Here is a 57671-nt window from a genome sequence, read left to right as displayed (position 1 = left end):
CCAGAAAACGGGAAAGTCCGTAAGGCGTTTCATTAGACAAACCAACCTGCCTTATTTTTCCTTCTTTTACAAACTCATTTAAAGTTTCAAGAACTTCCTGGAAATTTTCTTCCCATTTTTCCTCTTCATCATGCTCGTAACCTAATTTCCCAAAGAAATTGGTATTTCTTTCCGGCCAGTGAAGTTGATAAAGATCTATATAATCGGTTTGTAATCTCTTCAGGCTTTTATGCAGAGCATCGGTTACAGCTTCCTTAGAAAAACCAAGATTATCCCGAATATGCTCCATAGAATTTCCGGGGCCAACTACTTTAGAAGTCAGTATTACATCTTCCCTCTTTCCCGATTTTTTAAACCAGGAACCAATAATTTTTTCGGTACTACCCTGGGTTTCGGCTTTTCCGGGTATAGAATACATCTCGGCCGTGTCAAGGAAATTTACGCCTTTTTCAAGGGCAAATTCAATTTGTTCGTGGCCTTCGGCTTCTGTATTCTGTTCGCCCCAGGTCATTGTTCCCAGGCAAATTTTACTAACTTTTATATCGGTGTTCGGGAGTGTGGTATATTTCATTTATTATATTTCTGCATCGTTATTATTCTTCATTCAGCAATTTAGTAACCTCATCTAATTTTGGTGTTAAAATCACCTCAATTCTTCGGTTTTTTGCCTTTCCTTCAGCAGTTTCATTCGTTGCGATTGGTGCATATTCCCCACGCCCGGCTGCGGTTAAATTCTGTGGATCTATATTATTATTTTCTTTCAAAATTTGAACTATTGAAGTCGCTCTTTTGGTGGAAAGATCCCAGTTATCATTTAAAGGGCCACTTCCGCCATAAGGCACATTATCGGTATGTCCTTCAATCAAAACCGCGATATCGGGATTTTCTGCTAAAACCTGACCTAATTGTTGCACGGCCTGTCTTCCTTCATCATTTACAGCCCAACTTCCAGAGCCAAATAATAATTTATTCTCCATAGAAACATAGACCTTGCCGTCGCGCTGTTCTACAGTTAAACCTTTACCTTCAAAATTGGTTAAAGCTTTTGAAATTGCATCTTTTAATGCATTCATTTTAGCATCTTTGGCCGCGATTAATTCTTCCAGTTCGTTTACCCTTCTGGAACGTGCATCAAGATCACGTTGTAATTTATCTAACCTTGTTTGTTCCTTTACCAAAGCCTGTTCTTTTTCTTCTAATTCAGCTAGAAGTTGACGGTTTTGTCGCGAATTTTCTGCAATCGCTGCCGAGCTGTTTTCCTCTAAGGCATCGTAAGACTTTTTAAGGGTTGCATAGTTTTTTCTAGAGCTTTCCAACTCATCTTTTAGCCGATCCCTTTCAGCAGTAGCTGCAGCATAATCCTTTTTTAATGCTGAATATTCTTCATCCAAATTTCGATATTTATCGAGTTCAGATTGTGTATTTCGGTTTTCACGTTTTAAATCGGCGTGCCTACCTTCGAGTTCTTCATATTTTTTTGAAGACACACAGGAGGTCATAATAAAAACTGCTGAAGCTGCTAAAACAAGTATTTTTTTCATTTTTAAAATTTTAAGTTCAAATATCTTCTAATTTACCGTCATTGGGAGCCCGATAATTATCGGGAGAAACAATCTGCAACTTGGTAGAGATTACTTCACTCCGTTAGTAATGACGTTCTTTCTAAAAATCTGATTCCAATTCCACCAAAACAGGACAGTGATCACTGTGTTTGGCTTCGGGTAATATAACGGCTCTTTTTAGTTTTTCTTGTAATGGCTCTGCCACCAAATTATAATCTATACGCCAGCCTTTATTATTGGCACGGGCATTTGCACGGTAGCTCCACCACGAATAATTATCACCTTCCTCATTAAAATGCCTGAAGGAATCTATAAAGCCACTTTTCATAAAATTATCTATCCACTCACGCTCTACAGGTAAGAAACCTGATACATTTTTTAAGCGCACAGGATCGTGAATATCTATAGCCTGGTGGCAAATATTATAATCTCCGCAAATTATTAAATTGGGGAAATCCTGTTTTAACTCATTTACATAGTGCTGAAAATCGTCCATAAAACGGAGTTTATGCTCCAAACGGGCAATATTTGTTCCCGAGGGTAAATACAAACTTATAATTGAAAAATCTTCAAAATCGGCACGGATGGTTCTGCCTTCAAAGTCCATATAATCTATGCCGGTGCCATATTCAATATGCAGCGGTTTATGCTTACTTAAAATTGCCACGCCGCTGTAACCTTTTTTTTGAGCGGGATACCAGTAATGATAAGGATAGCCGGCTTCTTTAAAATCGTTAAGGTCTAATTGCTCAGGATTTGCTTTTATCTCCTGTAAACAAACCACATCTGGATTTGCCTGTTGCACCCAATCTAAAAAACCTTTTCTAACGGCAGCTCTAATTCCGTTTACGTTATAAGAAATGATCTTCATTTAAGTCAATTTTCCTCAAAAATAAGGCTAAATGCAAGATTTACAAGTTGGATTGCTGAATTTCCAGTAGCTTTTTGGCCTGTTGAAGATGTCGTTCTTCGTGAGCAAGAATAATTTTAAAAGCAGCATCAAGTTTATAGACAATTTTAGGATTTGCAGGAGAAGAAATTACCGCGTTTTGCTCCAGTAAATCTTCAGAATTTAATATTTTTTCTTTTAATTTTTCCTGATGTTCTATAAATCTTTTTAGAATATCTTCTGAAGCTGTATTTTCAGAAGATATTCTAAATTGAAAAGGTTTTAGTTTTTTTAGAGGTATCAGGTTGTACCGATTTTAAAATAACTTTTCCGAAGAAATTTACCAAAAAACCCAATTTTGCCGTAAATGGCTTTTTATAATTTTTATTTCTCAGCCTATCAATCACGGGGAAATAAGACTCATTTATTAATATTAAATGCTCTAAATTTTGGGCAATACTCCAGGTCTCGGCATCTGGTTTCCTGTGAATTTGGCTTTCACTGAGCTCTCCAAATGTCTTTTTAAACTTATGGGTAAGTTCATCAAGCCTGTGTGCAAATTCTTGAGTATACACCTTTAAAAATTATGATTTAAGATTGTCTATTCTACTATAAAGCGTTTTACTTTTCCTACTTCTCGCGTGCCCATTCTAACCAAATAAACCCCTCGTGCTGCATAAGACATATCAAGTTCATAAACATACCCGGTACCATTATTTTCTACCTGATTTTCTAACATTTTTTGTCCTAAAATATTATGAACCGTAATTCTTAGGGTTTCTTCATAATCGGTTTCCATAATTACTCTAAACTGTTTATTTTCTTCTGAAACCACCACCAATTCGGCTTCGTTAAGAATAAAATCTTCAATATCTAAAGTAGAATCGGTAATATTTACTGAATAATCGTGAGTGGTTCCATAATCCATTACTTCACACGGATTATTAAGATCACCGTCAAAACTGGTGTCTCCGGCTCTTATTCGCAGAAGATGTTGCCCTAAAGATGCATCAGCGGGAATACTAAAATTGTAAGAATACCACGTATTAGCATTAGGAATAACTTCAGAAGAGATTACGCGTTCGTCATCGTCAAAAACGGCATCGTCATTAAAATCTATCCACATTGAGAATTGTTCCTTATCCTCTTCAGCAAAGTGAGATTGCACCGAAACGGTAAATTCCCCCTGTGAACGGTCTAAAGTAGCCGAAAGACCAATAAAATCGGCATACCCATTTCCACAGGGAATACGTTCGTTAAGAACATCTTCTAATTCAAAAAACGAAATTCCGTCACCAAAACTACAATCAGAGCCTTCAGGAATACAATCTAAATTAGCTACAGATCTTACACTTGTGTCGTTTCTGGCATCAAAATCGTTCTCCAGTCGTGTGCCGGCGGTAATTCTATAGCTTCCGGAAGGTGAAATATCTGCAGTTTGATTAAAAGTATAAACTTCAAGACCTCCCACTTCCAGCGTGTCATTAAAAACTTCTCTTACCGGTGTGTTATTACCAACCTGGTAAAAAACCGGAATATCCTGTTGTGGTTCGCCTCCAAAATTTTCTATACTCACGGTTATTTCTTCTGAATTTCCTAAGCTCTCACCGGTTTGAGGAGCATCAATTGAAGTTACTCCAACATCGTTTGGCGGCAAATGTCTAACTGAAGTAGTTATTGTATCATTTTCTCTATTTTCATCTCCCTCTAAATTAGTGCTGAAAAGAAATTCGTAGGTTTCTCCAACTTCAGAAAGATCGGCGGTTTCAGAAAAAGTGAATTCTGCAGAGCTTGTTGCTGCAATACTTTCTTCAAAAGTTTCAGTCACTTCAGCACCGCCATTTATGCTATAACTAACTTCAAAATTAGATTGCGCATTTCTACCATAGTTTCTGATTTTAATAGTTATTTCTTCGTTTGTACCTAAACTTGCATCTTGCGGACTAACCAAAGAAACTACACCAAGATTATTATCAAAATCTGGTGCTATCTTAAAAACGCCTACGTGATTTTTCCTTTCCTGGCCTACAAAATACTCACCGTTATGCCAAAAAGTGAGTCCATCTGCCGCGTCTACACTTAAATGCGCATAATCCCCGTAGCGGGAATTGGGATTTGGACTTTCGCCTTCAATAATATTTTGCTCTTCAATAGTCATAATTCCCGGTTCATCATTAAGGTATCTCCCCGTATATCGCAGCGAGGGAAAAACCGGATTTTGCGGATTATCATTTAAAACCGTGTAACCTAGAGCAATATTCCCTTCCGCATCAAGGCCTATACTTCCGCTAAATCGGTCGCTATTATCGGGGGCGTAAGTTCCTTCTTGGTAAACACTCCAGGGACCGCCATCGGTTTGCTGGCGTAATTCATACCAACGTATTCCAGCGTGCTCGGCCGCACTGGGATCTACATCTACCACAAAATTCATAACCACAGCATTATAATTTTGAAATCGTCTGTAAATGGTCATATACATCATTGTAGCCTGTAATACGTCAATTTCGGGAGTATCTTCGCCGGGTTGTGAAAGATTCGAAAAAGAGCCTCCGTCAAATGTGGCTATAAAAGGCGAAACTCCCTCTGCCGCTCCTAATTCTTGTGATTCTGAAATAGTTGAAGCCGAAGGGTTATTCCAGTCTACATCAATAAGCCAGAGCTTTAGATGATCTTCATTAACCCCTGCCCACGAATCGTCTTGTAGAAAGACTATAGGCGAATTTCCCCGAGGAGGTATTTCGTTTCCAATCCCTGAAAAACCGGCCGGACTGTAAAATCCGTTAGTTCTAATACCGGGCAATGGAAATGACATAATTTGGGCAGTTTCCCCGGCCAGCATTTGGTCCCTTTCCAGAGCATACACCACCTGACTTGTGGCGGCGGTCCTGGTATTTTTATTAGTGGTGATATAATAACCGTCTCCCCAAACTGAAATCTTCGGGTAATCTGGCAAAACCCCGTTTGTGGTAAAGCGATAAGTGTACCAACCGTCATTCATTGGGTCTGGACCTTGTGAGACTGCGATTAAAAAACTTTCGGGGGTATCGCTGAACTGTGAAATTATGAACCTATCGGCAAATTCATCGTATAAAATAATAGGGTCTCCAAGGGTTTCATTGGTAAACTCGCCACCAATACTGGCAAGAGAAGCAGGTTCCATAATTCTGTTGCCCGATTTATCGAAAATTGAAAAAGCCGAATTCCATCCGTTTACATAATGGTTTGGCCCCGCAGCCCCGGTAGGATCTGTAGGAGTGGCTTGTGTAGAAGCAGCTTCAAACGTAAAGTTGGGAGCCTTCACAGGGATTTCACCCATTTTTTGCTGAAGCGCTTCATCCTTGGTTTTTGGTAAACCTTTTCCCGGAACAATTTTGTTAATTCCCCGATTTCTTGGATTGTAGATTTTGAATTCTTTTGCCGGCGGAATTAATTTCCTTTTAGACATTGCAGAAGAAGTTACTGCTTTGGCAGAGTCTATATAAACCGGGCCTGCTGTTTCTCTATCCTGACCCAGAAATATAGAATGAAAACCAAAAATTAAAACTAAAAGGAATAAAATTTTCTTCATTGTGATGAGACTTCTTCTTTTACTTTCTAAAAATAATGATTCTATGCGTATCTAAAACAAAAGGAGCGATTAAGTTGATTAATCGCTCCTTTTAATAATTTTAAAAAACACTTTTAAGTTATTTCTTCATCCAGGTCTTAAAATCTATCTCCTGTTCAATAAGTGTCTTAAGCTCTGTAATATCTACGCGTTTTTGGTCCATAGTATCACGGTAACGCACCGTCACTTTTTTATCTTCAAGTGAATCGTGATCTACAGTTATACACAATGGTGTTCCCGCAGCATCCTGCCTGCGATATCTACGGCCAATCGCATCTTTTTCGTCATACTGAACTCTAAAATCCCATTTTAATTCTTCAATAATTTCGTGAGCAAGCTCTGGCAAACCATCTTTTTTAACTAGTGGCAGTACCGCCGCCTTGGTTGGCGCCAATACAGCAGGTAGTTTTAAAACCGTTCTTGTTGTTCCGCCTTCCAGTTCTTCTTCTTTTAATGAAGCTGAAAAAACCGCTAAGAACATTCTGTCTAAGCCAATTGAAGTTTCAATTACATAAGGCACGTAATTTTCTTTTAATTCAGGATCGTAGAAACGTAATTTCTTCCCTGAATGTTCTTCGTGTGCTTTTAAATCGAAATCTGTTCTGGAATGAATTCCTTCTAATTCTTTAAATCCAAAAGGGAAATTAAATTCTATATCGGTAGCAGCATTAGCATAATGCGCCATTTTTTCATGATCGTGAAAACGGTAATTTTCTTCGCCTAAACCTAAAGAAGCGTGCCAATTCTGGCGGGTTTCTTTCCAGTGCTCAAACCATTTTAATTCTTCGCCGGGACGCACAAAAAATTGCATCTCCATTTGTTCAAATTCCCGCTGGCGAAAGATAAACTGTCTCGCAACAATTTCATTTCTAAAAGCTTTTCCTATCTGTGCAATTCCAAAAGGAATTTTCATCCGACCGGTTTTTTGCACGTTAGAAAAATTCACGAAAATTCCCTGGGCAGTTTCAGGACGCAAATATAAGTCTGTAGCAGAATCGGCTGAAGCACCCAGCTTGGTTCCAAACATTAAATTGAACTGCTTAACATCTGTCCAGTTTTTAGAACCCGTTTCGGGACAGGCAATTTCCAACTCTTCAATTAGCGCTTTAACATCGGCCAAATTTTCATCGGTAAGTGATTTGGCAAGGCGCTCAAGAATTTCTTTCTCCTCTTTTTTATAACGAATAACCCTGGGGTTGGTACTTACAAATTCTTCTTCATCAAACTTATCTCCAAAACGTTTCCTTGCTTTTGCAATTTCCTTTTGTGCTTTTTGATTGATCTTTTCAGCATAATCTTCAACCAAAACATCGGCCCGATATCGTTTTTTAGAATCTTTATTATCAATTAAAGGATCGTTAAACGCATCTACGTGACCCGAAGCCTTCCAGGTGGTAGGGTGCATTAAAATCGCCGCATCTAAACCAACGATGTTTTGGTGCAACTGCACCATACTTTTCCACCAGTAATCTTTGATGTTTTTCTTTAATTCAGCCCCATTTTGCCCGTAATCGTAAACAGCACTAAGTCCGTCGTAAATTTCGCTCGATGCAAAAATATACCCATACTCTTTAGCATGGGATATTACATTTTTAAAAAAATCTTCTTGTTTTGCCATAGCACAAAAATAAAAAAACCGCCCTGATAAACAGCAGGGCGGCCTTTGAATTTTAAGTTTTAATTATCTTAGGTTAAAAGATGCTGTTCCCAGTAAAATCGCATCGGCATATACGTAAACTTTATAAGTACCTTCCAGCAATCTATTTTCGTTGGTATTAGCTAACAAACACACATCCAACTCGTTGTTTTCGTAATAAACTTTAGAAGCCGCGCTATATACCATAGGCCCGCCTTCGTGTTCTACCACAATTTCATCACCTACCAATTCATTTTCAGGATTATAAACCTGCACATACATATTCCTTTCTCCCGGCCCGGCAAGATCATTAGCCGTTATAGTAAAGCAAGTTCTAATTTGGTCTATTCTTCGGGTTCTGTCGTTTTCTACCAGTTTACCACTATTTCTTACAATAACTCCTTCCCCACGTAAATTGGTGACTTTAAGCTGCGCTGCCCGATCTACTTTGTTAGAAAGATCCTGGTTGGTAGTTTGTAAAGAATCTGAAACCCTGGTTCTTTCCTGTAGAATTACGTTAGTACTGTCTAAAGTTTGAGACATCATTTGGTTTTGGCGGTTTAGACTATCTACCACTCTAAATAAACGATCTTTCTCAGATTTTAAATTGCTAATTTCCCTGCGATAGCGAGAAATTAAAACCAGGTTGGCTTCATTATCTTCTACTGAATCCAGTAAACGCTCTATTCTATTCCTGGCATCTACCAGGTTTTGATCCATCACCTGATTTTCATCTATGGCCTCATCGTATTTCTTAATTAGATCATTAAGCTCGTCTTCTATTACCTCTTTCTCCTTGGTAAGAATTGCTTTATTCTCTTTCTCTTCGTTATAGAATTTAATTGTATAGATACCTAAGGCCAGTAAGGCCACAGCTAACACTCCGGTTAAAATCTTAAGCGCGGTGTTGTTTTTCTTTTCGGTCATCATATTAATAAATTTTGTTTGTAAATTTAGGAGTTTAATAAGGTAAACAGCAAGGACTTAACAAATGTTTCACGATTTAGCAAACCTATTCTATCCTGCAATATGTAACTGCTGTGACAGCCCTTTGTTAAAGACAGAAAAAGTAATTTGTACTTCCTGTTTACATAAACTCCCAACCACTAATTATCACCTTGATAACGAAAACCTTAGCAAAAAAGTATTTTCTGCCCGTTTACCTCTAGAAAATGCAACTTCCCTACTTTATTTTAAAAAGAAAGGAATGGTGCAAAATCTTATTCATAATCTTAAGTATAAAAAGCAGGAAGAGGTGGGAGTCTTCCTGGGAGCCTGGCTGGGAAAAGAACTGGCATCACATCCCGCGTTTAAAAAAATTGATTGTGTAATCCCAGTTCCACTTCATCGTATAAAATTAAAACAAAGGGGATACAACCAGGTTACCGGCTTTGGACAGGAACTCGCCAAAAAATTAGATACCGAATTTATTGAAAACGTTCTGGTAAAAAAATCTGGTTCACGCACCCAAACCTTTAAAAAACGTCTTGGCCGGTGGGGCAGTATTGATGCTACATTTATGATAGAAAATTCAGAAATAGTAGAGAACAAACATATCCTGTTGGTAGACGATTTGGTGACCACGGGAGCTACTTTGGAAGCTTGCGGCAATAAGTTACTGGAAATTAAAAACACTAAATTAAGTATAGCGACTATGGCAATTACCGATTGATACTCACGTTAAAACCTAAAATAATTGTTTCTTTGCCTTTAGATTTCATTTTTAAATTATGCTGAAAAGAATTCCGGGAATTTTACTTGTGGTTGCTCTACTTTTGCTGTGTGTGCGATGCGCTAAAAAAGGAATGCCTGAAGGGGGCCCTGAAGACGAAGAACCGCCAAAATTTATTAGGGCAAACCCAGAAAATTACAATACTAATTTCTCTGCAGAAGAAATCAGGATTTTCTTTAACGAATATGTGAAGTTAGAAGATGCACGCCAACAAATAGTAATTTCGCCTCCAATAGAACCACGGCCCACAATTATTCCAATGGGTACGGCACGTAAAGATGTACGTATCCAAAATATGGATTCTCTTCAGGAAAATACTACTTATACCATAAATTTTGGAAAAAGTATTGTAGATAATAACGAGGGCAACCCATTACCATATTTTAAATATGTTTTCTCCACCGGTGACTACCTGGACTCTTTAAAAATTTCTGGAACTATAAAAGACGCTAATTTGAAAGCTCCAAACGAATTTATTTCTATTTTTTTATATGAAGTAGATTCAACTTTTTCAGATTCCCTGGTCTACAAACAAACTCCAAGATATATAACTTACACGTTAGATAGTAGCGTAAATTTTGAACTGGAAAACCTTAAGGAAGGCACGTACCAGATTCTTGCAATAGAAGACAAAAACGATAATTATAATTTTAATCCTAAGAACGAAAAAATAGGGTTTATTGAAGATTATATCACGCTACCTACAGATTCTACTTACCAAATCACCATCTTTACAGAAGAACTGGAATTTGAGCCTAAAAGACCAAAACTCCTAAAAGGAAATCAAATTTTATTCGGTTACGAAGGGAAAAAAGGAGTAGATAGTGTAGAAATTAATTTATTAACCCCAGAACCTGAAGGTTTTAAATCCAGAATTGTAAAAGATAGAAAAACCGATACACTTTACTATTGGTATAATATTCGTCCCGAATACGACAGCCTTTCTTTTGAAGTAGTTAGCCCTACCCGCCGTGACACCCTATTCACAAAAATAGCAGAAGCCGACCGTGATTCCCTAAATATTACCACAGAACCTTCTGGCGGAATAGGGTTTGGCCAGGATTTTAAGTTGAAAGCCAACACTCCAATTACAAATTTTAACCGGGAGCTTATTAGTATTCGGGATGGAGATTCAGTAATTGTTCCTTTTAATGCTGAAATGCGCAGGTTGGAAAACGAAATTGTAATTTCTTTTGAAAAAGAAGAAAGCACCGATTATCGCGTAACTGCTTTACCCGGTGCTATTACCGATCTTTTTGAAGAAACCAACGATACCCTTCAGCAAAGTTTAAATACCAAATCTTATGCAGATTATGGCAGTATTATTCTAAGGCTTCAGAATGTTAATCGATTTCCGTTGCTGGTTCAGCTTACTAATGAAAAAGGAGAAGTACAGACAGAAAAATATTCTAATGGCGATACCAATTTACATTTTCAGTATTTAAAGCCCGGTAAATACCTTATTCGGGTAATTTTTGATGATAATGAAAACCGAAAATGGGATACCGGAAATTACTTAAAAAGAATTCAACCGGAAGAAATTCAATATTATCGGGATACTATAGATGTTAGGTCTAATTGGGATATGCCAGAGACTTTTACTTTAGAGTAAATTCATCGCGATCCTGGAGAAATTTTAACTGCCCACGCGTTTCCTCAAGATGTTTTTTATCTAGCGTAATTTCTTTTACAAAAGGTTCTTCGCGGTACAGCTCTGTAAGATTTTTTCCCAAACAATCGTAAGCTGCTGTGTGGCCATTATACTCGTAGCCATCACCGTCATTTCCGGTACGATTAACGCCAATACAGTAACTCATATTTTCTATAGCCCGGGCTTTTAATAGTGTATCCCACGCAAAAACACGCTTGCTTGGCCAGTTGGCAACATAGATCAAAAGGTCATAATCTTCGGTATTTCTTGCAAAAACAGGAAAACGAAGATCATAACAAACCAGCGGACAAATTTTCCAGCCTTTATAATCAACAATTAATCTATCTTTTCCGGCGGTATAGGTTTTATCTTCTTTAGCAAGCGTGAACGTATGTCGTTTATCGTAGATTTTATAACTTCCGTCAGGAAAAACAAAGAAAAGCCGATTGTAGAAATTATCATTTTCAGAAATAATCACGCTTCCGGTAACTGCAGCGTCTTTCAATTTTGCCATTTCACGCATCCAGTTTAGCGTTAAACCATCGGTTTTTTCGGCTAATTTACTGGCGTTCATACTAAACCCAGTAGTAAACATTTCCGGAAGAATAATAAGATCAATTTCTTCTGAAAGTGCTTTAATTTCTTTTGAAAAAAAGCTGCGATTAGCCTGGGGATCTTCCCATTTTAAATTTGCCTGAATTAGTGCGGTGTTTAATTTCTGTGCCATATTCAAAATTACCAAATTTTAAATATCTGCTGCTAAATCCTTGTTAAACAATTGTAGAAAACTCACATAATGGATAGTTTTAATCTGTAAAATAGCTAATTATGAAAGTACAAGCCTTACTAAATAAAGATTCTTATTCTAAAGCTACCGGCCGCGGGCTTCTTGCAGGAGTACTTGGCGGACTTGCCGGTACAGCGGTAAAAAGCCTGGTTGAACATTTTCTACCGGTTAGAAAAATAGAGCAACGTTCTGCCCAAATTAAAATTGTAGACGATCTTTCTACAAAAATCACCGGGTCTCCTATAAGTGTTAATAATGAAGAATTGGCCGAGCAATTAGTAAATTTCCCTATGGGTGCCAGCGTTGGGGCTGCTTATGGTTTTGGAAAGAAGGACAACGAAGAATTAAATATTAGGGATGGGATAATTTTAGGTGGTTCTACCTGGATTTCAACACACGAAACTTCGCTTCCTATGATGGGGCTGGAGCCTAAGCCTACCGATGTGCCCATTAAAATGCAAATGAACGAGCTGTTTGCCCACGTACTGTTTGGAATTACCACTGAAGTTGTTAGAAGTACCGTTCTTAAAAGACTGAATGAAAGAAATTAATTCTCCAGACTTTTCAACATTTTTCTAATCCTGTCTTCCAGTTTTTCTGAAGATAATTTTTCTCGTAACCTGTCGGTAATAATGGGGAAAGAAAACGGCGTTGGTTTTTCGCAGTTTTTCCAAATGATATTTTGATGCTGAATGCGTTCTAAAGCAAATCTTAATCGGCCTTCTTCCAACTGGTGCTCAAAAGTCTCCCTGAAAGATTGCAAATACAATAAATTATCGTCCTCATAATCTTTAAAAACGCTAAATAGCAACTGCGAACTGCTTTGCAAATGTTTACTTTTAATCAGTTTATTCGGGTAACCGGTAAAAACCATCCCGGCAATTACTGCAATATCCCTGAATTTTCGCCTGGCCATTTCTGTAGCGTTTAAACTTTTATAAAGATCATCCATAAGGAATTCTGCGGAAAAAAGATTGTTATCCAAAACTTGCTGCATATCAATTTCCTGGTCTGAGAGCAATTCAAAGCCATAGTCGTTAAAAGCAATACTAAAGGAAATTGGAGAAAGCAAACTGATGCGATACGCCAGTAAACTTCCCAAAGCCTCGTGTACAAATCGACCTTCAAACGGGTAAAAGATTGCGTGATAACCTTCCCTGGTTTTAAAAGTTTCAATTAAAAACTCATCCTGCTTTGGAATAATAGATTCTTTTTGCTGCCTTTCCAAAATTGGCTGTAAAGCTTTTAATTCTTCTGATTTTTCCGAAGAAACTGCAGAAGTAGAAGCAGAAGCGGCATACATTTCTTCCCGAAGCAATTCACTCATCTGCGCGGAAAATGCCATTCTACCGCCCATCCAACTGGGGACTTTAGAAGTCTTTTTCTTCGATTTTCTAACTAAAACCTGCATACTTTTAATTCGCACTAATTCCAGGTTTCTACCGGCAAAGGTAAATACGTCTCCGGGCGTTAGTTTGGAAATAAACCATTCTTCAATTGTACCAATATAACCGCCTTTTAGGTATTTTACACTTAAAACCGCATCGCTCACAATCGTTCCAATCTGCAAACGGTGGCGCATTGCAATCCCACGGTTATTTACTTTAAAAAGTCCGTCTTCTTCAATTTCAATTTTCTTGTATTCATCATAAGCCTGCAAACTCTGGCTACCTTTAGTTACAAAATTCAAGATCCATAACCATTCATCTTCAGTAATGCCCTGGAAACAAAACGTAGATTTAATTTCCGGCCAGATTTCCTTCGGAAAAAACCCATTGGAAACCGCTAAAGTTGTGAGGTATTGCATCAGAACATCAAAACTTAACAAATACGGAATTCTATCTTCCACGGCAGTCTTCTGTACCGCTTTTTGTAAAGCTGAAGCTTCAATAAGTTCTATAGCGTGAGTGGGTAAGAAATAAATTACACTTTCTTTTCCAGGTTGGTGGCCGCTTCTGCCTGCTCGTTGTAAAAACCTGGCCACACCCTTAGGCCCACCAATTTGAATAATGGTTTCCACAGGGGCAAAATCCACTCCCAAATCAAGGCTCGACGTACAAACCACAGCTTTTAAAGTTTCATTTCTAATGGCCTGTTCCACCCAAAGCCTGGTTTCCTTGTTAATACTGCCGTGGTGCATTGCCACTTCCCCGGCAAACTCCGGATATTTATGCATTAATTTCTGAAACCATAATTCACATTGCGAGCGAGTATTGGTAAAAAGCAACGTATTTCTGGAATTCTTTATAATCGGCACTACCTCATCAATCAAGTGTAAACCCAAATGCCCACGCCAGGGAAACTTTTCCATTTTCTCTGGAATAATAGATTTTACGCTGATCTTCTTCTTCAAGTTCGCTCTTATCAATACCGAATTTTGGAAGGCTTCTGAATTAGGACCGAGTAAAACTTCCCGCGCCTGTTCTAAATTCCCAATCGTGGCTGAGATTCCCCAAATTCTTAAATTTTTTGAAACCGTTTTTAAACGAGATAACGCCAGTTCCATTTGCACACCTCGTTTTGTGCCCAGTAATTCGTGCCATTCGTCAACCACCACGGCACTTAGGTTTTTAAAAGTTTTATCGTAGTTTTTTGAAGAAAGTAATAATTGCAAACTTTCTGGAGTAGTAATCAGCAAATCGGGCATTGATTTCTTTTGCGCAGCCCGAACTTTTTGCGGGGTATCTCCTGTGCGAATTCCTATAGTTAAACCACTTCCAATTTCATCAGCAAATCGTTGCGCCGATTGTTCAATTTCCACTGAAAGAGCACGAAGTGGTGTAATCCAAATTGCTTTTAAACCTTTTTTCTGCTTTGTTTTATAATCCGGGTTTTTCTTTAAATAATCCAGCACTATAGGCACCCAAAGTGCATAGGTTTTTCCACTTCCTGTGGGCGCGTTTAAGAGTCCGTTTTTCCCTTGCAAAAAAGCCGTCCAGGTTTGTTTCTGAAAAGCAAAAGGTTTCCACCCCTGGTTAGAAAACCAGGTTTCAGCAATTTCAGTAAGTTGATTTCTATTCATGTTTTAATCCTTCCGTATTAGTCCGGTATTAAATCCCGCAACTCACCCAGCGTATTTGCTTCGTGTATATTTTTATCGGTTCGCCAGCGTACCATTCTTGGGAAACGGGTTGCTACTCCACTTTTATGGCGTTTGGATTCTGCAATTCCTTCAAAAGCGATTTCAAAAACATGGTGTGGAGTTACGCTTCTAACTGGGCCAAACCTCTCTAAAGTGTTTTTCTTGATCCAATTATCCAGTTTTCTAAATTCGGCATCGGTTAAACCGGAATAGGCTTTGGCAAAAGTCACCAGTTCCTTTTTATCATCGTCCCACAACCCGAAAGTATAATCTGTAAATAAATTGCTTCGTCTACCGTGACCACGCATGGCATAAGTGAGCACTGCATCTACTGTAAGCGGATCTACTTTCCACTTCCACCAGTCGCCTTTTTTTCTTCCTACTAAATATGGCGAATCCAATCTTTTTAGCATTAATCCTTCCGATTTTTCTTCTCGCGCACGCTCTCTTTCTTCGGCTACTTCAACCCAGTTTTTAAAAGAAATTCGTTCAGATAAATGCAAGGGAATTTCCTCAGCAGCAACTTCAGCATAAAGCTTCTCCAGAATTTTTCTCCTTTCTATAAACGGCTCGGTTCTTATATCTTCTCCTTTCCATTCCAAAACATCGTAAGCCTTTAAAATTACGGGAGTTTTTTCCAGTAATTTTTTACTGATATTTTTCCTTCCAATTCGGGTTTGCAGATCTTTAAAGGTCCCAATTTTGCCATCTGGAAAAGGTAATATTTCGCCGTCTATTACCGTTCCATTAGGAACTTTACCTACGAAATCTTCAAATTCAGGATATTTATCGGTGACCAGCTCTTCCCCACGGCTCCAAACAAAAAGTTCGTCATTTCTAACAATCACCTGGGATCGGATGCCATCCCATTTATGCTCTGCACTCCAATTGGCTACATCTCCCAAGTCTTCAACTTCTCCATCTATTGCGTAGGCCAGGTAAAACGGGTAAGGTTTTGATAAATAATCTTCTTCGTTTTCTTCTAAAATCAGTTTTTTAAAAGTGGTTTTTTCAGGTTTCCAGTTACCCATCATCTTATAGGCAAGAATATCTTCGTCGATATCAGTTGCCTTTGAAAGTGAACGTGTCATTAATTTTTGACTTACTCCTATTCGAAAACTTCCGGTGATAAGTTTAGTGAAAACAAAGCGTTCGTAATAATTAAGTGCAAGCCAGTTTTTATGTAAATAGTTCCTTTTCTCTGCTTCGGTTTTAGGTTTTAATTCCAGTATTTCCTGAAGAAATTGATTCAGACTTTTTTCTGAAGATTCTTCTGCCGATGGAATCACCAGCGCGATTGTTTCGGCCAGATCGCCTACAATGTGATAGGATTCTTCAAATAACCACAAGGGAATATTGGCAAGTTCTGATGCCCATTGACGCATTAAAGTGGTGTTTACAGGTCTTGGCGGGCGGCGATGTGATAAAATAGCGATGGTCCAAACCTTGTCTTTTTCTTCGGCATTTTTAAAATAATGCGTTAAGGCCTCAACTTTTAAAGTGGTTTTGTTGGTGCTGTCCAGGGTTTTTATAAGCTCTGCAAAGTCCTTCATTTTTGTTTAGTTTATTTACTTCTCGACCGCTTTCGAAGTGACAAAGCATTTAGTTTTCGATTTCTTTTTTCGATTCTTCCTCTCCCATTTCCCCTTCATATTGTGTTTCTTCAGTTCGGGCATCATAGCCTAATTCTCTTAAATAGCGGGAGAAAATATCGGTATAACCGTGAGTACAGATAACTTTTTCGGCCCCGGTAGCTTTTATAGATTTCAAAAGTCCCTGCCAATCGCAATGATCAGACAAAACAAAACCACGATCTATAGCACGTCTTCTTCGGGCTCCGCGAAATGTCATCCAGCCACTTGCAGAAGCTGTAACATAAGGCACCATTTTCTTAATCCAGGGACTGCCGTGGGCACTTGGAGGAGCCACCACGATACTTCCTTTAAATTCATTCTTTTTGGTATCACGGGTAACCCTCGTAGTTTCGGGCATTTCAGATAAAGGGCGAATTACCTCTGTCATATTTTCTATAGCGCCATGAGTGTAAATTTTACCGATAGAAGTGTCAAGATGTTTCAGTAAACGCTGTGCTTTTCCGAGGGAATATCCAAAGATCACAGAGGTTCTACCGTCTTCCTTATTTTGCTGCCACCATTTATTAATTTCGGTAAAAACTTCCGCTTGCGGCTGCCATTTAAAAGCAGGCAAACCAAAAGTACATTCGGTGATAAATGTGTGGCATTTTACCGGTTCATAAGGCACCGCTACACCATCGTCTTCATCTTTATAATCGCCGGTAAAAACCCAAACTTCGCCTTTATATTCTACCCTAATTTGCGAAGAACCAATAATATGCCCGGCGGGATGAAGGGAAAATTTTACGCCATTAATGCTAAAAGTTTCATTCCATTCTTTCCCGGAAACTTCAATTTCACCCAGGCGATGCTTTATAATAGGAACATTGCTGTGATGCGTAATATATTTTTTATGCCCCCACCGAGAATGATCGGCGTGGCCATGGGAAATAATAGCTTTGTCTACCGGTTTCCAAGGGTCCAGATACACATCTGCAGCTTCGCAGTAAATTCCTTTTTTATTAAAAGCCAGTAATGGTGGTTTCATTTTTTGAGTACTTAAAATGAAATTACCGAAAATGAAAGGCTTAAAAAAGGGATTAAGAAAAGATTAGCGATTGATGAAATCCTAAACTTTTAAAAGTTTTTTGATGAATTTTATTTTAAGCTTTAAGTATATTTGCAGTACCAAAATATTAAAAATGTCATTTTCAGATTTATTTGATTCGGGGGAACATCTTCGCAACATTAACCATTTTGCATCTATTGTAAACCTGGCGAGTGTAGATGGAAAAATCAATGAAAAGGAACGTGTTCTTTTAGAGCGTTTTGCCCGTAAACTAGATATAAGCGAACAGGAATATAAAATGGTGATTAAACGCCCGGCTGAATTCCCTATTAACTCTTATAATAGTGCCGAAAAACGTTTAGAGCGGTTGCACGACCTCTTTAAGATTATTTTTGCCGATAACGAAATAGATAATGAAGAAGAAACCCTCATTAAACGTTATGCTATAGGTCTTGGTTTTTCAAGTGAAAATGCAGAAAAAATTATAAAAAGATCTATCCAGATTTTTAGCGGTCAACTTAATTTTGAAGATTACCAGTATTTACTGGATAAATAAGATTAAAATATTGAATAATGGCCTAACTGAAAATTATATCACTTTTCTATTAGGCCATTATCTCTATCCATATGTCTGCATAAATTCTTCAGCTTTCTCTACCATATTTTTACTTCCGCAGAAAAATGGCGCACGTTGGTGTAATTCTGTAGGTTGAATATCCATAATTCGACTAAAACCATCGGTGGCCTTACCTCCCGCCTGTTCCACGATAAAGGCCATAGGATTACATTCATATAATAATCTCAGTTTTCCGTTGCTGGCTTTAGAACTTTTAGGATAAATAAAAATTCCGCCTTTAATCATATTCCGATGAATATCTGAAACCATAGAACCAATATACCTTGATGTATAGGGACGGTCTTCTTTTTCTTCTTGGCAGTACTTTATGTATTTCTTTACACCATCGGGAAAATGCACATAATTACCCTCATTCATAGAGTAAATCTTCCCGTCTTCCGGAAATTTCATATCGGGATGTGATAAATACCAAGATCCCAGCGCGGGATTGAGGGTGAACCCATTCACTCCGCAGCCCGTGGTATAAACCAGCATCGTAGAAGTCCCATAAATAATATAACCGGCAGCCACCTGTTTATTGCCGGGTTGTAAAAAATCTTCTTTTGTAACTGGGGTTCCGATTGGAGTCACACGACGATAAATAGAAAAAATAGTTCCAACAGATACATTTACATCAATATTGGAGCTTCCGTCTAGCGGATCCATAAGCACCACATATTTATTTCTATTATCGTTATTTTTACCTGAAATAGTTATAAAATCGTCGTTTTCTTCGGAAGCAATTCCACAGACAATTTCACGATTTATCAGGGTTTGAATAAAAGTCTCATTTGCATAAACATCTAGTTTTTGCTGATCTTCTCCCTGGATGTTGGTATCTCCATGCAAGCCTAAAATATCTACTAAGCCTGCTTTATTCACTTCGTGATTTACCACTTTAGCCGCCAGGCGTAAGGACCTAATTAAGCGGGAAAGTTCACCCGAAGAATAAGGAAATGCTTCCTGATTTTCTATTATAAATTCGCCTAAAGTCTGATTTTTCTTAACCATTATGTACTAATATCGTTAGTTGCGTCAAAATTATTCATTTTATTTAGTTACTAAAACGTTTTCGTAAAAATTATATTGAATTTTACGAAATTTTAATACAACCTATTTTCAGACTTTACTTACTAATTTTTTCAGCGGATATTTTATGAAATCCCTAATTTGAAATTTCAATCTTTACTTTTGTAACGAAAACAAATTAAAAAATGGAATTTACAATTAGAAAAGCAAGGCCAGAAGATATGTCAGCGGTTATAGAACTTATACAGGAACTGGCTGAATTCGAAAAAGAGCCCGAGGCAGTAATTATTACTGCGGAAGACCTGAAAACAGATGGTTTTGGAGAAAATCCGTCGTTTACCTGTTTTGTAGCCGAAGCTGCAGGAAAGATTGAAGGAATGGCATTATGCTATTTTAGATATTCTACCTGGAAAGGAAAAACCGTACACCTCGAGGATCTGGTAGTAAGAGAGAATATGAGAGGCAAAGGTTTAGGAAATGCCCTTTATAAACGTGTGATTCAATTTGCGAAAGAAGAAGGTGTAAAACGTACCGAATGGGTGGTTTTAGACTGGAATACCCACGCACGTGATTTTTACAGCCGTAGTGGTGCCACTGTTTTTACCCATTGGTGTACTGTGCAAATGGAAGAGCAAGCAATGGACAAATTTCTCGAGAAAACACGTTAATAATACGCTAAGCCTATATAATTAGCCCTTTTTATTAAAATCTATTCCTACTTTTGTAGAAATACCAAACTTATGGAATACGTTATACGCGAAGCTAAGCGGGAAGATATGCCCGCGGTTTTGGAACTTATTAAAGAACTTGCTTCTTACGAGGGTGCAGCAGATGAGGTTCAAATTCACGTAAGTGATTTGGAACATGAGGGTTTTGATGAAGCCAATTTTAAATGTTTTGTCGCAGATGTAAAAGGTAAAATTGAAGGGATGGCGCTGGTTTATTTTAGGTTTTCTACCTGGAAAGGCCGTACCGTTCACCTGGAAGATCTAATTGTTAGAGAAAGTATGCGGGGCACAGGTCTTGGCGGTGCTCTTTATAAAAGAGTCGTAAAATATGGCCACGAAAATAGCGTTAAAAGAGTAGAGTGGGTAGTTTCTGAAGGGAACAAAAATGCCCAGGAATTCTATGAAAATACGGGAGCAGACATCAAGAAAAACTGGTACACCGTGCATATGGATGAAACCGGAATTCAGAAAAACATCGATTAAATTTTTATGAAGGTTTTTAAGTTTGGAGGCGCATCGGTAAAAGATGCGGCAGGAGTAAAAAATGTTCAAAATGTATTAGAGAAAACCGGTAACGGCCCTAAAGTGATCGTGATTTCGGCGATGGGAAAAACCACCAATGCGCTGGAAATTGTTATTAAAGATTATCTTTTTGAAAAGCAAATTCCCGAAAGCCTACAAGCGGTTGAAGATGCACATTTTGAGATAATAAACGAACTTTTTGCGGAAATTAAATCCCCGGTTTTCAATAAAATAAATACACTTTTTACTGAACTTAGAAATTTTCTTCAGCATAATAAGTCTGAGCAGTACGACTTTGTTTACGACCAGGTAATATGCTATGGTGAGTTGGTTTCTACTACCATAGTTAGTGAATATCTCAATTCCCAAAACATAGCAAATAACTGGCTTGATGCGAGGCATCTTGTTAAAACCGATAGTGTTTACCGGGATGCCGGTGTAAATTGGGAAGATACCCACGAAGCAATTCAAACCAATCTAAATATAAGCCAGGTAAATATTACGCAGGGCTTTATTGGTTCAGATCCCAATAACTTTACCACCACGCTTGGTAGAGAAGGTAGTGATTATACCGCGGCAATTTTCGCTTATTGCTTAAATGCTGAAAATGTAACTATTTGGAAGGATGTTCCCGGAGTTTTAAATGCCGATCCTCGAGAATTTCAAAACCCGGAGTTACTTCAGCAAATTTCTTATGAAGAAGCTATTGAATTAGCATTTTATGGAGCGTCGGTAATTCACCCAAAAACTTTACAACCACTTCAACAAAAAGAAATTCCGCTTTTTGTAAAACCCTTTTTAAATCCCGAAAGCGAAGGTACCAAAGTTGGAAAAGGGCAACTTATTTTTCCTGAAATTCCTTGTTTTATCGTTAAAAAAGACCTGGTTTTAATTTCACTTTCCACACTGGATTTTTCCTTTATGGTAGAAGAAAATATCAGTGAGGTTTTCAGGCTTTTTCATCAATATCAAATGAAGGTAGATTTAATTCAAAATTCTGCGATTAGTTTTTCGGTTTGTGTAGACAATAAATTTAACCTGTTAGAAAAATTAATTCAGCATTTAAAAGCCAGGTTTAAAGTGAGTTTTGTGCCAGGAGTTTCCCTTTTTACCATTCGGCATTTTAACGATGAAGCGATTAAAAGCCTTGAAAAAGATAAAGAAATACTGCTAAAACAGCTTACCCATAACACGCTTCAAATTGTAACCCGAAACTAAATTTATATGGGAATTGTAAGTGCCAGGGAAGTTGCCAAAGTAATGAACCTCCAAAAACTAGGTCTGTTTGGAACCTCAATAGGTTGGTTAATTCTTCGAACTACTAAACTTTCCAGGTTAAATAAAGAATACCAGAAAAGAAAAAACTTAAATGGAATTGATTTTATTGATTCAATTTTAGAAGGTTTTGAAATAGATTTTGAAATTCCCGAGAAAGATTTAAAAAGAATTCCCAAATCTGGTGCATTTATTACCATTTCTAATCATCCTCTTGGCGGAATTGATGGAATGATTTTAATGAAATTATTACTACACCAGCGCCCCGATTATAAGGTAATTGCTAATTTTCTTTTGCATCGTTTAGACCCGTTACGGCCTTATATTATGCCGGTGAATCCTTTTGAAGACCATAAGGATGCAAAGTCTAGTTTAGGCGGAATTAAAGAAGCGATTTCTCATTTAAAAGAAGGCCACGCCCTGGGTATGTTTCCGGCAGGCGAAGTTTCTACCTATAAAGACGAGAAACTTATTGTAGACAAGCCCTGGGAACCTGCTGCAATGAAACTTATTCAAAAGGCAAAAGTTCCGGTTGTCCCTATTTATTTCCACGCTAAAAATTCCACTTTTTTCTATAAGTTGGCTTCTATGAGCGATATTTTGCGTACCGCCAAACTTCCCAGCGAAATGCTTACCCAAAAAAGAAGAAAAATTAAGGTGAGAATTGGTAATCCCATTTTGGTAGAAGACCAATTAGAACATTCAAATTTAGAAGCTTTCACTGCATTTTTACGTCGGAAAACCTATATGCTGGCCAACGTTTTTGAAAAGAAAAAACTTTTTGAGAAAATACCCAAACACCTAAAACTTCCAAAATCTCCCAAAAAAATTGCAGCAGAAACGGCGCAGGCACTTATGGAAATAGAGGTAGAAAACTGCCGCCAAATGGACAAGCGGTTACTCTCCAGTAAGAATTACGAAGTTTTCCTTGCAAAAAAAGAGGTGATTCCGCATATCGTAGCCGAGCTTGGAAGGTTACGGGAAATAACTTTTAGGGCAATTGGTGAAGGCACCAACAATGCTACCGACCTTGATAAATTTGACGAATATTATTACCACTTGTTTTTATGGGATAATGAAGCCAAAAAGGTAGCCGGTGCTTACCGTATGGGTATGGGAAATGAAATTTATGCCCGGCACGGGATTGATGGGTTTTACCTACAGGAATTATTTAGGTTTGAGCCAGAATTGCATAAAATGATGAGCCAGTCTATAGAAATGGGTCGCGCATTTATCATTAAAGAATATCAGCAAAAACCAATGCCGCTCTTTTTACTTTGGAAAGGGATTGTACATTGTACCCTACGTTTTCCCGAGCATAAATACCTTATTGGTGGCGTGAGCATTAGTAATAAATTCTCAAATTTCTCTAAATCTTTAATGATCGAGTTTATGAAATCTCATTATTTCGATCCAAATGTGGCGCAATATATTAAACCGAAAAAAGAGTTTAAAGTAAAACTAAAAGACGCCGATAAAGATCTTGTTTTTGACGCCAGCGATGCCGATCTCAATAAATTCGATAAAATTATTGATGAAATTGAGCCAGAAAATATGCGTTTACCGGTTTTAATTAAAAAATACATTAAACAGAATGCAAAAGTAGTAGCCTTTAATGTAGACCCACTTTTTAATAATGCGGTAGATGGATTAATGTATATAAAAATTGAAGATTTACCTGAAAGCACCGTAAAGCCGGTGATGGAAGAGTTTCAGAAAGAACTGGAAGAAAAATTTAATTCAATACATTAAGCTGTTAATTTCATGTTATTCTGAAGCATTCATTATGAAGGTTTTTAATTCATCCTTATCTTCAAACTGATTAAAATTTAAAGAAAAAATGGAAAAGATATTGATAGCCGGTTCTACCGGACAAACAGGAAAAAGGGTTATTGAAATTTTAAATAATACCGAAAATTTTAAGCCAATCGCAATGATTCGTAAAGAGGAACAGAAGCAAATCTTTGACGATATGGATGTTGAAAGCGTGATGGCAGACCTTGAAGGTGATATAGAACACGCTTTTAAAGGAATTGACCGGGTAATTTTTGCAGCAGGTTCTGGTGGTAGCACCGGCCCTGACAAAACCACGGCGGTAGACCAGGACGGTGCTAAAAAAATGGTTGATGCTGCTAAGAAATTCAACGTAAAAAAATTCATCATGCTTAGCGCGATGGGAACCGATAAGCCGGAAGAAGGTGGAGACCTTGAACATTACCTGAGAGCCAAAAAAGAAGCCGATGATTATTTAGTAGATAGCGGAATTGTTTATACTATCGTTAGACCAGGTGCTTTGACTGATGATATGGGGCTTGCCAAGGTAAAATTAGACTTAAAACTGAATGAACGTGGAGAAATTTCACGTGATGATGTTGCCTTTTTACTGGTGATGTGCCTTGCCGATCCTTTAGGAAAAAATATGGCATTCGAGGCGCTGGAAGGAGAAGAATCTATTAAATCTGCTCTTATTGAATTGAGCCAGAATAATTAATAAAGAGATCAAATTATAAAATGCTGTTTGATAATTTCAAATATTAGATCCCCGATCCAAAACCGGGGCAGGCTCTGAAACAAGTTCAGGATGACGTTTAAATTACAAACAGCATTTTTTGTTTTATAGATTATCATTCACAAATTTTTCACACCAGGCTTTAATTTCATTCCTGGTGGTTTTAAAAGTCTTCTGAACTTCTTCTTCAGAACCTTCTACTTTTGAAGGATCTTTAAAATTCTGATGTAATCTCACTGCATTTTCCGAAGGAATAAACGGGCAATTCTCGTTCGCGTGATCGCAAACGGTAATGATAAAATCAAAATCTATAGCAGCATATTCATCTACGTGGTTGCTGGTATGGCTAGAAATATCTATTCCATCCTGCTTCATAATGGCTACAGCTTGTTGATTTAACCCATGGGTTTCAATTCCTGCGCTGTAAATTGTAGCCCTCTCTTTGGCAAAATGCTTTAAATATCCATGCGCCATCTGGCTTCTACAAGAATTTCCGGTACAAAGTACGAGTACGTTCTTCATATTAGGTTTTTTAGCAGCAACCACCACCGGGTGCACATGCGTTAGCACTTTCCATTGCCGGCTCTGCAACACCGCAGGTTTCTTTCGCCTTGCAATCGGTTGGATTTACGTCTAATTTCATTAATAAATTTCCATTTTTAATACTAAAGCCGGTTACGAATAATTGAGCGGTGTGAAAATTTGCATTGCTGTATTCAAACTTTACCTCAGCGTCTATATCGTACGCTTTCATTTGGCCAACTTTATCTAAAATAGATAAAGCTTTGGAAACTTGCATAAATTCGGTTTTTCCAATTTCTTCCGGACTTTCCCATAACTGAATAATAGTTTCGTTCCAGGCATCGGTTCCCGCGCCACAGTCTACCGAGTCTATCTTTAGGTGTTTTACTTCGGTAATATGATAATTTGCTCCAACCAATAAGTTGGGTGCGTACTCAAACAACAGGGGTTTTTCCTGATGTTGTCTCAACAAATCGAATAGTTCTGATGTTTTCATAATTTTAATATTTGTATATCGCAATATTACGATTAATAAGAATTAGAAAAAAGAAGAATCAAATATTATTTCTGTTTATACTTAAAAAAGAATGTTTTAGCTTAGAGAAAAGCTTTATCGTTAGGTTCCCAAAGCTCTATTTTATTTCCTTCCAAATCCATAATCCAGCCGAATTTCCCTTCTTCTACTTTTTGAATTTCATCCATAACTTCTACACCTTCGGCTTTTAAAGTTTCCAGCAATTCTTCAAGGTTTTCCACGCGGTAATTCATCATAAAATCTTTTTCTGAAGGTTTAAAATGATTGGTATTTTCTTTAAACGGACTCCATTGAGTAGAACATTTGTTTCCGTTTTCGTCCAGCCACCAAAATGTGCAACCCCATTGGTCTGTATTTAAACCAAGGTGCTTGCTGTACCATTCTTTTACCGCATTCGGATCTTTGGTTTTAAAGAAAACTCCACCAATTCCTGTAACCCTTTTATCCATTTTTCTGAATTAATTTTCCTGAAAATACGATAATTCGGTAGAAATAATTGCACTACGATCAATTACTAAAACAAGTTACAGATTGCCGCGTCTGCTATCACTTCCTAGCAATGACGAAAAATCATAAAGAATCCCACAGGTCTCGGAGTCCTGTGAGGTTTATTCTAAATATTTAGAAAAAATTACTTTTCTTCTCCTCTTCCGAATTTATCTATGATCTTACCGGCGATTACACTGGCCAGGCGCTTGTGAGATTCTAAGGTCCAACCGGCAACGTGGGGGCTCAAAATCACGTTATTCAAAAACATAAGTTCACGCATAGCATCTGGAATTTGATTTTCTATACTTAACGAAACGTTCTTTTTATTAGAAAAAAGACTTTCAAATGACGCTTTTTCGTATTCCAGAACATCAAGCCCTGCACCAAGTACACGGCCGTCTTTTAAAGCATCTACAAGATCTGCCGTAACTACATTTTTTCCGCGGGCAGTATTTATAAACCAGAATGGTTTTTTATAAGCATCAATAAATTCTTTATTTACCATTTGGTCAGTCTCGGGCGTCCAGGGCGTATGCAAACTTACTACATCACATTTCTCCCTAAATTCTTCTAAAGAGACCTGACGGACATTTTCATCGCCTACACCCTCTTTAATATCGTAACAGATTACCTCAACTTCAAATCCGCGTAATTTTTTAGCAAAAGCCTTTCCCATATTTCCGTAGCCTACTATTCCCACAGTTTTTCCGTCTAATTCCAAGCCACGGTTTTCTTCACGGTGCCAGAGACCATCGCGTACTTCCCTATCAGCCTTATTTAACCTATTAAAAAGCGAAAGAAGCATTCCTAAAGTGTGTTCGCCTACAGCGTTTCGGTTTCCTTCAGGTGCAGAAAATAAAGTGATTCCGTGTGCTTCAGCATATTCTACATCAATATTTTCCAGCCCGGCGCCTACCCTTGCGATAAATTTTAAATTTGGTGCGGCGTCAATAAATTCTTTGTCTATAGTGTATCGACTTCTAATAACGATCCCATCGTAGAGATGTTGATTTTCCAGCGTTTCTTCCCGAGATTGGGTAAAGCCTTCAATATTTTGATGCCCGGCATCTTGTAATTGTTTGATTAAAGTTGGATGATTGGTATCTGAATGTAAGATAATCATTGCTCTAAATTGAGTTTTTAATTTTTATATATAACGCCCGCCGGGATTAAGCTCAAAACTGGCTTATCCGCATTATAAATAAAATTAAGTTAGAAAAAATGGATTTTGAAATGAAGGCGGTTTCATTTGTTTACTCACTAAGTGAGGTTTTATGAGGCTGTGTGAAAATTTTACATCAGGCTGAACTTGTTTCAGCTTCTAACATGCTAGATCCTGAAACAAGTTCAGGATGACAATTCAAACAACCTAATTTAGTTTTCAAATTAATTCCCCAGATTTATTCAAGGGAACTTTCATTACGAAAAACCAAAGTTAAAGAATGATTTTTAAAACTTAAAGCCTGAAGCCTGTTAGTTAAAAACCAAGTACTAATTTAGAAATATAGAAGAAGAGAAAAATTCCGAAGATATCATTGCTGGTTGTGATAAAAGGACCGGTAGCAATCGCGGGATCAATACCTTGTTTATTTAAAATAATGGGTACAAAAGTTCCCACCAGTGCGGCCACAATAATTACCGAAAGTAAAGATGCAGCTATGGTAATGCTCACCAATTGGTCCTGCCCAACAATTAACCCAAATAAAATAACCAGGATTCCTAATGCAACTCCATTTATTAAACTAAGGCCTACTTCCTTTATTAAACGCTGTAATAAGCTACCCCGTAAATTATCATTTGCAAGTCCCTGAACAATAATCGCGCTAGATTGTACACCAACATTTCCAGCCATCGCGGCAATTAAAGGAGTGAAAAAGAATAAAATTGGAAATTGCTCCAGGGCTTCTTCAAAACCTTTCATAATGTAAACACTACCCAAACCTCCAAAAAGTCCAAGAACCAACCAGGGTAATCGAGCCCTGGTAAGGCGCCATAAACTATCGTCGGCTTCTACAGATTCTGAAATACCGGAAGCCATTTGGTAATCTTTTTCGGCTTCTTCTTTAATAAAATCTACAATATCATCAATGGTAATTCTTCCCACTAAACGACCCATTTCATCTACCACGGGAATTGCTTCCAGGTCATATTTCTGCATTACCCGGGCCACTTCTTCGCCTTCGGTATGCACATTTACATAATCTACCTGCGGAATATAAACATCCTGGATATTCGCGTGACTTGGTGCGGTGAGTAAATCTTTAAGTGAAAGCCTGCCTTTAAGCTTATTTTTATCGTCTACAACGTAAATAGAATGTACCCTGGTAACATTTTCAGCCTGTTCGCGCATCTCGGTCATACAACCGGTCACACTCCAGTTTTCGTTAACTTTTACAAGTTCCTTAGCCATAAGTCCGCCGGCAGAATCTTCATCGTAACGCAGCAGTTCTACAATATTATCAGCGTGTTCCTCGTCTACGAGTTCGGCAATAACATTTTGCTGACGCTCGGGAGAAAGTTCAGAAATGATATCGGCAGCATCATCGGTATCCATTTCTTCAAGCTCTTCAGCAATTTCTTTTGCCGAAAGGGTATCAAGAATACGTTCCCGCACGCCTTCTTCCAGCTCCATTAATGCCTCGGCCGTTTTCTGGCTGTCCAGAAGCTTAACAATATAAGTAGCTTCTTCTAAAGAAAGTTCAGTTAAAATTTCAGCAATATCAGCGTGGTGCACATCTTCAAGGTGCAATAGCAATTCCTCGTTATTCTGCTGTTCTATGAGGAATTGTAATTTTTCTATTAACTCACTACTGATTTGAAACTGCATACGGCTCAATTTTAAGGGTCAAATCTATAAAATCCTGATAACCGAGTTGCTCAGGACGTTTGTCAAATATAGGATCTTCCCTTAAATTATCGGGTAAATTGAAAGTTTTTAAACTATTGCGCATCGTCTTTCTACGCTGCTGAAACGCTGTTTTTACTACCCTAAAAAATAATTTCTCGTTACAGGGCAGGCTAAAATCTTCTTTTCTTGTTAGACGCAAAACCCCACTCTCTACTTTGGGTGACGGGTTAAAGACTGAAGGCGGAACGGTAAATAAATATTCAGCTTCATAAAAAGCCTGAACCAATACCGAGAGAATTCCGTAGGTTTTATTGCCTTCTTTTTCGCAAATTCGCTTCGCGACTTCCTTTTGAAACATTCCAGAAAACTCAGGAATTTGGTGTTTTAATTCTAAAACTTTAAAAACAATTTGGGTTGAAATATTGTAGGGGAAATTACCAATAATCGCAAAAGCTTCGTCCCGAAAAGCAGTTGCTACATCATACTTCAAAAAATCGAATTGATGAATTCTATCTTCCAGTTGCGGATAATGCTCCTGCAGGTAAGCAACACTTTCGGTATCAATTTCTATTACGTGAACCTCAGCATCCTGTTTTAACAAATATTTGGTGAGAACGCCCATTCCGGGGCCAATTTCAAGCACTTTATTGTAACCTTTATAGGTAAGGGTTTCGGCTATTTGCTCAGCAACATTTTCATCGGTTAAAAAATGCTGCCCAAGATGCTTTTTTGCCCGTACTTCACCGTCTTCAGATTGTGAAGATCTGGCTCTTTTCTTATATTTTCCCATAAATTATTGCTCGCTAATTACCTGCATTTCGGTTCTAAAAGCAACAAACTTGCCTTCAAAAGCTTTACTTTTTCCTCTTAACCTTTCAGCATCTTCTTCATAATATTTATCAAGTTCAGCTTTACTTTCGGCGGTGTATTGCACCGAATACGTAATGCCACCCATAGCTTCAGTTACCATCACGCGGGTCATTAAAGCTTTTTTAAATTTTCCGGTATCCAGCATTTCGGGAATATGTTCTTCCTTCATCCATTTTACCCATTCATCGTGAATAGCTTCCTCAATATTTATAGTTACGTTATATATATACATCTTGATTTTTTAAGGGGTTTCTTCGTAATCTCCTCTTAACGCACGATATTTTTTGCGAGCTTCCACAAAATAAATACTATCGGCAAAATTAAAAATTATTTGTTCGTAATATTCTTTGGCTTTTTCAGGATTCTGCAACTCATTTGCATATAATTCGGCTAAATAATAATGAGCGTTATCGGCCAGAACATCAGCATTAAAACCTTTGATTATTGCGAGATAATTATTCTCAGCATTTCTCAGCTGGCCGGTTTCTTCAAATAGTTGAGCTTGTTTTAGCAAAGCTTCATCTTCAATTTTTTCTCCTTTATGAAGGTTTAAAATCTCACTTAAAAGTTCAATTGATTCAGAATTTTTCTCCTGAAAAGCGAGCAAATCAGCCCGGGCATATTTTTTAAGCGCGGTTTGGGTAGAATCTTCTATAGAATTGTCTTCAATAAGCAAACTAAGCTCCATTGCATCATTGGCAATAAGTTGCGACGTAGAAGATTTCAAAACATCCAACTGCTGTTTTGCCCAATTAAAATCCCCCTTAAAATAACTGGTTTTTGCCACTTTAAATCGGGCGTTTTGAGAGATTTGATCGTTTTTTACCAAATTTTGAACCTGGGAATAATAGATAAGCGCTTCGTTAAATTTCTCCTGAATCACCAAAATATCGGCCATTGCAATTTTTATCATCGCTTTATCAAAATCGCGATTTGCCTTATCTGAAACCTGTTTCAATAAAGCGATAGCTTCTTCTTTTTTATTTTGCTTAAAGGCAAGGAAATTTGTGAAATCAAGTTGTAAATTCAGCGTGTTTAGTCCGGTGCCAAATTGTTCTAATAATTCAGTATATCTCTTTTCTATTTCAGAATAATTTTCCTTTTTTTCATTTTCTACCCGCATTTTTAATAAAAACTGGTTACCCTGTAACACGATATTTTCTGAAGGTGCTTCTTCTATTACGTATTCAACAATTTCTTTAGCGGCTTCAAAACCTGAAGCTTCCCGAGCCATAACCGCAAGATTTAAAATACTTTGTAAACTTTTATCACTACGCCTGTATATTGCTTTTTCCTGAGAAAAAGCCTTCAAAAATTCCTCTTCCTGTGTGAAAAGCCAGCTCAGCATTTCGTTATAAAGTAGGCTGGGATCTTTTTGCAGCTTAGTGAGCAACAACCTTCTAAAAATTGTATTGGCTTCACTTGAAGCATCTGCTGAGATATACTTACCGAATTCTCGATTGGCGATCGGGAAAAAATCGGGATTTGCATCTACAAGTTCCAGGTAATTCTCAAACATAAGTTCGGTTTTACCCTGCTCCCCATATATTCTTGCAAGTTGCATATTAAAGTTTAGCTCATTATTTAGTTGCATTGCCTTTTCATAGGTTGCTGCAGCATTTTCAAGCAAACTGTATTTCTGAAAAGTTCTGGCTATGGAATAGGCGTAATTAGGACGAGCATCTACCGCGCTTAAGGCTTCTGCATAGAATTGCTCCGCTCTTTCGGTGTTCTGCTGAAGTTCATAATTATGCCCCAATTCTATTAAAAGCGTTGGATTATTTGCCGAATTATTTAATTTATTTCGAAGTAATTCTTCAGCCCGGGAGAAATTCTCCAATTGCTGATGGCTTTCTACCAATCCGAAAAAATAAGAAGTATTCTGCGGATTTTCCTCAACTAATTTTTCATAGGTTTTCAGGGCTTTTTCAAATTCTCCCTGATCAAAAAAATTACGCGCCAAAACCTCAGACTGCGCGCTAGCACCTGAAATAGAGCAAAACAAAAATAATATAACAAAGGCCGCGCGCATCCCGTAAAGATAAGGATTTGCCCTGTGAATCAATATTTTTAAGCGCTTAATCTATAAGATCGAAACCAGTATACGGCACCAGGACATCGGGAACTTTAATTCCATCTTCTGTTTGGTAATTTTCAAGAATTCCGGCCAGGACACGAGGCAAGGCTAAAGCACTTCCGTTTAAGGTGTGCACCAACTCTTTTTTACCTTCTTTATTCTTATAGCGAAGTTTAAGTCGGTTAGCCTGGAAAGTCTCAAAATTTGAAACAGAGCTAATCTCCAACCAGCGATCTTGTGCGGTAGAAAACACTTCAAAATCGTAAGTTAACGCTGCTGTAAAACCAAGATCACCGCCGCAAAGTCTTAAAATTCGGTAAGGTAATTTTAGATCGGCCAGAATATCTTTAATATGCTCCACCATATTATCTAAAGCCGCATAAGAATCTTCAGGTTTTTCAATTCTTACCAGCTCCACTTTATCAAATTGGTGTAATCGGTTAAGTCCGCGAACGTGGGCGCCATACGAACCAGCTTCCCTTCTAAAACAAGGAGTATAACCGGTACAGGCAATTGGAAAATCTTTATCGGTTAACAAACGGTCGCGGTACATATTCGTCATAGGCACCTCGGCAGTTGGAATCATATAAAGATCATCAGCCGTGACATGGTACATTTGCCCTTCTTTATCCGGCAACTGTCCTGTTCCCAAACCAGACGCTTCGTTAATCATTAAAGGCAATTGATATTCGGTATAACCGGCATCAATAGCTTTATCTAAAAAATAAGTGATCAAAGCACGCTGTAAGCGTGCTCCTTTTCCTTTATAAACCGGAAATCCGGCGCCGGTTACTTTATTCCCCAGCTCAAAGTCTATAATATCGTATTTTTTGGCAAGTTCCCAGTGTGGCAATGAACCTTCTGCAAGTACCGGCACATCACCTTCCTTAAAAATCTCTTCGTTATCATCTTCGGAAGTTCCTGCGGGCACAGATTCGTGTGGTACGTTAGGAATAGTATAGAGTAAGGTTTCAAGTTTCAAGATTGTTTCTGAAAGTTCTTCAGAAAGCGCTTTAGAATCTTCTTTTAGATTCCCTGTTTTCTCTTTAATTAGGTTAGCTTTTTGATGTTCGCCATTTTTGAACATCATTCCAATTTCTTTGGAAAGCCGGTTAGATTCAGCTAAAATATCATCGAGTTTTACCTGGGTAGCACGACGTTTTTCGTCTAACTGTAAAACTTCTTCAAGAATACTTTCAGCCTCAAAATTTCGTTTTTTGAGTCCTTTAATAAATTCTTCTTTATTTTCCTTGATATTATTAACCTGTAACATAGCTTTCTATTTCCTAATTTGAAGCTGCAAATGTAACAAAACTAGAAAAGAAATTCACTTAAGGCTTAAAGCTAATCTGCATTTAAACTTTCCTTTTTTTCTTGTGCATTTAGATCATCAAGATCGTTTTGGTAAAATTCCCATTCGGGATCACCGGTGGCTTTCACCATTTTCAATGCTTTCTCATAATATTTTCTAGCTTCCTCAATGTTTCCAGCTTTCTCGTACGCCGCTCCCAAGTTCGAATAGGCATTAAATGAATCGGGATGATTGTCAGAATTTAATTTGAAGACCTTCACAGCCGCATCCGCAAAACCTTCCTTATTAAAGAAATTGTATCCCAAATTGTTCATAGCCCCCTCATCACTAATTCTGAAACCATATTCCCTGCACAGTTTAGCATAGTGATCCTGGATTTCTTCAATCATTTTCTGCAACCCATTTTCTGCGAAAATCACTTCTTTATTGTCCGGTAATTCATATTCCAAATCCTCGAAAATAAATTGCAGTCCGTTAAAAATTGATGGCAATCCAATACTACCGTGAGTTTGCTCAAACATAGGCTCAAATTTAAATTTTAGATCAACTTCTTTATCTTCTGAAATATAAGATTCAAGTTTTCCAGCAAGCTTATATACATTCCCCAACATTGTTCCTCCTTCGTTGGCTATAGTCAAATAAAACTTAGAATCTATCTCCTGATTATCTTTGATTACCTCATCTAATTCTTTATCTAATAAGTTATTGGTATACCATAAACTCGGACTAATAGTTAGGTAGGCATTAAAAAGATTGGGTTTTTTGAAGAAACAATAAGTATTAAGAAGTCCGCCCAAGGAATGTCCTACTAAAATATTATAGGGAGCCGCGCGATAGTTTTCTTCTACAAAAGGTTTTAATTCTTTCTCCATAAAATTGAGATAATTATCGGCTCCCCCGCGATTAGGTAATCTATTCATGTGATATTCGCTTAACCCGTGAGATGCAGGAGTAAGATCCCGAATTCGCCGGGTATTTAATATTCCAACAATAATCATTTCAGGAATAAGTTGATTAAGAACAAGATATTCTACTGTTCCCACCGCGTGCGTAAAGTTGTAATAACTATCCTGGAGATATAACACCGGATAGGTTTTTTCTCCCTTTATGTAACTTTCGGGCAAATAGATTTGCAGCTTTCTATTTTCATCTAATATTTCTGAATGAAAGCTTCGCGTTTCTCCTATTTGAATTTTCTGTTGAGCGTAAACTGAAAAATTAAATAAAATTAAGACTAGTAATAATTTAAATTTCATCGTTTGATTTTTAAACTCATCTAAGTTATTAATTCAAATGAGAAAAATCCTACAAATCCTCAATCTAATTTTGAAGGTAAAATCCAATCGTGGTGTTTAAAATGCTGCCATTCTTCTGCAGCGAGATCTACTTTTGGATCAATAAACGGCTCATAAGGACGTCCGTTGATACTTATCTTAGATTTTACAAACACTTGTACCTCTTTTCCTTTTTCAGCATAATCTGACTTAAGATGCTGCGCAAACTGCCACATCATATCAGGTTTAGCACTTACCGAACGAATTTGTTTTCGGCTTAAATAGCGTGCTTTATTCACATAAATCGTGTCTCTTTTTCCTTTCTCTACCACTTTAAAAGTGGTTTTTCCAGAGCGGGAGCGCAGCATCATTCTCCAACTCAAACGGTGGCCTTCTTCTGTCCATAACACATTATCCTGAAAAAACCAATGCCTAAGCGGTAAAGCGATTTGAACTACAAACCAAATAGAAAGCACTGTAATTAATGGTTTTCTATACGAGGGAATAATAATTTCTCCTTTATTATAATAAGGTTTTTTATTCCGAAGTATATACTTATTGCTCTTTTCTGAAGGAAAAAAGAACAGGCAAAAAGCCAACGATAAGTAAGGAAAGATCCCAATATGAAAAATAAAACTATTAAAAAGATGAAAGAAAATGGCAAGGATAAAAGCCGGCATTCTTGTTGGTTTCCATAAGAGCGCCGGGATAATTAATAAATCGAAGATTAAGCCGAAATAAGTTATTACATACCTAACCCATCCCTGCTGAAGAAATTCTCCCACCAGCCAGTAATCGGCTTTTCCACGCATTAGCATAGCCGGCAAAGTACCATCAAGCCAATCTGGATATAATTTTGCAATTGAAGCGTAAGTATAAACTATCCATAACTGTAGTACGATAAAAAGCCAAACCCATCGTGGCATGGCAATTTTTTTTAACGAGGGTTTTTTCCAGGCATCAAAAGATAAATAGCGGTGTGCGGGAAGAAAAACCATTATTCCGCATAAAAGCATCAATAAATAATAATGATTATTATAAGAAGATTTCTGCATTAGGTAAACTCCCGCCCACATAATGGTGTAGCAAAAAATACTGAAACGATATTTAAAGCCCAGCATTACAAAAATACCGAACAGCCCTAAAATTCCGTAGTAATATAACATTCCGTTTCCTGGCAGCGGTTGCAGGAATTCAAAACCTATAAAATTAAAAGTAAAGTCGGGCTCAATGAGAGTTCTGCGAATCCAACCGGTGAAAATTGCACCGATGGCTTCAATGGTAATAAGCAAGCCAAAAATAATTCGGAAAGCAATAAGCGCCGAATTATCTACCTGCTTAAAAAGCCATTTATTGAGCATAATTGTCTCTAATATATTGCCTTGAGAAAGCTTCGTCCTGTTTCATTGCGATTTTTAAAGCATTTACAGAATCAAATTTTTTCTCATCGCGAATCCTTACCAGCATTTCTATTTTTAGCTCGGTGCCATAAAGATCCCGGTCCAGGTTAAAGAAATAAGTTTCTATGGTTTGGTCTTTTCCTCCCACAGTGGGATTAGTGCCAATATTCATCATCCCAAAAAAGCGTTCTCCTTCAATTTTAGAACACACAACATACACCCCGTTTTTTGGAATTAACTTATAATCTTCTGCAATATTTAAATTAGCGGTAGGATAATTAAATTCTTTTCCCAATCCACGGCCTTTTACCACCTTTCCAGTTAAGCAAAAAGGAGATTGCATATAACTATTGGCCTTTTCTACCCGGCCTTCTAGAAGTGCATTTCTAATTTTTGTAGAACTTACTGCTACCTGATCTACTTCTTGCTTGGTGATCTCTTCTACATCAAAACCATATTCTTCACCAAACTGTTTTAAGGTATTTATATCTGCGGTACGATTTCTACCAAAACGATGATCGTAACCAATAATTACTTTTTTTGCTTTTAAACGATTTACCAGAATATCACGAACAAATTCCTGCGCGGTAAGTCTTGAAAATTGTTGGGTAAAAGGATGCACCACCAAATGATCTATCCCTGTTTTTTCAAGGATTTCGGTACGTTCTTCTATGGTATTTATAAGTTTTAACCCGCTTTCTTTTTGCAGAACCATTCTTGGATGCGGAAAAAAAGTAAAGATAACAGATTCAAGGTTTTCAATTTTAGCGGCATCTACCAGCCGTTTTATAATTTTTTGATGCCCGGCGTGAACCCCGTCAAAAGTACCGATGGTGACTACGGTTTGTTTTTCACCTTTAAAAGCATTTGCTCCTTTATGTATTTTCAAGGCCAACTTATTTTCCGTTAAATGAATTCATAGTATTTGAAACGCCTGCAGTGCCAAAAGATTTTACCAATTCGGCTGATTTCTGTAAACGTTCTGGCAATTCCTTTCGCTCTTCTTCTCCCCATTCTCCTAAAACATAATCTACCTGCTGACCTTTAGAAAACTCGTCACTAATCCCGAATCTAAACCTATTATATTTCGTGGTGTTTAAGGTGTTTTGAATGTCTTTTAAGCCATTATGACCACCATCACTACCTTTGGTTTTTAGCCGAATAGTACCAAATGCTAAATTTAGATCATCTGTAATCACCAATAAATTCTGTAATTCAATTTTCTCTTTTTGAAGCCAGTAGTTAACAGCCTTCCCGCTTAAATTCATATAAGTTGAAGGTTTTAGCATTATAAAGGTTCGGCCTTTAAACTTAAATGTAGCTATATCTCCTAATTTTTCTGTAGAAAAACTCACCTCTTCCTTTTCGGCTATATAATCTAAGATTTTGAATCCAATATTGTGACGGGTGTTCTCATACTTAGGACCTGGATTTCCCAGACCTACGATCAAAAATTTCTTCATGGGATCTTGTTCTTCTTCCTGGGGCTTTTTCTTACTGAGTATTTTTCCGAAGAAAGACAGCATAACAATTGTTTTGGTAAAGATAAAATTATTAGAATATCTAACTAAAAGTTTTTACCCGATAATCCAGATTTAAATGCTGAACTGGCTTCCCAGGTAGTTTGTTAAGGTTGATTTTGAAAAACTTTTAAAACAAAAAAAGCACCCCATTTGGGATGCTTTTAAATTTTTGTTGAAAAAAGAAAAGATTAATTATCTTCTCCTTCTTTAACTGCAGCAACATCATCTGTTTCAGTAGATGGTACTTCATCTGCTGGTACTTCGTCTTCATCTTCGTCGTCCTCAAGGGCAACAATGTTACGTGAAGTTCTAACCTGGCAAATTACTGTGTTATCTGGATGCTGAATCTCGTAAGACTCGTCTGCAACTGCAGTAACATAAAGTTTTTGACCAATTTTAAGTTTGGTTACATCTGCAGTAATATAATCTGGCAATTCGTTAGCCAAACCTCTTACTTTTAAACGACGTAGGTTATAACGTAAAACACCACCATTTTTAACCCCTCTCGCAACACCTTCGGTATGGATAGGAATTTCCATAGTGATTGGTTTATCATCACTAATCTGGTAGAAATCTACGTGCAATATAGCATCGGTAACCGGGTGGAATTGGATATCCTGAAGAATAGCGTTAAACTTCTCGCCGTCTTCAAACTTAATTTCCACTGTATGCACATCTGGGGTGTACACAAGGTTGTTAAACGAAATTTCTTCTGTTGCAAAGTGCAACGGCTTGGCATCTCCCCCGTATAATACGCAAGGAACCTGTCCAGCATTACGTAGGGCCTTCGTGGCTTTCTTTCCTACGCTTTCTCTTTTAGATCCGTTGATCGTAATTGATTTCATTGTTGAAAAATTTTAGGCTGCAAAAGTAGCGCTTTTTTCCTTTCTATAAAACCCTGACTTAAAATTCTTTAAAAAGAAAATTATAATTGAGAATTGAAGCTAAAAAACTGAATATTAACTATGAATAAAGGGTTTGATTACATAATAAATTTAGAACTAATAGATTCATTGTTATGAACCCTATTCATAACATCGGCAAAAAGATTGGCACAGCTTACAACCTTAATTTTTTTACTTTCTTGCTTTAGCGGAATAGAATCGGTCACAATTAATTCCATTAGTTTTGATTTTTCAATCTTTTCATAAGCTCCGCCAGAAAGTACCGGGTGGGTACAAATAGCTCGCACACTTTTTGCCCCGCGTTCCATCATTAAATCGGCAGCTTTAGTAAGTGTTCCGGCAGTATCTACCATATCGTCTACCAAAACCACATTTTTACCTTCTACGTTACCAATAAGCTCCATGTGCGAGATCACATTGGCTTTTGCTCTTTGTTTGTAACATATTACCACATCGCTCTCCAATGCTTTAGAGTATGCATAAGCTCGTTTAGACCCCCCCATATCTGGCGATGCAACTGTTAAATTATCTAATCCCAATTTCTTTAAATGCGGAAGAAAAACTGTGGAAGCGTAAAGGTGATCTACGGGCTTTTCGAAAAATCCCTGAATTTGATCGGCGTGCAAATCCATAGTTATAATTCTGGTGGCTCCTGCGGTTTCCAGGATACTGGCAATCATTTTGGCAGCAATTGGGACTCTGGGTTTGTCTTTTCTATCCTGACGTGCCCAACCAAAATATGGAAGCACCGCGGTAATATGTCTCGCCGAAGCTCTTTTTGCAGCATCAAGCATTAAAAGCATCTCCATTAAGTGGTCTGCGCCCGGGTGGGTAGAACCAATAATAAAAACTCGCGAACCGCGAACCGATTCTTCAAAAGAAGGCTGAAACTCGCCATCGCTATAAGTTGAAGTAATTACATTTCCTAATTTGGTGCCGTAAGCGGCCGCTATTTTTTCAGCTAAAGCTTTACTCTGGGTACAGGAAAAAATCTTAGCCTCTGGAATTACGTTGGGCATGTTGTGTTGTTTTTATGAATGTTGTTTGTTGTGCTGCAAATTTAGAAATTAATTCCTTTCACACCTCACGAATATGTTTAGACTGAAACTTTAAAATTGGAAAAAAAACATTTGGGGATGGGAAAAATTTTTTACTTTTGCCATCCACTTGCTCGAGTGGCGGAACTGGTAGACGCGCTGGATTCAAAATCCAGTAACTTCGGTTGTGCGGGTTCGATTCCCGCCTCGAGTACTTTTAACATATCAAATTCAATCAAAACCCCGTAAACTGCACTGTTTACGGGGTTTTTCTTTTTTATTGATATCAAATAATATCATTTGAATAGGTATTAAAAGTGTCCAATTAGGTGACCTTTTTGAATTTCAAAAATAGGTCACCGAATACCCTTTAACATGTTGATATAATGGTTTTTACAGCTATATTTTTTGGATTTTTTTCTTTAGATTTATCATTCAAAATATATCATTATGCAGAACTTATTATCAATTCTCTTCTATATCAAGAGAACTAAAACTGACAAACAAGGAAAAGTACCTATCTACATGAGAATTACCTATGATGGGAAAAGAGCTGAAGTTAGTACCATGAGAAAAGTAGAACTAAACAAATGGAATGCTAAAGCCAATTGTTTTAAAGGTCACTCGAGTGAAGCTAAATCAATAAACAGGCATCTGGATATTATGAAAAATCGGTTGTATAGTATATTTCAAAAACTTCAGAGTTCAGAAGAAAATATTACAGCAACTATATTAAAAGATGTTTTTATAGGTAACGACGATTCAAAAAAAGAAATTCTCAAAATCTTCGAGGATCATAACCTAAGAATGGAAAAACTGGTTGATAAAGATTATTCCTTTAGAACACTGCAACGCTACAAGACCACAAAAAAACATTTAACCAACTTTATATCATCTAGTTATAAAGCCGATGATTTTCGTGTAAAGGATATTGACATTAAATTCATCAATAGTTTTATGTATTATCTCAAAACAGAACTTAACCATTCTCATAATTCGGCATTAAAATATCTAGCCTATTTGAAAAAAATTGTTCGAATTGCAGTTGCTAATGGATGGCTGGAAAAGGATCCTTTTTATAATTTCAAGCAAAAGCGTCAGGTTATTGACCGAGAGTTCTTGACTAAAGAGGAAATCATTAGAATAATGGAAAAAACTTTTACCATCCAAAGAATGGAACAAGTTAGGGATGCATTTCTGTTTTCTTGTTATACTGGGTGTTCTTATTCCGATATTAAAAAGCTAACTAAACAGAACATTATTAAAGGAATTGATGGCAGCCAATGGTTAAAGTTTAAAAGAACAAAAACCAAATCCTTAAGCAGCGTTCCTCTTTTAACAGTGCCGGAAGAGCTTATTAAAAAATATGAGGACTTTGATAATCCTAAAGGAACTTTGTTACCGGTACTATCAAACCAAAAAACGAATAGTTATTTAAAAGAAATAGCTGATTTATGTGAAATTCAAAAAAAACTAACATTTCATGTTGCCAGGCATACCTTTGCCACCACCGTAACCCTTTCAAATGGAGTACCAATAGAAAGCGTAAGCAAAATGCTTGGGCATAGATCTATAAAAATTACTCAACACTACGCAAAAGTATTAGATGAAAAATTAAGCGAGGATATGAATAATTTAAAAAACCGAATGGCGGCTAGTGAAAATAAAAGTAAGCTTAAATAGCTAATTTTCTTCACACAACTGACTTCAATTTTCAATTTTCAATAATTCGTTCCGGGTAATCGGTAATAATTCCATCTACATTTAGTTCAATCATTTTTTTAATGGCTTTGGGCTCATTTACTGTCCACGGAATTAATTTCATTTCCATACTTTTAATAGAATCAACAAAAGCAGTGTCTTTTACCAATCCATAATGTGGGCTATAGATTTCTGGCTGGAAATCGAGTAAAGCCAGATTTTTTTCGATGCCCTCAGTATATATTAAATAGGCAGTTTCCACTTCAGGATAACTTTTATGAATTTCATTTAAAATGTTCACATCAAAAGATTGTAAATTCATCTTCTGCTCAATATTCTTAGTTTGGATTACTTCCATCACAAGATTCACGAATTCTTCCGGGGCTGGTTGATAATTACCATATTTATCTTCTGAACTTTTTAATTCAATATTATAGCTCACAGGCTTCAAATTATTTTCTGCTATATAAGTTTCTACAGAATCTATAGCTCCCGATAGTAAAGGCTTGTAGGTTTTTTGTTTTTGCTGATTTGGAAATAATCGATTCCCTTTAGAGCCCGAATCAAACTTTTTAATGCTATCGTAAGGCATCTTGTAAATATTAAAGCTTTCTTGTTTGTCTTCGGAAATACTATCTCCTGAAGGGGTCAGGACATAAAGTGAATGCATAAATGGCTCGTGAGACACCACTACTTTTTTATCTTTAGAAATAACCACATCCAGTTCAATAACATCAACGCCCTTTTTTACCGCGCTGATAAAGGCGGGAATAGTGTTTTCGGGAAAATTGCCCCTATCACCACGATGGCCCTGCACCTTTACCTGGAGCTCTTCTTCATTTTTCTGAATTTTCGCTCCTTCTTCCTGTTTATTTTTACAAGACAGGCTAATCAAAAGGAAGGAAAACAATACCGTTTTTATAATTTTCATATTCATGACTTTAAAAAAAGGCCCACCCGTAAAAATAGAGAACTGTGGGCAGGCCTTACAAACTAAACACTGGAATTAAAACTCAACTATTTAATAGGTTTTGCAATGCGATAGCTGTCGCTTGCCATATGTACTTTACCGAACATATCAGTAGCTTTTATTTCTATGGTATGTTTCCCGGTCTCAAGATCTGTTGGAATATTTCCGCGCCACAAATGTTCACTTTTAATAGGATTTGAAGACCTCCTACCCGGCATTAGTTCTTCGGTTAGGTCCCATTCATAAACCATTTCTACATAAGACGGATCATATTCTTCCATATACTGCATGTCCTTCCATTCCCCATTATCAATTCTATATAGAACTTTATTACCCTCGGTTCCCATAAAGAAATTCACAAAAATTCCTGCTTTAGTTCTTCTGCCCTTAGCAACTACCTTAGGCGCAAAAACTTCCATTTGATAGTTGGCTGGTTTACCTGCAACCTTATAATCTATGCTATACTCGTTTCCATTGAAATTTAAAAACGCATAACCTTTAGGAGTTCCATCTCTCATTGTTGAAATCGGAATATTATTTTCATCTAATTTTCCTGAATACCAGTCACCCGAAGTTGTACCAACATTATAATGATGGTGTGGTTCAGCCTGCATCCATCCCTCTTCCTTTCCAAAGAAATCCTGGCGTTGTATATGCGTATGGGCTGAAAGCGAAAGGGTGTTAGGAAAGTCTTTTAAAAGTTCAAAAAGCCTTTTCCTGTCTTCATCTCTGAAAGTATCTACACCATCTGGTTCACTTAAGGGAATATGCATAGCAAGAACTACTAAATGGTCTTTAGGCACATTCTTTAAGTCATTTTCTATAAATTGAAACTGGTCCTCTCTAAAACCTCCCCAATAACCTTTACCATCCCGAGGATCTGGATACAAGACATCATCTAAAACAAGAAAATGTACCTTTCCATAGTTAAAAGCATAATTGGCCGGGCCAAAATGTGCTTCATAAGTTTCATCAGAAAGTGTATCGTTTTCCACATCGAAATTGATATCGTGGTTTCCCAGTAAATTATACCAGGGTGTACCTACCCGCTTGACAGCTTTTATATAAGGATTAAAAAGATCAAGATCATTACCTACCAAATCACCGAGACTTAATCCGAAAGGTACATTCTCTATACCTTCTACCTCTGCTACGATACCATCTGCAAAATAATCGACTTCCTGTTGAGTATAAGGCTGTGGATCTCCAAAAATAAGCGCTGTAAATTTCTCCTTTTCCTGAAATGGAATTAAAGCAAAATCAACTGACTTGGGCAATTTCCCTGTCACCTCAACACCCTTAAATTTTAAATCAGGTGAACCTTTGGGTTTATGGATATAAAAAAACTGAGGAAGGTTATCTTCACCCCTACCAACTTTAAAGCCTGCAGGTTTAATTACTGAAATGATATCATCCTGTCCGACCAACAATTCATATTTCCCTTTAGCATTGGTCAACACCACATCACGACCATTGGAGAGGGCCACCTTTGCTATTCCTTTTTCCCGACCATCTTTTTTACCATTTTGGTTGCTATCTTCAAAAACATAGCCTGTGGATTTTTCTTGCGCTATAAGGTTTAAACCTAATAAAAAGCTTACTGTTAGTACAAATCCTATTTTCATATTTATAAATCCTTTCATTTTTAATTGTCCCACCAAACTTTGGTATTGATATTATCGCTACCTCCTAGCATATCTACAGCCTCCAGATAATTTTCCCGGTTATTTACCTGAATGTCTTGTGGATAAGTAAATCTAACAGGCATCATCGCATCATTGAGCATAGCTTCGGTTTTAGGAAGTTCTGGGAAACCGGTTCTTCTATACTCGAACCACTGCTGATAATCGGTAAAATAAAGTGCATAATATTTTTGCAGCATAATTCTTTCCAAACTGCCGTCATATTGTGCCAGTTCTGTATCATAATAATCCTCGGGCACTTGAGTTTCCATTTGCTCCATAGCGGCATTAACACCATTTAAATAATGGGTTTCTGCATCTCCTGTATATCCTCTCTGGGCAATCTCGGCTTTAATAAATTCCACCTCAGCATAGGTAAGTAAGAATATTTGCATAGGGTTTTCAACCTGTTCAATGTTGAAAGTAGAAGCATTAAATTCAAACTGAGATTCCGGGCCGGCATACGCACTAGGAATTCCTTTATAACCAATTGGATTATTATCTAAATCACTAGCCATAGTTGCAATTATAGGGCGCCTTGGGTCTTCCAGTTCATTTAGATTATCTATAAAAAATTCTGTTAGGTTTACACTTAACCTAAAATCCTGCGGTCTTCCCCAAGGAGACACATTGGGAGTGACACCTGTAACTTGTAGAATAGCAGATTCTTCGGTATTTTCAAAAACCGGATAGGTTTCAGGATTATTGATCATAGCAGTCAATTGCTGAAAAGCGCCAATTTCTTCCCGGTTGGAAATCCTTAAGAGTAGTCTCATACGCAAAGAATTGGTAAACTTTTGCCATTTACTCACATCATTTTGAAATAAGATATCCTCAGCATAGACCATTGCAGCTTCAGGGTTATAAAGTTCATTGGCACGTTCAAGATCGGCCAGGATAGTTTCATAAATAAAAGATTGAGCATCGAAAGCCGGGTAAAGATTTCCTTCTTCTCCCTTTACAGCCTCCGTCATTGGAACCGGACCAAAAATATCGGTAAGATTTGAATACACCCAGGCATTCAAAGTAAGCGCAATAGCTTCATAATTCACATCTCCTGCTTCTTCTGCCGCGATTCGCATTTCACTGATATTATTTAACCATCGGTAGTAATTATACCAGGAAGAATTTCCAATATTTGGACTTACGTCATAACGGTGTAAGCCTCCAGATACACTGGGAAACGGAAGCGAAACCTGCATCAGATCAAAAGTGATGCTGGCACTCCTATTAGCATTATGCGTAGCAAGGCCGTAAATAATCGGGTTGATAAGCGTCCCAGGACTTATCTCAGCAATACGGTTGGGATCTTCGTTTATCTCTTCAAAATTAGAAGTACAGGCAAATAGCAAAAAGCTAGCTATAACAATTACACTGAATGATTTTATACTTTTCATCTTCATTTTTTTATAAATTCACTTGTAAATTAAATCCGTAAGTTGCCGGGGATGGCATTTGGCCCATCTCTACACCCGGTAGAATAGTATCTCCGTTTAATGCTGCAGTTTCAGGATCATAAATTGGGAAATCTGAAATTACAGCAAGGTTTCTTCCAAATAGAGAAAGGCTTATATCCTGGATCGTATTATTTTCAAACCATCTCTTCGGAAAATTATATTGTAAACTAACTTCTCTAAGCTTCAGGTAAGAAGCATCAAAAGAATTAGATTCCACATTAGCCCTTCTGTAATAACGGTTATACCAGTCTGGTGTAATAGCTTCCGTAGTATTTGGAGAATAGGAACCGTCTTCATTTAAAACCACACCTTCGCCAACAATCACACCTTCTTCCCTTCCTCTAAAAGTAGATTTGAGTTTACCTTGCTGAACCATCTTATGGTGGGTTTGAGAGTAAATAATTCCACCATACTGACCATCAAGCAGGACATTTAGACCAAAATTACCATAGCTAAAGTTATTTTGTAATCCTGCACGCCAATCCGGGCTGGCATCACCTATGTACATAATATCATCTGGGTAGGCTGGTAAGCCACCATTATCATAGACTATTTCACCCTCTGGTGAGCGTACAAATCCGGCACCATAGATTGAAGTCGCCGTACCACCAACTTTAGCGATAATTCTAGCCTGCCCACCGGTACCGATTTCTTGTTGCCCATCTATACCATCGGCTAGCTCCAATACTTTATTCCAGTTTCTGGCCCAGGTAAGATTAGTGCTCCATTTAAATTTATCGTTATTGATAATTTTAGCATTTACAGCTAATTCAATTCCACGGTTTCTAACCTCTCCTGAATTTAATACTCCAGAACTATACCCGGTTGTAATATCTAAGGGCACGGAGATAATCTGGTTTTTTGTAGAAGTTTGATAAACTGTAGCATCAAGATTGATCCTATTAGCGAAAAGCCTGGCTTCAATACCCGTTTCATAACTGGTAGTTATTTCTGGCTTAAAATTAGAATTATAAAGGTTCGTTGGGGCTACTGCTGAACTTGGAAAAGCATTCTGGCTGTAATACTTACTAGTTTTGTAAGGATCTGTATCATTTCCAACTTCGGCAAATGAGAATCGGTATTTTAAATAATCTACCGGACCTGAAAAATTAAAGATTTCAGAAAGAATTATACTGGTATTTGCTGAAGGATAAAAAAACGAGTTATTCTGGGTGGGTAGTGTACTAGACCAATCGTTACGGCCGGTCACATCTAAGAATACCATATCCCTAAATGAAAATGAAGCCAAACCATACAAACTGTTTATTTTCTTATTACGGTCGTAAGTGTTGACAATTGGATTATTAATTCCGTTCGCCAGTTTATATACATTTGGTACTACCAAACCATCTACAGCGGCATCGGTTCGGCGATACTTATAATCCATCGCATTTCCACCACCTGAAACTGAAAATGATAGATCTTTACTAATTTCATCTTCATAGGTCAATAAAAAATCAGAATTCACTTCCTGTTTCCAAACATCCTGGGTTTTAAAATAACCACGGGCATACCTGTTAATACTGTATGGTCTTTTCTGCTCCCTATCCTGATGATAAGTGTTCAAAGAAGTTCTCAACATTAAATTTAGCTTGGGCGTTAATTGAATATTAGAAAAGATATTACCTACCAATTGATTACTTGCCAAGGAATTCGTCGCTTCATAAGCTATTAAATAAGGATTATCTATATAAGAACTAAAAGGCTGAATCTGCTCAAGGTTCTCCTGGCCTTCCTGCCAAATTGGACGTAACCAATCCAGGTTAACATTAGGATTCTGAAAGATCATGAAATATGCGATAGATCCATTATTGTACCCGGTTCCAGGAAGGTTATCGCTACTCCTGTTATTGTAATTTAGTGTAGAACCTACTTCAATATTCTTAGAAACTTTGTACCGGGCATTAACTGAAGCGGTAATACGCTCAAAGCCGGTATTCGGCATAATCCACTCATTAAGTTGATGACCCACGGATGCACGCATAGAACCATTTTTATCTCCACCTTGCAACGTTATATTATTGTTAGTGGTAAAACCAGTTCGCCAATAGTCTTTGCGGTTATCCTTATAAGGCCTCCACAGTTGGCGCTCTTCAGACTGTCCACCAACTTCCGGATCATATTGATAATAATACTGCCCTTCAAAACGAGGTCCCCAGGCACTACTGGTACCCCCTGTGCTGTTACCATCATCTGAACCTCCGTAAGAGTAATAAGGCTCGCCGGCATCGTTAAAAGATTTCCCTGTGCCCTGCCCGTATTCATATTGAAAATCTGGCCAACGTTGAATTATATCAAAAGTAGTACTGGTATTATATGAAATTCCAAGACCTTTTTGATTAGCACCAGATTTTGTAGTAATAATCAAAGCGCCATTTGCAGCACGGCTACCGTAAAGGGCTGTAGCACCAGCTCCTTTTAAAACTGAAACACTCTCGATATCTTCAAGATTAAGGTCTGAAATCCCATTTCCAAAATCTACAGGAGAGTCGCCACCCATGTAAGCATTGGACGATCCGGAAGTAGTCATTTCGGTATTAATTGGCACCCCGTCTACCACGATGAGCGCATAGTTCCCGTTAGGATTAAGTGAATTATTCCCACGCAGAGTGATCTGTTGAGAATTAATAGGCCCGGACCCCGTAGAAACAATTTTCAAACCAGAAACTTTTCCTTTTAAACCTGCAGACCAGTTATTAGGTACCGTTTGAGATAGGTTCTCAGCTTCTACTGTTTCCTGCGAAAACCCTAACCTTTTTTCTTCTCTTTTTATCCCCAAAGCAGTTACCACTACTTCATTAAGTGCATTAGCATTTTCGGAGAGCACTACCTGAACCGGCTCTGAATTTTGAAGCGTTATCACCTGGTCATTAAAACCCATAAAGGTAACCTCCAGCTTAACCGGAAATTGACCAACTTTTAAATTAAAATTCCCATCAAAATCTGTGGTAGTTCCATTAGAGGTTCCAACCTCTACTACGGTTGCTCCGGGAAGAGGTAACCCATCAGTATCGAATACCTTTCCACTAGCTGTTAATTGAGGCTCATCTGGCTTTACCACGCTAATGGTATGATTTATCTTTTTGAATTGAAAACCCGTTTTGGCCGATATTTGCTGAAATATCCTTTCTAACTTTTCATTAGTAAACTGAAAGGTAAAGCTGTGTTGTGACCGACTTATGCTTTCATCGAAAACAAAGGTGAAACCGGTTTTAGCTTCTATGGTAGAAAAAACTTCGGTAATAGAGGCATTTTCTACTTCAATGCTAATTGGAGTATCGTTGTTACCTACTGTGCTGGCCATTGCCTCACTTGGTATTAAGAACAAACCTACCATAGAAATCAGTAGGGTTTTGGTTAAATAATTTAGAAAAAATTGTAGTTTAGTATTCATTACAATTTGGCTATAGATTAATATTTGTAGTCTAATTTTTAAATTGCCCGTTTCTGTTGCAGCAGAAACGGGTCTGTTTTTTGTGGCTAATTCAATTAAATTTTTCTTGTTGTTCTCTTATAATTATACTTTTAGGGTTTTTATAAACTACTTCTAAGTCTTTAATTAGCGCTATACTTTGTAAGACAGTTTCAAGCTTCTCCTCTTTAAACTTTCCTGAAATAGTAAGTTCTTTTAAGCTGGGATCGGCAAACTCAATATCAACGTCATACCAGTTCTCTAGAATTTTAGCGGTTTCTCCCAGACTAGTTTTATCTAGTACGATAATATTATTGGTCCACGCATTATAGTTATCGCTATTCATTTCTGTGATCGCAGGCAGGTTATCTTCGAAAAAGCTGAGTTGCATATTTTTAGTCAGTGTAACTTTTTGGGAAGAATTATTCCCATAAGTAACTTGTACGATTCCGGAGTTAACACTTATCTTTTCCCTTCCTTTGGCGTAAGCGTTAATATTAAATGAGGTGCCTAAAACTTTGGTTTCAATAGTTCCAGACTTAATTCGGAAAGGCTTTTCAGGATTTGGAGCTACTTTGAAAAATGCTTCCCCTTCAAGCGTGATTCTTCGATCTTCCTTGAAATTTTCAGGGTAAGTTATTGTAGAGCCAGAATTAAGGAAAATCTTACTGCCGTCGTTAAGCTCAATTTCCCTCTTTTCACCTTTGGACGCAACCTGGGTTATATCATTTTCAATTATAAGACTCAATAAGACAGTTCCCAGCAACAAAAAAAGAACAGCTGCAGATGCAATAATTCTCTTCCAGTATTTCTTCTCTTCGCTTTTTTTAAACTGTATTTTATCTTCTATTTTACTAAATAGTTTATTGCGTTTTTCTTCATCAAGATTTACAAAAGGATGAGTACCCTGTTCCTGCACTTTTCTTAAAAAAATATCTACCGCCAGCCTTTCTTGTGAGTTCGCTTTTTTGGCGGCATACTTTTCTGCTAAATAAATAAGTTCGTGTTTATTCAAAACCTGCTTTTAACTATAAGTCACATTTTGCAGGGCAAACACGTACTATGATTTTACTTCTTAAAGAACTCTTAATATTAAGGTTCAATGATTAACCTTGAAGCAACATTGTGGTAACAAGTAAGGGGAAATAAGTGTCTTCTATATTAGTTTTGAGATAAGAAAGAGCATTGCTTATTTGTTTCTCTACTGTACGAATAGAAATATTGAGTTTGTGGGCAATCTCTGAATTACTATAATTATCGAAGCGGCTAAGAACAAAAATTTCCCGACACCTGGGAGGCAATTGTTTAACCTTGGAGAGAATTTCATTTTCAAATTCCTGGTATTCTAAACTAAGCACTGAATTTGAAGGGTAAGGAATACTTTCGAGGATCTCTTCCTGGCTACTAGAAAATTTTAAACTTCTAATATGGTTAGCAACGCGGTACTTTACCGACCTTAATAAATAGGCCTCAAGGTTTAGAATTTGAGACTCTGAAGCTTTCTCCCAAAGACTAATAAAAATTTCCTGTACGATATCTTCACAAACCTTATCATCTCTATAGATCTTAAAGGCATAAGAATAGAGTCTTTTCCAATACCTGTCAAATACCAAAGGAAAAACGGTTTCATTCCCATTTCTCAACTTTGCTAATAATTGCTGGTCTGATAAAAGAGTTTCTTTGGTTTGCATTAAAATTTAGGCTTTCCCAAAAGAAGGTTTTTAATGTAAGTTCAGCGTTTTCTAAATTTTAAGCTTAGGTTATAAAAAGAGTATTTATAGTAATTTTTTAACGGGTATTAATTCAAACAACAAAGAAATATCTTCAATTTGAAATAGACTACTAATCCAAAAACAAAAATCCCCACACAGGGCGGGGATTTTCAGGACTCAAGAACTAAATTAACACAAGGTACTTATAGGGCAATGGCGTAAGTAGCGCAATGCCATATAAAATCATAATCATCCCCATTATATGTTCCGGGAATATTTTCGTTAAAGGTAGTTTCTACGGTATAAAGTGTATTATTCCAGGGAAGCTCAAAACTTATCTCTCCTTTTTCATCAGTGATCATTTTCTTTGAACATCGGTCACTTACATAGATCACAACCTCCTGATCTTCCAATATTTCACCTTGAAAAAGAACTTTTAATTTTACTTTACTGTTATGGCTTGCAATCTTATCACTTAAGTTTATAATTTCAATACCCCCCTGGTTTGTTATTGCAATTGATTCAGCATTTCCTCCGACTGTAACACGTGCCTTTGCGTGATATTGAGGTTTAAAAATTCCAAAATCATATTCCGTATAATCCAAAACCTGAATATCATTATTATCTAAAGCAAGGGTATAACTTCCTTCCTCGGTTGGAATAAAACTTGCCTTATAAAAATTTTGTTCAGGTGTTGTTTTAAGTTCTGTTTTCTTCCCACTTGGAGAAACCAACCAAAGCTTAAAATTCTTCACACTATTAAATGCATCATTACCTACCGTCTCAATTGCTCCATAGGTATACTCACCATATTTCACTTTTACTATATGAGCCTCGTTAAGTTTAGCAACCGGGGCTGTTTCTACCCATAAATAATGAGCGGAAGCAGTAGCCTGTATTAATAAGGCAAAAAGAAAAATTGTAATTTTTTTCATTTTAATTATTTAGAACGATTATTGATAACACAAACATAGAATAAGGATTTGAATTATAAAACTTATTTAGACTTAATTTAAATAAAAATGTAGATTCCCTTTATCACTTCGGAAAAATAATTACATTTGCCTTAGTTTAGAACCAGTCTTAATAATTTTAGCGTGGTTTAAAACAAAAAAGAGCCATACAGCGGTAACTGTATGACTCCGTGATTACTCTTTAACCTCTTACAATTAAAAAGCAATGCAATATACGAATTTGCGAGAGATTTTATTGCTATGCCTGTTTATAAGCGGGCTTTTATCCGCCCAGGAGCAGCAGCAAATTGAAGGAAGAATAACCGACATAAATGGTGAGCCCTTACTTGGGGTGACCATCTGGATTCCTGAAATTTCCAGGGGAACCACTACTAATCCACAAGGTTATTTTTCACTTAGCACACCTACCAAAAGCAAGCTCAATCTTAAGATCTCCTTTGTTGGATATATTTCTCAGACAAGAGTAATTAAAGAAAATAATAGCTTTTTTGAGATAGAGCTTGAAGCATCGGCCACCGCCCTGGAGGAAGTAAATCTTTCCGCAAAAAGCAGGATTCAGCAAATAGAGGCCCTGGCCTATAATGTAGATGTAGTAGATGCAAAAAAACTGCATCATACTTCTTTGGATATCGGCCATGCCCTGGATCGCGTTTCAGGAATACGGGTAAGAGAAAGCGGTGGTGTGGGTTCAGATATGCAGCTTTCAATGAACGGTTTCCGGGGTAATCAGGTCAAAGTTTTTATAGATGGAATTCCAATGGAAAATTTTGGATCTTCTTTTCAGCTAAACAATATTCCTATTAACCTGGCCGAACGAATTGAAGTCTATAAAGGTGTGGTTCCTGTCGGGTTAGGTGCGGATGCTCTTGGAGGTGCTATCAATATTGTTACAAAAAGCGATTTTGGTAATCACTTAGATGTCTCTTACTCCTATGGATCTTTTAATACTCACCGTAGTAATATCAACGCTATATATACTGCAGAATCAGGATTTACCGCCAGAATAAACGCATTTCAGAACTATTCCGACAATGACTACAATATAGATGTTGATGTAGCCGATCTGGAAACTGGTGAATATTTTCCGAACCAGGAAGTTCAACGTTTTAATGATGAATATCACAATGAAACTATCATTGGAAATATAGGGGTGGTTAATAAATCTTATGCTGATAAATTATTGCTTGGTTTTACAGCGGGACAAAATTATAATGAAATTCAAACTGGCGCAAGGCAGGTAAGTGTATATGGCAACAGGCACAGAAGAGGAAATATTTTAATGCCTAGCCTAAAATATCAAAAAGAAGATCTATTTACCGAGGGATTGGATCTCACTTTAAATGCGAACTATAATTTTGGGAAAGAAGAAGTTATAGATACAGTAAACCGTCGTTATAATTGGTTTGGGGAGTTTATTGAATATGACAGTCCGGGAGGAGAATTAAACTACACTCATTTAGAATTTCAGAATAACAACGGAATTGCAAATGCTAATATCAACTATACAATTAATGATACCCATAAACTTGCGGCCAGTAATGTTTATACCACATTTGACAGGAAAAGAGAAAATCTGCTGTCAGAGGAAGCACAAATCTATAGCCAGCCACAAAAGACTACCAAAAACATTGCCGGTATTGGCTATACTTTTGAGAAAGAGAATTGGAGTATAACCACCTTTTTAAAGAATTACAACCAGGTTACTACTTTTGAAGAAGCTTACAGGCCTGTTGGTTCAGAATACGGCACGGTAGCTTACCGCCCCAAAAGAAATACGTTTAATGATCTCGGTTATGGTGCAGCGGCAACCTACTTTCTAACCGATAATTTCCAACTAAAAGCATCTTTTGAAAAAAGTTTTCGCTTGCCGGAGCCTAATGAACTATTTGGAGATGGTGGTGTGTTATTGCAAGGCAATAACAGCTTAAGACCTGAAACAAGTTATAACTATAATTTCGGTGCAGGATATTTCTTTAGAATTCGAAAGAATCACCAGGTCAATTTAAATGGAAATGGATTTTATCGCGATGCCAAGGACTTTATAAGACCAAGGCTTAATCAAAATCAGGTTTTCCAGGTAATGGATAACCTCGCAGATGTGACCAACCTGGGATTAGAAGCCGAAGCACGCTATTCTTATAAAGATAAATTGTCTGCCGGAGCAAATTTAACCTATCAGAACCTGAGAAATAACACCCGGTTTGAAAGTGGTCAAACCCGGGAAAGCATTGTCTACAGGGATAGAATTCCAAACATCCCTTATTTATACGGAAATGCTGATGCCACCTATACTTTCGATAGTCCTTTTAACTCTAAAAATCGCGTGAGTTTTGGTTATAACCTATTATATGTCCATTCCTTTTATTTATACTGGCCCAGTTTAGGCAGCACGAAATTAGAGGTACCGGAACAAATTGCACATGACCTAAGTCTGACTTACAGCTTTGGGAAAAAGAACAACTTTCAATTTACCCTGGAGGCAAGGAACCTGGCAGATGCCAATTTATACGACAACTTTAGTCTACAAAAGCCCGGCAGGAACTACACCGGTAAAATAAGATATTCATTTTAATCAATTCCTAATACCAAAATAATAATCAATATGAAAAAGTTCAATTTTTATCATCTCGCAATTTTAGCCTTAGTATTAATTAGTGCAAGCTGCAGTGAAGACGACACCAATATTCCCGGAGGCGGAGAGGAAACCGCTACAGATAAATATATTATTGCAGCTACTCCGATAGCTTCAGAAGGAGTCGCAGACTATTTACTTACAGCCGAGAGCATCTCCGAAGGGAGTATAAGTACGGCAGGAAACGGCGTAGAACAAGACGGCACATACCGCTATTATATCACCAATAATAATAAGTTCTTTAGCCTGCTTTACGGCCAGGGAAATCCAGGGGCTGTAACCACTTACCAATTAAATGAAAACGGAGCATTAGATAAGTTATCAGATTTCCAGTCAGAAACAGTACATACTTTCACCAATGTTGGAGATGAAGTTATTATGACCCGGGTTTCCAGAAGCAGTGAATCGCCGGTGGCAAGCTGGTATCGCTTAGACACGGAGACCAGCCAGTTTGTAGGAGAAGGAGAAATTAACACAGCTGCTCTCGCCCCTGAAGGGGAACAAGCATTTTTTAGTTGGATGACCCAGGTAGGCGATAAAGTTTTTGCTCCCTTTTTCAGTATTCAAGCTTGTTGTAATAATACCTTCGGGACCGATTACCCTGATCAAGCCTGGATTGCGGTTTATTCTTACCCCGAAATGGAACTGGAAAAAATTATAAATGATGACAGGACAAGTTTTATTGGACGTTATTTTACCAGCGGACTTAGTGTAGATGAGGTGGGTGATGTTTATGCTTTTTCCTCTTCTGTTGCCTCTTCCAACGGAACAATGACCTCAACAAAACCATCAGCAGTTACCAGGATAAAGAGTGGGGAAACAGAATTTGATGATACTTACTTTTTTGATCTTGAAGAAGCTTCCGGAGGCTATTATGCAACCAATCATATTTACGCTGGAAACGGAGATTATGTGGTGATGATGCGGGAAGAAAAAGCTCCTTATAGCGTGGGTACCAACCTGGCTGTAATTAATGTTTATGATAAAACTTTTGACTGGATAGAAGGAACTCCTGAGATAACAGATATACAAAATGTAACCAGCAATAACTACGTGGACGCCGATGGAACTGTACATGTGGGCATAACCACTTCCGAAAGCAGTTATGTTTATAATATTAATGTTGACAATGCTACTGCAAGCCGGGGATTAGAAGTACAGGGTGGCAATATAACGGCAATCAGCAAGCTTGATCCTGTGAGTGAAGAATAAATAAATTGTTTGATGAAGCCTTTGACGTTTCGGCTTTCGGGTCGAAACGTTTAATTTCGTGCATACGCCTAACCTCACTGTACCCTGGAAAATTACAATTGAAAATCACAGATGATCTCACTAGCACTTTTACTGACGCTTTTAGGTTTTCTTTCCTGTTATCACAGCTCAAAGAAAGCAAAATTCAGCGTATACTATTCAATTCAAAAATGGTTAAAAAATCAACCCAGGAAGGCCAACTATTTAGGGGTTCTGCTAATGTCTTTGGGCCTGTGCATTTTACTTTTACATTTCGGATGGATAGTGGGTTTACTATCATTTTTAATGATCTTAAGCCTAGTGGCAAGTCTAAGTATAATCCTTATGCCTTTAAAAATTCTATCTGTAAGTTTTTGGAGCATTTTAGTATTGCTAATATTAATTATTGAACTTTACCTCTCCTATTATGCCGGCAAATAAGAAATATTTTTCCTCTCCCTGGCAACGTATTTTAAAAATTACGGCAGGTTTTATTGGTGGTTACATCCTCACCCAGAGTTTTTTTATGTTCTTTATCCAGATCTATAAAGATGCCGGATCACTCATTACCCTACAATTTGCAGGCTTTATTTTATGGGCGGCTTTACTTGTAATCGCTTTTTTAGCAAAGAATGGCTTTAAAATCTGGGGGTTATACCTTTTGCTCACTGCATTTTTCGCCCTTCTTATTTACTTAATTCCTTAAGTTCCTTTAAAATGTCCAATAGAATTTACAATATCCTGTTTCATACCCATACTATAAGCGGTATAATTATAAGTGCGCTCTTATATATAATTTTTTTTACCGGCTCCATTGCCTTTTTAAGAGACGAAATAAGTGCCTGGGAACATAATAAACCAATTGAAGAAAATTACTTCAACACTATTGATTTTGATGAATCTTTAGAAAAGTTAGAAGAAGGGCAAAACCTTTATGGAAGAGACATCACCTTTTCTCATCGCTATTTCGAACGTGAAGTTAACGTTTCCGTGACCCCTTCAAAAGATTCCACCATTATAGACCAAAACAGAGGAAGGCTTTCCAATTATTTTTTTATGGATATGGAATCCTTTGAGAAAAAAGATTACCAGTCCAATTATTCTCTCGGCGAATTTTTTTATCGCTTACATTTTTTTGCCCAGCTTAATTTTTTTGGCAGATCCGGCTATTTGCTCTCGGGATTAGTTGCTTTCTTTTTTCTTTTTGCCATAATAACTGGTGTGCTGGTACATTGGAAAAAGATCTTCTCCAGTTTTTACACATTTCGACCAGGGGCCAAATGGAAAACCATTTGGACAGATGCCCATGTGGCCCTGGGAATGATAGGGCTTCCATATCAGTTTATTTTTGCGGTTACGGGCTGTTATTTAATGATCGGTTATTCTGTGATGCTCCCTCCGGTAGAAAAATATCTATTCCCGGATGAGCCTCGTGAAGTGGCCAAAATCCTAAACCTGGAAGAAAAGGTGGATGATTTGGAGTTCACCTATAACCCTATAAAGGAAGATTTTTCGATTAATTATTTTGCAGAAAAGTCGCTAAAAAAATGGCCCGATCTTAAACTGAGCGAGCTTAAGATTGTAAATTATGGTGATGAGCATATGTATGTGAAGTTAAGTGGTTCCCCAGGCTATGATGAAAGCTTGCTGGACCAGGCCTCACAAATCTATCGAATAGCAGATGCTCGACTTATCGCTGAAAGATCTATCAATGAACCCACCTCCTATTCCAGGGGAACGTTCAACCTTTTGCGCCGTCTGCATTATGGAGATTATGGCGGATACGGACTCAAGCTAATTTATTTAGTTCTAGGCTTTGTCACCTGCTTTGTAATTCTTTCCGGAGTTTATATATGGCTGGTTGCCAGAAACAAAAAAAGTGTTTCAAAAAGGAAGAGAAAATTTAATAACTGGCTTGTTACTATTTACACCTCTGTTTGCCTAAGTTTATTACCCATAACTGCCATTATTTTCATCGTAATGAAAGTTTATGGAGAGAGTTATGTGGCTACTACTGGTGGTTTACGAAAGGATCTTATTTACGAGGTGTTTTTTTGGGGCTGGTTAGTATTAAGTGTCTTATTTACTATAAAACACGATAACTACTTTACTAATAAATTCTGTTTAATATTAGGAAGCTTTTTCGGCATCCTGGTTCCTATTGCCAATGGCATAATGACCGGAAACTGGATCTGGGTTTCTCTTTCAAAAGGCTACACCCAAATTTTTGTTATAGATATATTTTGGGTATTGCTTTCGATTACCGCTTTTATTGCTGTTTTGAGAATAAAGAAGAAACGTAGTTTGAGACCAGCTTAAAATTATAAAAATTTACTTTTTTCATCTTAAGCATTTTCCTTTTGCCGTCGAACTGAAAAACAGTTGTAGATCAGGATGAGTTGGTTATTCAGCTATATTCAATTTACTTCTTCCAGCGCCATCGCATTACCTTTTGATGCCATTCAATTTCAAGTTTTGAAATTATATAGGAGTTATAAATAGCAAAGCGCTTTATGCACTCCGATTAATTTCAAAGCTTGTTCTTTAGCAGCAAAAAGTAATGCGGTATAAGAAGACTAAAAAACATTGAAATCCTGATCGGTAAATTTCAGTTACTATCAAGCGGACTTGAGTTAAAAAGCTTAAACTAGAGAATCAAATTTACCTATTCACCTTCAAAGCTTTTTGGCTCGTGTCCAAGACCATTTATAATGAACCTCTTTTATTGAAACTAAGCTTTTGCGGAGTGCAGATAAAAGTTGTGAATGGCACTGTTAATTAAACTTTTCCGTGAAAAAATCACCGGTATCACTGGGCTGAAAACATTTTTCCGTGAAAAAT

48 protein-coding genes and 1 tRNA gene (1 of these 49 cut by a window edge) are annotated in these 57671 nt (G+C 37.4%); 15 read left to right on the top strand and 34 right to left on the bottom strand.

Features of this window, described 5'->3' with window-relative positions:
- From B4F31_RS10430 to B4F31_RS10400, 7 genes are all read right to left on the bottom strand, one after another.
- Window positions 1-571 carry the 5' portion of an NADP(H)-dependent aldo-keto reductase gene (locus tag B4F31_RS10430; protein WP_286761277.1) on the bottom strand. Its footprint begins 467 nt before the window's first position, so only the first 571 of its 1038 coding nucleotides appear in the window; it begins with the start codon at window positions 569-571; its stop codon lies beyond the left edge, outside the window.
- A gap of 22 nt (window positions 572-593) precedes the next feature.
- A complete protein-coding gene (locus B4F31_RS10425; protein WP_286761276.1) occupies window positions 594-1541 on the bottom strand; it encodes an OmpA/MotB family protein in 948 nt (315 codons plus the stop codon).
- Window positions 1542-1662: 121 nt separating this feature from the next.
- Window positions 1663-2433, bottom strand: coding sequence for an exodeoxyribonuclease III (locus tag B4F31_RS10420; protein ID WP_286761275.1), 771 nt, complete (start codon window positions 2431-2433; stop codon window positions 1663-1665).
- 284 nt (window positions 2434-2717) lie between these two features.
- Window positions 2718-3026 (bottom strand): DinB family protein, encoded by a 309-nt coding sequence (locus tag B4F31_RS10415; RefSeq protein WP_286761274.1) that lies wholly within the window; start codon window positions 3024-3026, stop codon window positions 2718-2720.
- Window positions 3027-3052: 26 nt separating this feature from the next.
- Window positions 3053-6019 (bottom strand): GEVED domain-containing protein, encoded by a 2967-nt coding sequence (locus B4F31_RS10410; RefSeq protein ID WP_286761273.1) that lies wholly within the window; start codon window positions 6017-6019, stop codon window positions 3053-3055.
- Between the two features lie 118 nt (window positions 6020-6137).
- Window positions 6138-7676, bottom strand: coding sequence for a glycine--tRNA ligase (locus B4F31_RS10405; RefSeq protein WP_093306121.1), 1539 nt, complete (start codon window positions 7674-7676; stop codon window positions 6138-6140).
- A gap of 63 nt (window positions 7677-7739) precedes the next feature.
- Window positions 7740-8624, bottom strand: a complete 885-nt coding sequence (locus B4F31_RS10400) for a hypothetical protein (RefSeq protein ID WP_208224030.1) — start codon at window positions 8622-8624, stop codon at window positions 7740-7742.
- A gap of 61 nt (window positions 8625-8685) precedes the next feature.
- Here B4F31_RS10400 and B4F31_RS10395 point away from each other — a divergent pair, with 61 nt between their 5' ends.
- Window positions 8686-9366 (top strand): ComF family protein, encoded by a 681-nt coding sequence (locus tag B4F31_RS10395; RefSeq protein ID WP_286761272.1) that lies wholly within the window; start codon window positions 8686-8688, stop codon window positions 9364-9366.
- A 58-nt stretch (window positions 9367-9424) separates the two neighbouring features.
- A complete protein-coding gene (locus B4F31_RS10390) occupies window positions 9425-11038 on the top strand; it encodes an Ig-like domain-containing protein (protein ID WP_286761271.1) in 1614 nt (537 codons plus the stop codon).
- Here B4F31_RS10390 and B4F31_RS10385 read toward each other — a convergent pair.
- Window positions 11025-11804, bottom strand: a complete 780-nt coding sequence (locus tag B4F31_RS10385) for an amidohydrolase (RefSeq protein ID WP_075325560.1) — start codon at window positions 11802-11804, stop codon at window positions 11025-11027. The two genes, B4F31_RS10390 and B4F31_RS10385, sit on opposite strands and share 14 nt — an antisense overlap.
- 101 nt (window positions 11805-11905) lie before the next feature.
- Here B4F31_RS10385 and B4F31_RS10380 point away from each other — a divergent pair, with 101 nt between their 5' ends.
- Entirely contained in the window at window positions 11906-12415 is a 510-nt protein-coding gene (locus B4F31_RS10380; protein WP_075325559.1) for a DUF1440 domain-containing protein, read from the top strand.
- Here B4F31_RS10380 and B4F31_RS10375 read toward each other — a convergent pair.
- Genes B4F31_RS10375 through B4F31_RS10365 form a run of 3 tightly spaced genes read right to left on the bottom strand, consistent with a single transcriptional unit; the run spans window position 12412 to window position 17568 of the window.
- Window positions 12412-14886 (bottom strand): ligase-associated DNA damage response DEXH box helicase, encoded by a 2475-nt coding sequence (locus B4F31_RS10375; RefSeq protein WP_286761270.1) that lies wholly within the window; start codon window positions 14884-14886, stop codon window positions 12412-12414. The genes B4F31_RS10380 and B4F31_RS10375 overlap by 4 nt on opposite strands.
- 17 nt (window positions 14887-14903) lie before the next feature.
- A complete protein-coding gene (locus B4F31_RS10370; protein WP_093306126.1) occupies window positions 14904-16499 on the bottom strand; it encodes an ATP-dependent DNA ligase in 1596 nt (531 codons plus the stop codon).
- A gap of 49 nt (window positions 16500-16548) precedes the next feature.
- Window positions 16549-17568 (bottom strand): ligase-associated DNA damage response exonuclease, encoded by a 1020-nt coding sequence (locus tag B4F31_RS10365; RefSeq protein WP_075325556.1) that lies wholly within the window; start codon window positions 17566-17568, stop codon window positions 16549-16551.
- A 154-nt stretch (window positions 17569-17722) separates the two neighbouring features.
- On the opposite strand from B4F31_RS10365, the gene B4F31_RS10360 reads away from it, so the two are divergent.
- The gene (locus tag B4F31_RS10360) at window positions 17723-18145 is read left to right on the top strand and encodes a hypothetical protein (protein ID WP_093306129.1); all 423 of its coding nucleotides are present in this window, start codon (window positions 17723-17725) and stop codon (window positions 18143-18145) included.
- A 63-nt stretch (window positions 18146-18208) separates the two neighbouring features.
- Here the strand turns inward: B4F31_RS10360 and fbp are convergent, their stop codons facing one another.
- A complete protein-coding gene (gene fbp / locus B4F31_RS10355) occupies window positions 18209-19216 on the bottom strand; it encodes a class 1 fructose-bisphosphatase (protein WP_075325555.1) in 1008 nt (335 codons plus the stop codon).
- A gap of 203 nt (window positions 19217-19419) precedes the next feature.
- Between fbp and B4F31_RS10350 the strand changes: the two genes are divergently transcribed.
- From B4F31_RS10350 to B4F31_RS10330, 5 genes are all read left to right on the top strand, one after another.
- Window positions 19420-19902 carry a GNAT family N-acetyltransferase gene (locus B4F31_RS10350; RefSeq protein ID WP_075325554.1) on the top strand — a complete coding sequence of 161 codons (483 nt, stop codon included), beginning with the start codon at window positions 19420-19422 and terminating at the stop codon, window positions 19900-19902.
- 72 nt (window positions 19903-19974) lie between these two features.
- The gene (locus B4F31_RS10345) at window positions 19975-20445 is read left to right on the top strand and encodes a GNAT family N-acetyltransferase (RefSeq protein WP_075325553.1); all 471 of its coding nucleotides are present in this window, start codon (window positions 19975-19977) and stop codon (window positions 20443-20445) included.
- 6 nt (window positions 20446-20451) lie between these two features.
- A complete protein-coding gene (locus B4F31_RS10340) occupies window positions 20452-21702 on the top strand; it encodes an aspartate kinase (RefSeq protein ID WP_075325552.1) in 1251 nt (416 codons plus the stop codon).
- A gap of 6 nt (window positions 21703-21708) precedes the next feature.
- Window positions 21709-23511, top strand: a complete 1803-nt coding sequence (locus B4F31_RS10335; protein ID WP_075325551.1) for a GNAT family N-acyltransferase — start codon at window positions 21709-21711, stop codon at window positions 23509-23511.
- A gap of 88 nt (window positions 23512-23599) precedes the next feature.
- Window positions 23600-24250, top strand: coding sequence for an SDR family oxidoreductase (locus tag B4F31_RS10330; RefSeq protein ID WP_286761269.1), 651 nt, complete (start codon window positions 23600-23602; stop codon window positions 24248-24250).
- A 123-nt stretch (window positions 24251-24373) separates the two neighbouring features.
- Here B4F31_RS10330 and B4F31_RS10325 read toward each other — a convergent pair whose 3' ends face one another.
- From B4F31_RS10325 to B4F31_RS10255, 15 genes are all read right to left on the bottom strand, one after another.
- Window positions 24374-24790, bottom strand: coding sequence for an arsenate reductase ArsC (locus B4F31_RS10325; protein ID WP_075325549.1), 417 nt, complete (start codon window positions 24788-24790; stop codon window positions 24374-24376).
- A 10-nt stretch (window positions 24791-24800) separates the two neighbouring features.
- Window positions 24801-25286, bottom strand: a complete 486-nt coding sequence (locus B4F31_RS10320; RefSeq protein ID WP_075325548.1) for a DUF6428 family protein — start codon at window positions 25284-25286, stop codon at window positions 24801-24803.
- Between the two features lie 101 nt (window positions 25287-25387).
- Window positions 25388-25774: a VOC family protein gene (locus B4F31_RS10315; protein ID WP_075325547.1), complete on the bottom strand. Its 387-nt coding sequence runs from the start codon at window positions 25772-25774 to the stop codon at window positions 25388-25390.
- A gap of 182 nt (window positions 25775-25956) precedes the next feature.
- Window positions 25957-26937, bottom strand: coding sequence for a 2-hydroxyacid dehydrogenase (locus B4F31_RS10310; protein WP_286761268.1), 981 nt, complete (start codon window positions 26935-26937; stop codon window positions 25957-25959).
- 354 nt (window positions 26938-27291) lie between these two features.
- Window positions 27292-28641, bottom strand: coding sequence for a magnesium transporter (gene mgtE / locus B4F31_RS10305; RefSeq protein WP_093306133.1), 1350 nt, complete (start codon window positions 28639-28641; stop codon window positions 27292-27294).
- Entirely contained in the window at window positions 28622-29452 is an 831-nt protein-coding gene (gene rsmA, locus B4F31_RS10300; protein ID WP_075325544.1) for a 16S rRNA (adenine(1518)-N(6)/adenine(1519)-N(6))-dimethyltransferase RsmA, read from the bottom strand. Before rsmA ends, mgtE begins: the two co-directional genes overlap by 20 nt.
- 3 nt (window positions 29453-29455) lie before the next feature.
- A complete protein-coding gene (locus B4F31_RS10295) occupies window positions 29456-29764 on the bottom strand; it encodes a DUF4286 family protein (protein ID WP_075325543.1) in 309 nt (102 codons plus the stop codon).
- Between the two features lie 9 nt (window positions 29765-29773).
- Window positions 29774-31597, bottom strand: coding sequence for a tetratricopeptide repeat protein (locus B4F31_RS10290; RefSeq protein WP_349675926.1), 1824 nt, complete (start codon window positions 31595-31597; stop codon window positions 29774-29776).
- Between the two features lie 13 nt (window positions 31598-31610).
- Window positions 31611-32882 carry a serine--tRNA ligase gene (serS, locus tag B4F31_RS10285; protein ID WP_075325541.1) on the bottom strand — a complete coding sequence of 424 codons (1272 nt, stop codon included), beginning with the start codon at window positions 32880-32882 and terminating at the stop codon, window positions 31611-31613.
- Window positions 32883-32953: 71 nt separating this feature from the next.
- Complete coding sequence (locus tag B4F31_RS10280) at window positions 32954-34177, bottom strand: alpha/beta hydrolase-fold protein (protein WP_286761267.1); 1224 nt, start codon at window positions 34175-34177, stop codon at window positions 32954-32956.
- Window positions 34178-34236: 59 nt separating this feature from the next.
- Entirely contained in the window at window positions 34237-35556 is a 1320-nt protein-coding gene (locus tag B4F31_RS10275) for an HTTM domain-containing protein (RefSeq protein WP_286761266.1), read from the bottom strand.
- A complete protein-coding gene (locus tag B4F31_RS10270; protein ID WP_093306139.1) occupies window positions 35546-36484 on the bottom strand; it encodes a bifunctional riboflavin kinase/FAD synthetase in 939 nt (312 codons plus the stop codon). Before B4F31_RS10270 ends, B4F31_RS10275 begins: the two co-directional genes overlap by 11 nt.
- Window positions 36485-36491: 7 nt before the next feature.
- Complete coding sequence (pth, locus tag B4F31_RS10265; RefSeq protein ID WP_057482765.1) at window positions 36492-37121, bottom strand: aminoacyl-tRNA hydrolase; 630 nt, start codon at window positions 37119-37121, stop codon at window positions 36492-36494.
- 185 nt (window positions 37122-37306) lie between these two features.
- The gene (locus B4F31_RS10260) at window positions 37307-37963 is read right to left on the bottom strand and encodes a 50S ribosomal protein L25/general stress protein Ctc (protein ID WP_075325537.1); all 657 of its coding nucleotides are present in this window, start codon (window positions 37961-37963) and stop codon (window positions 37307-37309) included.
- Between the two features lie 137 nt (window positions 37964-38100).
- Window positions 38101-39042: a ribose-phosphate pyrophosphokinase gene (locus tag B4F31_RS10255; protein ID WP_075325536.1), complete on the bottom strand. Its 942-nt coding sequence runs from the start codon at window positions 39040-39042 to the stop codon at window positions 38101-38103.
- A gap of 150 nt (window positions 39043-39192) precedes the next feature.
- Here B4F31_RS10255 and B4F31_RS10250 point away from each other — a divergent pair.
- Window positions 39193-39274 (top strand) — tRNA-Leu (locus B4F31_RS10250).
- Between the two features lie 236 nt (window positions 39275-39510).
- Complete coding sequence (locus B4F31_RS10245; RefSeq protein ID WP_286761265.1) at window positions 39511-40743, top strand: site-specific integrase; 1233 nt, start codon at window positions 39511-39513, stop codon at window positions 40741-40743.
- A gap of 31 nt (window positions 40744-40774) precedes the next feature.
- On the opposite strand, the gene B4F31_RS10240 is transcribed toward B4F31_RS10245, so the two are convergent.
- From B4F31_RS10240 to B4F31_RS10210, 7 genes are all read right to left on the bottom strand, one after another.
- Entirely contained in the window at window positions 40775-41692 is a 918-nt protein-coding gene (locus tag B4F31_RS10240) for a glycerophosphodiester phosphodiesterase family protein (protein WP_286761264.1), read from the bottom strand.
- Window positions 41693-41778: 86 nt separating this feature from the next.
- The gene (locus tag B4F31_RS10235; protein WP_286761263.1) at window positions 41779-43356 is read right to left on the bottom strand and encodes a calcineurin-like phosphoesterase C-terminal domain-containing protein; all 1578 of its coding nucleotides are present in this window, start codon (window positions 43354-43356) and stop codon (window positions 41779-41781) included.
- 20 nt (window positions 43357-43376) lie between these two features.
- Window positions 43377-44810, bottom strand: a complete 1434-nt coding sequence (locus B4F31_RS10230; RefSeq protein WP_286761262.1) for a SusD/RagB family nutrient-binding outer membrane lipoprotein — start codon at window positions 44808-44810, stop codon at window positions 43377-43379.
- Window positions 44811-44820: 10 nt separating this feature from the next.
- Window positions 44821-48264 (bottom strand): SusC/RagA family TonB-linked outer membrane protein, encoded by a 3444-nt coding sequence (locus B4F31_RS10225; RefSeq protein WP_286761261.1) that lies wholly within the window; start codon window positions 48262-48264, stop codon window positions 44821-44823.
- 91 nt (window positions 48265-48355) lie between these two features.
- On the bottom strand, window positions 48356-49297 hold the full coding sequence (locus tag B4F31_RS10220) for a FecR family protein (RefSeq protein ID WP_286761260.1): 942 nt from the start codon (window positions 49295-49297) through the stop codon (window positions 48356-48358).
- Window positions 49298-49388: 91 nt separating this feature from the next.
- A complete protein-coding gene (locus tag B4F31_RS10215) occupies window positions 49389-49973 on the bottom strand; it encodes an RNA polymerase sigma factor (RefSeq protein ID WP_286761259.1) in 585 nt (194 codons plus the stop codon).
- Between the two features lie 224 nt (window positions 49974-50197).
- A complete protein-coding gene (locus B4F31_RS10210; RefSeq protein ID WP_286761258.1) occupies window positions 50198-50929 on the bottom strand; it encodes a DUF4198 domain-containing protein in 732 nt (243 codons plus the stop codon).
- A 244-nt stretch (window positions 50930-51173) separates the two neighbouring features.
- On the opposite strand from B4F31_RS10210, the gene B4F31_RS10205 reads away from it, so the two are divergent.
- The 4 genes from B4F31_RS10205 (at window position 51174) to B4F31_RS10190 (ending at window position 57149) form a co-directional block, all read left to right on the top strand.
- Window positions 51174-53540: a TonB-dependent receptor gene (locus B4F31_RS10205; protein ID WP_286761257.1), complete on the top strand. Its 2367-nt coding sequence runs from the start codon at window positions 51174-51176 to the stop codon at window positions 53538-53540.
- A gap of 30 nt (window positions 53541-53570) precedes the next feature.
- Window positions 53571-54812: a DUF4374 domain-containing protein gene (locus B4F31_RS10200; RefSeq protein WP_286761256.1), complete on the top strand. Its 1242-nt coding sequence runs from the start codon at window positions 53571-53573 to the stop codon at window positions 54810-54812.
- A 424-nt stretch (window positions 54813-55236) separates the two neighbouring features.
- Window positions 55237-55536, top strand: coding sequence for a hypothetical protein (locus B4F31_RS10195; protein ID WP_349675925.1), 300 nt, complete (start codon window positions 55237-55239; stop codon window positions 55534-55536).
- A gap of 11 nt (window positions 55537-55547) precedes the next feature.
- Complete coding sequence (locus B4F31_RS10190; protein ID WP_286761255.1) at window positions 55548-57149, top strand: PepSY-associated TM helix domain-containing protein; 1602 nt, start codon at window positions 55548-55550, stop codon at window positions 57147-57149.
- Window positions 57150-57671: the final 522 nt, after the last annotated feature.

The sequence above is a fragment of the Salegentibacter sp. UBA1130 genome, from assembly GCF_002311535.1.
GTDB classification, from domain to species: Bacteria; Bacteroidota; Bacteroidia; order Flavobacteriales; family Flavobacteriaceae; genus Salegentibacter; species Salegentibacter agarivorans.
Note: the sequence above shows the minus strand (reverse complement) of the source record. Positions and strands in the feature narration are given on the sequence as shown.

Bases quoted from the DNA above. Each gene is read 5' to 3' on its own strand.
- B4F31_RS10425 (WP_286761276.1), bottom strand. From the start codon at position 1,541: ATGAAAAAAATACTTGTTTTAGCAGCTTCAGCAGTTTTTATTATGACC.
- B4F31_RS10420 (WP_286761275.1), bottom strand. From the start codon at position 2,433: ATGAAGATCATTTCTTATAACGTAAACGGAATTAGAGCTGCCGTTAGA.
- B4F31_RS10410 (WP_286761273.1), bottom strand. From the start codon at position 6,019: ATGAAGAAAATTTTATTCCTTTTAGTTTTAATTTTTGGTTTTCATTCT.
- B4F31_RS10405 (WP_093306121.1), bottom strand. From the start codon at position 7,676: ATGGCAAAACAAGAAGATTTTTTTAAAAATGTAATATCCCATGCTAAA.
- B4F31_RS10400 (WP_208224030.1), bottom strand. From the start codon at position 8,624: ATGATGACCGAAAAGAAAAACAACACCGCGCTTAAGATTTTAACCGGA.
- B4F31_RS10395 (WP_286761272.1), top strand. From the start codon at position 8,686: ATGTTTCACGATTTAGCAAACCTATTCTATCCTGCAATATGTAACTGC.
- B4F31_RS10390 (WP_286761271.1), top strand. From the start codon at position 9,425: ATGCTGAAAAGAATTCCGGGAATTTTACTTGTGGTTGCTCTACTTTTG.
- B4F31_RS10385 (WP_075325560.1), bottom strand. From the start codon at position 11,804: ATGGCACAGAAATTAAACACCGCACTAATTCAGGCAAATTTAAAATGG.
- B4F31_RS10380 (WP_075325559.1), top strand. From the start codon at position 11,906: ATGAAAGTACAAGCCTTACTAAATAAAGATTCTTATTCTAAAGCTACC.
- B4F31_RS10375 (WP_286761270.1), bottom strand. From the start codon at position 14,886: ATGAATAGAAATCAACTTACTGAAATTGCTGAAACCTGGTTTTCTAAC.
- B4F31_RS10370 (WP_093306126.1), bottom strand. From the start codon at position 16,499: ATGAAGGACTTTGCAGAGCTTATAAAAACCCTGGACAGCACCAACAAA.
- B4F31_RS10365 (WP_075325556.1), bottom strand. From the start codon at position 17,568: ATGAAACCACCATTACTGGCTTTTAATAAAAAAGGAATTTACTGCGAA.
- B4F31_RS10360 (WP_093306129.1), top strand. From the start codon at position 17,723: ATGTCATTTTCAGATTTATTTGATTCGGGGGAACATCTTCGCAACATT.
- fbp (WP_075325555.1), bottom strand. From the start codon at position 19,216: ATGGTTAAGAAAAATCAGACTTTAGGCGAATTTATAATAGAAAATCAG.
- B4F31_RS10350 (WP_075325554.1), top strand. From the start codon at position 19,420: ATGGAATTTACAATTAGAAAAGCAAGGCCAGAAGATATGTCAGCGGTT.
- B4F31_RS10345 (WP_075325553.1), top strand. From the start codon at position 19,975: ATGGAATACGTTATACGCGAAGCTAAGCGGGAAGATATGCCCGCGGTT.
- B4F31_RS10340 (WP_075325552.1), top strand. From the start codon at position 20,452: ATGAAGGTTTTTAAGTTTGGAGGCGCATCGGTAAAAGATGCGGCAGGA.
- B4F31_RS10335 (WP_075325551.1), top strand. From the start codon at position 21,709: ATGGGAATTGTAAGTGCCAGGGAAGTTGCCAAAGTAATGAACCTCCAA.
- B4F31_RS10330 (WP_286761269.1), top strand. From the start codon at position 23,600: ATGGAAAAGATATTGATAGCCGGTTCTACCGGACAAACAGGAAAAAGG.
- B4F31_RS10325 (WP_075325549.1), bottom strand. From the start codon at position 24,790: ATGAAGAACGTACTCGTACTTTGTACCGGAAATTCTTGTAGAAGCCAG.
- B4F31_RS10320 (WP_075325548.1), bottom strand. From the start codon at position 25,286: ATGAAAACATCAGAACTATTCGATTTGTTGAGACAACATCAGGAAAAA.
- B4F31_RS10315 (WP_075325547.1), bottom strand. From the start codon at position 25,774: ATGGATAAAAGGGTTACAGGAATTGGTGGAGTTTTCTTTAAAACCAAA.
- B4F31_RS10310 (WP_286761268.1), bottom strand. From the start codon at position 26,937: ATGATTATCTTACATTCAGATACCAATCATCCAACTTTAATCAAACAA.
- mgtE (WP_093306133.1), bottom strand. From the start codon at position 28,641: ATGCAGTTTCAAATCAGTAGTGAGTTAATAGAAAAATTACAATTCCTC.
- rsmA (WP_075325544.1), bottom strand. From the start codon at position 29,452: ATGGGAAAATATAAGAAAAGAGCCAGATCTTCACAATCTGAAGACGGT.
- B4F31_RS10295 (WP_075325543.1), bottom strand. From the start codon at position 29,764: ATGTATATATATAACGTAACTATAAATATTGAGGAAGCTATTCACGAT.
- serS (WP_075325541.1), bottom strand. From the start codon at position 32,882: ATGTTACAGGTTAATAATATCAAGGAAAATAAAGAAGAATTTATTAAA.
- B4F31_RS10280 (WP_286761267.1), bottom strand. From the start codon at position 34,177: ATGAAATTTAAATTATTACTAGTCTTAATTTTATTTAATTTTTCAGTT.
- B4F31_RS10275 (WP_286761266.1), bottom strand. From the start codon at position 35,556: ATGCTCAATAAATGGCTTTTTAAGCAGGTAGATAATTCGGCGCTTATT.
- pth (WP_057482765.1), bottom strand. From the start codon at position 37,121: ATGCTGTCTTTCTTCGGAAAAATACTCAGTAAGAAAAAGCCCCAGGAA.
- B4F31_RS10260 (WP_075325537.1), bottom strand. From the start codon at position 37,963: ATGAAATCAATTACGATCAACGGATCTAAAAGAGAAAGCGTAGGAAAG.
- B4F31_RS10255 (WP_075325536.1), bottom strand. From the start codon at position 39,042: ATGCCCAACGTAATTCCAGAGGCTAAGATTTTTTCCTGTACCCAGAGT.
- B4F31_RS10245 (WP_286761265.1), top strand. From the start codon at position 39,511: ATGCAGAACTTATTATCAATTCTCTTCTATATCAAGAGAACTAAAACT.
- B4F31_RS10240 (WP_286761264.1), bottom strand. From the start codon at position 41,692: ATGAAAATTATAAAAACGGTATTGTTTTCCTTCCTTTTGATTAGCCTG.
- B4F31_RS10235 (WP_286761263.1), bottom strand. From the start codon at position 43,356: ATGAAAATAGGATTTGTACTAACAGTAAGCTTTTTATTAGGTTTAAAC.
- B4F31_RS10230 (WP_286761262.1), bottom strand. From the start codon at position 44,810: ATGAAAAGTATAAAATCATTCAGTGTAATTGTTATAGCTAGCTTTTTG.
- B4F31_RS10225 (WP_286761261.1), bottom strand. From the start codon at position 48,264: ATGAATACTAAACTACAATTTTTTCTAAATTATTTAACCAAAACCCTA.
- B4F31_RS10215 (WP_286761259.1), bottom strand. From the start codon at position 49,973: ATGCAAACCAAAGAAACTCTTTTATCAGACCAGCAATTATTAGCAAAG.
- B4F31_RS10210 (WP_286761258.1), bottom strand. From the start codon at position 50,929: ATGAAAAAAATTACAATTTTTCTTTTTGCCTTATTAATACAGGCTACT.
- B4F31_RS10205 (WP_286761257.1), top strand. From the start codon at position 51,174: ATGCAATATACGAATTTGCGAGAGATTTTATTGCTATGCCTGTTTATA.
- B4F31_RS10200 (WP_286761256.1), top strand. From the start codon at position 53,571: ATGAAAAAGTTCAATTTTTATCATCTCGCAATTTTAGCCTTAGTATTA.
- B4F31_RS10190 (WP_286761255.1), top strand. From the start codon at position 55,548: ATGTCCAATAGAATTTACAATATCCTGTTTCATACCCATACTATAAGC.